The organism is Streptomyces sp. Inha503 (assembly GCF_047215865.1).
In the GTDB taxonomy this organism is placed as follows: Bacteria; Actinomycetota; Actinomycetes; order Streptomycetales; family Streptomycetaceae; genus Streptomyces; species Streptomyces lycopersici.
On record NZ_CP178360.1, the window covers coordinates 3265065 to 3322735 of the forward strand.

Annotated in this window: 46 protein-coding genes and 1 pseudogene (2 of these 47 cut by a window edge); 15 read left to right on the forward strand and 32 right to left on the reverse strand. The window is 70.5% G+C overall.

The window, feature by feature from the left end; genetic code table 11:
• Positions 1-729 carry the 5' portion of an alpha/beta fold hydrolase gene (locus tag ACJX2R_RS13230; protein WP_413100293.1) on the reverse strand. It extends 222 nt beyond the left edge of the window, so 729 of the gene's 951 nt are visible here — the first part of the coding sequence; it begins with the start codon at positions 727-729; its stop codon lies beyond the left edge, outside the window.
• A 364-nt stretch (positions 730-1093) separates the two neighbouring features.
• Here ACJX2R_RS13230 and ACJX2R_RS13235 point away from each other — a divergent pair, with 364 nt between their 5' ends.
• Complete coding sequence (locus tag ACJX2R_RS13235; RefSeq protein ID WP_413105843.1) at positions 1094-4393, forward strand: amidohydrolase family protein; 3300 nt, start codon at positions 1094-1096, stop codon at positions 4391-4393.
• Positions 4394-4568: 175 nt separating this feature from the next.
• Here the strand turns inward: ACJX2R_RS13235 and ACJX2R_RS13240 are convergent, their stop codons facing one another.
• From ACJX2R_RS13240 to ACJX2R_RS13265, 6 genes and pseudogenes are all read right to left on the reverse strand, one after another.
• Entirely contained in the window at positions 4569-5303 is a 735-nt protein-coding gene (locus tag ACJX2R_RS13240; protein ID WP_413105844.1) for a virginiamycin B lyase, read from the reverse strand.
• Between the two features lie 195 nt (positions 5304-5498).
• Positions 5499-6212, reverse strand: a pseudogene (locus ACJX2R_RS13245) (alpha/beta hydrolase); the annotation flags it as partial.
• Positions 6213-6276: 64 nt separating this feature from the next.
• A complete protein-coding gene (locus tag ACJX2R_RS13250) occupies positions 6277-7014 on the reverse strand; it encodes a helical backbone metal receptor (protein WP_413100294.1) in 738 nt (245 codons plus the stop codon).
• Between the two features lie 35 nt (positions 7015-7049).
• On the reverse strand, positions 7050-8699 hold the full coding sequence (locus ACJX2R_RS13255) for a TROVE domain-containing protein (protein WP_413100295.1): 1650 nt from the start codon (positions 8697-8699) through the stop codon (positions 7050-7052).
• Positions 8700-9124: 425 nt separating this feature from the next.
• Entirely contained in the window at positions 9125-11746 is a 2622-nt protein-coding gene (locus tag ACJX2R_RS13260) for an ABC transporter permease/substrate binding protein (RefSeq protein ID WP_413100296.1), read from the reverse strand.
• Entirely contained in the window at positions 11739-12854 is a 1116-nt protein-coding gene (locus ACJX2R_RS13265) for a quaternary amine ABC transporter ATP-binding protein (RefSeq protein WP_413105845.1), read from the reverse strand. Before ACJX2R_RS13265 ends, ACJX2R_RS13260 begins: the two co-directional genes overlap by 8 nt.
• 267 nt (positions 12855-13121) lie before the next feature.
• Here ACJX2R_RS13265 and ACJX2R_RS13270 point away from each other — a divergent pair, with 267 nt between their 5' ends.
• From ACJX2R_RS13270 to ACJX2R_RS13285, 4 genes are all read left to right on the forward strand, one after another.
• Positions 13122-14033 carry a 5'-3' exonuclease gene (locus tag ACJX2R_RS13270; protein WP_413105846.1) on the forward strand — a complete coding sequence of 304 codons (912 nt, stop codon included), beginning with the start codon at positions 13122-13124 and terminating at the stop codon, positions 14031-14033.
• A 47-nt stretch (positions 14034-14080) separates the two neighbouring features.
• Entirely contained in the window at positions 14081-14962 is an 882-nt protein-coding gene (locus tag ACJX2R_RS13275; protein WP_413100297.1) for a siderophore-interacting protein, read from the forward strand.
• A 575-nt stretch (positions 14963-15537) separates the two neighbouring features.
• The gene (locus ACJX2R_RS13280) at positions 15538-16320 is read left to right on the forward strand and encodes an IPT/TIG domain-containing protein (protein WP_413100298.1); all 783 of its coding nucleotides are present in this window, start codon (positions 15538-15540) and stop codon (positions 16318-16320) included.
• 152 nt (positions 16321-16472) lie between these two features.
• Positions 16473-17735: an IPT/TIG domain-containing protein gene (locus ACJX2R_RS13285; RefSeq protein ID WP_413100299.1), complete on the forward strand. Its 1263-nt coding sequence runs from the start codon at positions 16473-16475 to the stop codon at positions 17733-17735.
• Positions 17736-17758: 23 nt separating this feature from the next.
• Here the strand turns inward: ACJX2R_RS13285 and ACJX2R_RS13290 are convergent, their stop codons facing one another.
• The 11 genes from ACJX2R_RS13290 to ACJX2R_RS13340 all read right to left on the reverse strand — a co-directional run bounded on the left by ACJX2R_RS13290 (position 17759) and on the right by ACJX2R_RS13340 (position 29047).
• On the reverse strand, positions 17759-20581 hold the full coding sequence (locus ACJX2R_RS13290) for a DEAD/DEAH box helicase (protein WP_262704394.1): 2823 nt from the start codon (positions 20579-20581) through the stop codon (positions 17759-17761).
• A 187-nt stretch (positions 20582-20768) separates the two neighbouring features.
• Entirely contained in the window at positions 20769-21740 is a 972-nt protein-coding gene (gene tatC, locus ACJX2R_RS13295) for a twin-arginine translocase subunit TatC (protein WP_413100300.1), read from the reverse strand.
• A gap of 62 nt (positions 21741-21802) precedes the next feature.
• Positions 21803-22090 (reverse strand): Sec-independent protein translocase subunit TatA, encoded by a 288-nt coding sequence (tatA, locus tag ACJX2R_RS13300; RefSeq protein WP_037956547.1) that lies wholly within the window; start codon positions 22088-22090, stop codon positions 21803-21805.
• A 249-nt stretch (positions 22091-22339) separates the two neighbouring features.
• Positions 22340-22543: a hypothetical protein gene (locus ACJX2R_RS13305; protein ID WP_413100301.1), complete on the reverse strand. Its 204-nt coding sequence runs from the start codon at positions 22541-22543 to the stop codon at positions 22340-22342.
• 10 nt (positions 22544-22553) lie between these two features.
• Positions 22554-22817 (reverse strand): hypothetical protein, encoded by a 264-nt coding sequence (locus ACJX2R_RS13310; protein WP_044577890.1) that lies wholly within the window; start codon positions 22815-22817, stop codon positions 22554-22556.
• Complete coding sequence (locus ACJX2R_RS13315) at positions 22810-23769, reverse strand: helix-turn-helix transcriptional regulator (RefSeq protein WP_262704392.1); 960 nt, start codon at positions 23767-23769, stop codon at positions 22810-22812. Before ACJX2R_RS13315 ends, ACJX2R_RS13310 begins: the two co-directional genes overlap by 8 nt.
• Positions 23770-23789: 20 nt before the next feature.
• Complete coding sequence (locus ACJX2R_RS13320; protein WP_413100302.1) at positions 23790-24755, reverse strand: helix-turn-helix transcriptional regulator; 966 nt, start codon at positions 24753-24755, stop codon at positions 23790-23792.
• Between the two features lie 114 nt (positions 24756-24869).
• The gene (locus ACJX2R_RS13325; protein WP_262704390.1) at positions 24870-25244 is read right to left on the reverse strand and encodes an FKBP-type peptidyl-prolyl cis-trans isomerase; all 375 of its coding nucleotides are present in this window, start codon (positions 25242-25244) and stop codon (positions 24870-24872) included.
• A gap of 39 nt (positions 25245-25283) precedes the next feature.
• The gene (locus ACJX2R_RS13330) at positions 25284-26279 is read right to left on the reverse strand and encodes an FKBP-type peptidyl-prolyl cis-trans isomerase (protein ID WP_413100303.1); all 996 of its coding nucleotides are present in this window, start codon (positions 26277-26279) and stop codon (positions 25284-25286) included.
• A gap of 113 nt (positions 26280-26392) precedes the next feature.
• Positions 26393-27754, reverse strand: a complete 1362-nt coding sequence (gene pafA, locus ACJX2R_RS13335) for a Pup--protein ligase (RefSeq protein WP_044577878.1) — start codon at positions 27752-27754, stop codon at positions 26393-26395.
• A gap of 9 nt (positions 27755-27763) precedes the next feature.
• Positions 27764-29047, reverse strand: a complete 1284-nt coding sequence (locus ACJX2R_RS13340) for an MFS transporter (protein WP_413100304.1) — start codon at positions 29045-29047, stop codon at positions 27764-27766.
• Between the two features lie 286 nt (positions 29048-29333).
• On the opposite strand from ACJX2R_RS13340, the gene ACJX2R_RS13345 reads away from it, so the two are divergent.
• Positions 29334-30314, forward strand: a complete 981-nt coding sequence (locus tag ACJX2R_RS13345) for a LacI family DNA-binding transcriptional regulator (protein ID WP_413100305.1) — start codon at positions 29334-29336, stop codon at positions 30312-30314.
• An 85-nt stretch (positions 30315-30399) separates the two neighbouring features.
• Here the strand turns inward: ACJX2R_RS13345 and prcA are convergent, their stop codons facing one another.
• The 5 genes from prcA to arc form a co-directional block, all read right to left on the reverse strand.
• Complete coding sequence (gene prcA / locus ACJX2R_RS13350; protein ID WP_262704386.1) at positions 30400-31167, reverse strand: proteasome subunit alpha; 768 nt, start codon at positions 31165-31167, stop codon at positions 30400-30402.
• 54 nt (positions 31168-31221) lie between these two features.
• Positions 31222-32067, reverse strand: coding sequence for a proteasome subunit beta (prcB, locus tag ACJX2R_RS13355; RefSeq protein ID WP_044577867.1), 846 nt, complete (start codon positions 32065-32067; stop codon positions 31222-31224).
• Between the two features lie 109 nt (positions 32068-32176).
• The gene (locus ACJX2R_RS13360) at positions 32177-32395 is read right to left on the reverse strand and encodes a ubiquitin-like protein Pup (RefSeq protein WP_020872584.1); all 219 of its coding nucleotides are present in this window, start codon (positions 32393-32395) and stop codon (positions 32177-32179) included.
• A 135-nt stretch (positions 32396-32530) separates the two neighbouring features.
• Positions 32531-34042 carry a depupylase/deamidase Dop gene (gene dop, locus ACJX2R_RS13365; RefSeq protein ID WP_078956995.1) on the reverse strand — a complete coding sequence of 504 codons (1512 nt, stop codon included), beginning with the start codon at positions 34040-34042 and terminating at the stop codon, positions 32531-32533.
• Between the two features lie 259 nt (positions 34043-34301).
• Positions 34302-36068, reverse strand: coding sequence for a proteasome ATPase (arc, locus tag ACJX2R_RS13370; protein WP_256651238.1), 1767 nt, complete (start codon positions 36066-36068; stop codon positions 34302-34304).
• Between the two features lie 257 nt (positions 36069-36325).
• Here arc and ACJX2R_RS13375 point away from each other — a divergent pair, with 257 nt between their 5' ends.
• Positions 36326-36616 (forward strand): ferredoxin, encoded by a 291-nt coding sequence (locus ACJX2R_RS13375; RefSeq protein ID WP_198276047.1) that lies wholly within the window; start codon positions 36326-36328, stop codon positions 36614-36616.
• Between the two features lie 18 nt (positions 36617-36634).
• Here ACJX2R_RS13375 and ACJX2R_RS13380 read toward each other — a convergent pair whose 3' ends face one another.
• From ACJX2R_RS13380 to ACJX2R_RS13390, 3 genes are all read right to left on the reverse strand, one after another.
• Positions 36635-37222, reverse strand: coding sequence for a hypothetical protein (locus tag ACJX2R_RS13380; protein WP_413100306.1), 588 nt, complete (start codon positions 37220-37222; stop codon positions 36635-36637).
• A gap of 187 nt (positions 37223-37409) precedes the next feature.
• On the reverse strand, positions 37410-38411 hold the full coding sequence (locus tag ACJX2R_RS13385) for a tRNA (adenine-N1)-methyltransferase (protein WP_413100307.1): 1002 nt from the start codon (positions 38409-38411) through the stop codon (positions 37410-37412).
• 81 nt (positions 38412-38492) lie between these two features.
• Positions 38493-39743, reverse strand: a complete 1251-nt coding sequence (locus ACJX2R_RS13390) for a site-2 protease family protein (protein ID WP_262704413.1) — start codon at positions 39741-39743, stop codon at positions 38493-38495.
• Between the two features lie 129 nt (positions 39744-39872).
• On the opposite strand from ACJX2R_RS13390, the gene ACJX2R_RS13395 reads away from it, so the two are divergent.
• Entirely contained in the window at positions 39873-40760 is an 888-nt protein-coding gene (locus tag ACJX2R_RS13395) for a RecB family exonuclease (protein WP_413100308.1), read from the forward strand.
• A 61-nt stretch (positions 40761-40821) separates the two neighbouring features.
• Entirely contained in the window at positions 40822-41493 is a 672-nt protein-coding gene (locus tag ACJX2R_RS13400; protein WP_262704383.1) for a response regulator, read from the forward strand.
• 60 nt (positions 41494-41553) lie between these two features.
• On the opposite strand, the gene ACJX2R_RS13405 is transcribed toward ACJX2R_RS13400, so the two are convergent.
• The 4 genes from ACJX2R_RS13405 to metH form a co-directional block, all read right to left on the reverse strand.
• Complete coding sequence (locus ACJX2R_RS13405) at positions 41554-43149, reverse strand: ABC transporter substrate-binding protein (RefSeq protein WP_262704382.1); 1596 nt, start codon at positions 43147-43149, stop codon at positions 41554-41556.
• Positions 43150-43201: 52 nt separating this feature from the next.
• The gene (locus ACJX2R_RS13410) at positions 43202-44800 is read right to left on the reverse strand and encodes an ABC transporter substrate-binding protein (protein WP_262704381.1); all 1599 of its coding nucleotides are present in this window, start codon (positions 44798-44800) and stop codon (positions 43202-43204) included.
• A gap of 338 nt (positions 44801-45138) precedes the next feature.
• On the reverse strand, positions 45139-45840 hold the full coding sequence (locus ACJX2R_RS13415) for an HAD family hydrolase (RefSeq protein WP_262704380.1): 702 nt from the start codon (positions 45838-45840) through the stop codon (positions 45139-45141).
• Between the two features lie 159 nt (positions 45841-45999).
• The gene (gene metH, locus ACJX2R_RS13420) at positions 46000-49503 is read right to left on the reverse strand and encodes a methionine synthase (RefSeq protein WP_413100309.1); all 3504 of its coding nucleotides are present in this window, start codon (positions 49501-49503) and stop codon (positions 46000-46002) included.
• Between the two features lie 237 nt (positions 49504-49740).
• Here metH and ACJX2R_RS13425 point away from each other — a divergent pair, with 237 nt between their 5' ends.
• From ACJX2R_RS13425 to ACJX2R_RS13450, 6 genes are all read left to right on the forward strand, one after another.
• Positions 49741-50505, forward strand: a complete 765-nt coding sequence (locus tag ACJX2R_RS13425; protein ID WP_262704378.1) for an IclR family transcriptional regulator — start codon at positions 49741-49743, stop codon at positions 50503-50505.
• Between the two features lie 275 nt (positions 50506-50780).
• Positions 50781-51578 (forward strand): MIP/aquaporin family protein, encoded by a 798-nt coding sequence (locus ACJX2R_RS13430; protein ID WP_262704377.1) that lies wholly within the window; start codon positions 50781-50783, stop codon positions 51576-51578.
• Positions 51579-51611: 33 nt separating this feature from the next.
• Positions 51612-53159 (forward strand): glycerol kinase GlpK, encoded by a 1548-nt coding sequence (gene glpK, locus ACJX2R_RS13435; protein WP_262704376.1) that lies wholly within the window; start codon positions 51612-51614, stop codon positions 53157-53159.
• A gap of 3 nt (positions 53160-53162) precedes the next feature.
• Entirely contained in the window at positions 53163-54776 is a 1614-nt protein-coding gene (locus tag ACJX2R_RS13440) for an FAD-dependent oxidoreductase (RefSeq protein ID WP_413100310.1), read from the forward strand.
• Positions 54777-55066: 290 nt separating this feature from the next.
• Positions 55067-55537, forward strand: coding sequence for a hypothetical protein (locus ACJX2R_RS13445; RefSeq protein WP_262704374.1), 471 nt, complete (start codon positions 55067-55069; stop codon positions 55535-55537).
• A 148-nt stretch (positions 55538-55685) separates the two neighbouring features.
• A complete protein-coding gene (locus ACJX2R_RS13450) occupies positions 55686-56357 on the forward strand; it encodes a FadR/GntR family transcriptional regulator (protein WP_044577825.1) in 672 nt (223 codons plus the stop codon).
• Positions 56358-56660: 303 nt separating this feature from the next.
• Here the strand turns inward: ACJX2R_RS13450 and ACJX2R_RS13455 are convergent, their stop codons facing one another.
• Together ACJX2R_RS13455 and ACJX2R_RS13460 are read right to left on the reverse strand one after the other, a co-directional pair.
• A complete protein-coding gene (locus ACJX2R_RS13455) occupies positions 56661-57512 on the reverse strand; it encodes an amidohydrolase family protein (RefSeq protein ID WP_413105847.1) in 852 nt (283 codons plus the stop codon).
• Positions 57513-57537: 25 nt separating this feature from the next.
• Positions 57538-57671, reverse strand: partial view of an aldo/keto reductase gene (locus ACJX2R_RS13460; RefSeq protein ID WP_413100311.1) — the 3' end only. Its footprint extends 874 nt past the window's final position; the window shows 134 of its 1008 coding nt (coding positions 875-1008); its start codon lies beyond the right edge, outside the window; it ends in the stop codon at positions 57538-57540.

Sequence of the window (57671 nt, forward strand, 5' to 3'; positions counted from 1 at the left end):
GGCCTGGTGGCGCGGGTCGTTGATCTTACGGACGCCACGGACCCAGTCCTGGGACAGCCCGGCGCTGAATGCGAAGCCGCACCGCTCGTCCCCCGCGTACGTGGCCACCTCCGCCGCGTCGCGCGACAGCCACTCGAAGCCGGTCCGGTCCTGGATGTGCTCGTACGGGTCGTTGAACGAGGCGAAGAGGGTCGGGGTGAAGGTGGACCGCGCGTTCCGGCCCCGCTCCGCGATCTCCTCGGCGATGCCCGCAAGCGCCTCCTCGGTCTCGGTGCCCGGCAGTGAGCGGAAGGTCCCGGAGAGGATCAGCCCGGCGAGCTCCTCGCCGTACTCCTGGGCGCAGTCGCGGGCCAGCATCGAGCCCATGCTGTGGCCGAGCAGGACCAGGGGCGCACGGGGGTGCGCGGCCCGGGCGCGGTCGCCGATGGCGCGCAGATCCGAGACGATCGCCCGCCAGCCGTCGCCCTCCTCGCCCACGACACCGAAGCCGCCCGTCGAATCGGCGGTGGCTCCGTGGCCGCGGTGGTCCGAGGCGACCACCGCATAGCCGTGGGCGGCGAGGAAGCGGGCGAACCGGTCGTAGCGCCGGGCGTGCTCCGCGGCGCCGTGGGCGATCTGGACGATCGCGCGCACGGCGCCGTTCTCCGGCAGCCAGCTGTAGGTCACGACCCGCGCGCCGTCGGGCATGGGCAGATGGTCGGTGCGGTGGGTGATACCGCCGTCGGGCATTCCGTCTCATCTCCTGGCTCGAATCGATCTGGTGTGAGGGATCTGGTGCGAGTGGATCTAGTGCGGGTGGAAGCCCACTCTCCCTTTGCCTGGCCCGCAAGCCAAGGGCATCGACGCGGTCCTGTCCTCCGGGGCGCGGGGTGTGTAACGATCAAGCGCTTGGTACCGCGTATCGACTGCCGATCCATGTAACTCCCGTGCTTCAGGAGGACCGTTGGACTCGCACGACGCTTCGCTCTCCACCAGCTCCCCCGACTCCCCCGGCTCGGAAGGCGCTTCCGGTTCGCCCAACTCATCCGATTCGACCGGCGCTCCCGCCTCTCCCTCCTCTCCCGCCTCTCCCGCCTCGGCAGATGTTCTCGCCCTGTCGCGGCGGCGCTTTCTACAGGCCGCCGCCGTCGGGACCGCCGCCGTGGGGACCGCCGCCACCACCGCGGCCACCCTGCCCTTCGAGGCGGCCGCCGCCGCACCGGCCCGGGCGGGCTCGCTCTCCTTCACCGCGGCCACCAACGGCGCCGCGACCCTCTCCCCGTCCGGCGATCGCCTGATCGCCGAGGTTCAGAACGTCCTGTGGTCGGTCGCCCGTAAGGGCGGCGAGGCCGTCGCGCTCACACCGGCGGATCTGGAGCCCACCCGGCCGGTGTACTCCCCCGATGGAAAGCTGCTGGCCGTCTGCGCCTACCGGGGCGGCGGATTCCATATCTGGACGCTGCGCCCCGACGGCTCCGGTTTGCGGCAGCGAACGGACGGTCCATGGGACGACCGCGGTCCGGCGTGGTCGCCCGACGGCACCCGGATCGCCTTCGCCTCCGAGCGCGGCGGCGACCCCGTGGCGGGCAGCCCGTACCGGATCTGGGTGCTGGACGTGGCCGGCGGTGAGCTCACCCGGCTCACCGGGGTGGACGGCCAGGACGGGCCGCTCCAGGACGGCGCCTGGGAGGACTTCGACCCCACCTGGTCGGCGGACGGCGAGCGGGTGCTGTTCGTGCGCGGAGCGCTCGCCGGGACGACGCTGAACGCCCATACGGTGGCCTCCGTACGGGCCGACGGCACCGGACCCGTCACGACCGAGCACACGGATCCCACGGCCGGCGCCCAGGTGATGACGCCGTCCGTGTCGGCGGGCGGCCATCTCGCCTATCTGCGCACCACGGCCGCTCCCGCCGCCTCCTGCACGCTGGTCGTGAACGGGGAGCCGGCGGCGATCACGGGCGATGTGCAGCCCGTGCCGCCCCGCTGGGTGTCGCGAGATGAGCTGCTGCTCACCGTGGACGGGCGGTTCCGGGTGTTCCGGGTGCCCTCGGCAACGCGGTCCGGCGCCGACGGAGGCGGAGACGCCGCCGGTGAGAGCACTGCCCGGGCCGGACGCGCGAGTGAGGATGCCGACCGTAAGGCGCTTGCCTACGAGGAGATACCCTTCTCCGCCACCCTCCCCGTCGACCGGCCCCGGTATCGCGTCAAGCGGTACGACTTCGACGGTGGCGGGGTGCGGCCGGTGCGTGGGCTGCATCTGCCCGCACTCTCTCCCGACGGCCGTAAGGTGGCCTTCGCCGCCCTCAACTCCCTCTGGGTCGCCGATGTCTCCGGCGGCCGGGCCCCGCGCCGGGTCGTACGGGCGGCCCCCACCCGGTATCTGCTGGCTCCCACCTGGACGCCCGACGGGCGCGCCCTGGTGTACGCCGACGACCGCGACGGGCTGCTGGCCGTGCGCCGCCGGGACCTGGCCTCGGGCGAGGAGACCGTGCTGGCCTCCGGCGGCCGGGTGCATCCGGCACTCTCCCCCGACGGCAAGCGGCTCGTCAGTGTCGACATGTCGGGAAACCTGGTCCTGCGCGATCTCGACGCCGGTACGGAACGGGTGCTCGCCGCGCCGATGGGCGCCGGAGGGCTGCCGGGCCGGCCGAGCTGGTCGCCCGACGGGCGCTATGTCGCCCTGTGCGATCGCAATCGGCTGAACCAGCGGTTCCGTGAGGGTTACAACCTGATCCGGGTGATCGACGTCAGTACGGGTGCGGCCAGGCAGCACGCCGTCGCACCGCATACCTCCCTCTCCGACCGCTATGACTCCGGGCCGGTCTGGTCCCCCGATGGCCGCCATATGGCGCTCATCTCAGAGTCCGCCCTGTGGCTGCTGCCGGTAGGGGCGGATGGCACCCCCGACGGCGCGCCGCGCCGGCTGACCGACGAGGCCGCCGACCACCCCTCCTGGTCCGGGGACTCCCGCAACGTCCTGTATCTGTCGGCGGGCCGGCTGCGGCTGCTGGACGTCAAGAGCGGCACCGCCAGGACGGTCCGTGTCCCACTGGACCACCGACGGCCGCGCCCCGCGGACACCGTCGTCCACGCCGGGCGGTTCTGGGACGGCACCGGCGGCGAGGGCGGCGGCGCCGGCCGTGACGGCCGTAAGGGCGGCACGGTCCGCGAGGACGTGGACATCGTGGTGCGCGGCGGGCGCATCGCGGCCGTGGAGGCGCACCGGGCCGGTCGGCCCGCGAAGCGGCGCGTCGATGCCTCCGGCCGCACCGTGATCCCCGGGCTGTGGGACGCCCATACCCACCCCTGGCAGTACACCTATGGCGGCCGTCAGACCGCCCTACAGCTCGCGTACGGCATCACCACCGCGGTCTCCCTCGGCGGGTTCGCCTATGAGCAGGCGCGCCTCAGGGAGGCCGTCGCGGCGGGCGCCCTGGCCGGGCCGCGGCTGCTGGCCACCGGTGAGCTGCTGGACGGGCCGCGCGTCGCGTACAGCATGGGCCGGGCGCATCGCACCCGCGACGGTCTGCGGCGCTCTCTGGCGCGCGGTGCCGCGCTCGACTGGGACTTCGTCAAGACCTATGTGCGCGCACCGGGTTGGATCATGGAGGAGGCGGCCCGGTTCGCGCATGAGCGGCTCGGCGTGCGCACCGGCAGCCATCTGTGCTCACCCGGCATACAGCTCGGGCAGGACCTGACGACGCATCTCCAGGCCACCCAGCGGCTGGAGTACGGCCACGCCACGACGGCGACCGGGCACTCCCAGCAGGACCTGACGGAGATCTACACCGCGACCTCCGACTTCCGGCTCATCGCCACGCCGTTCACGGCCTCTCCCCTGGTCGGAGCGAATCCCTCGCTGGCGGAGGACGAGCGGGTCACCCGGCTGATGCCGCCGTGGGACACCGCGCTCGTACGGCAGCTCGCCGGGACGCCCCCGACCTCGGAGCAACTGGCCACGCTGCGCACGGAGATCGGGGTCTACCGGCGGATCCTCGCCGGGGGCGGGGTGGTGGCCCTGGGGACGGACCAGCCGCTGGTGCCGGTGGGCCTCCATCTGCACATGGCGCTGCGCGCCCTGCACCGGTTCGGGCTGTCGCCGGAGGAGGCGCTGCGTACGGCGACCGTCCTCCCGGCGCGGGCCTTCGGCGCCGACCGGGACCTGGGCACCCTGGAGGTCGGCAAGCTGGCGGACCTGACCGTCGTGGACGGCGATCCCTTCACGGACTTCGACACGCTGGTACGGACGGTGTCGGTGCTGCGGGGCGGGATGCCGTACGAGCAGCGCGAGCTGGTCGAGTCCTTCCCGGGGGCCGGTGCCGCGGCGGCACCGCACGGGAAGTCGGCGGATGAGTGGCTGGAGGTGGGACGGCTGCTGCGGCGTGACTCCTGCTGCTCGGTGGACGGCTGAGGGCGATGGGCCGGGGGTGGGAGCGGGGGCTTCGGCCCCCGCTCCCACCCCTGTCCGGTCCGCCCTGCCCGGTCCGCGTCTGCCGGGCCCACGCCTCCGGCCCGTCCCTGTCCGGTCCGCGTCCACGTCCCCGCTCGCGGCCACGCCCCCGCCCCCGCCCGGTCCGCGGCCCCGGTCACCGGGGGACGTCGATCCTGGCCAGGGCTCCCGTCTCCAGGGCGCACCACAGCGCGCCGTCGTGCGGGGCGATGCCGTGCGGTTCGCAGTCGGCCCGGGGCAGGTCGTACGCCGTGATCCGGCCGTCCGTGGTGATGCGGCCGACCCCGCCGCGGCCCCATTCGGTGAACCACAGCGCCCCGTCCGGGCCGCTGGTGATGGCGTGCGGCCGGGCCTGCCGGTCGGGCAGCGGGTACTCGGTGACGGTCCCGTCCACCGTGATGCGGCCGATCTGGCCCGCGCCGATCTCGGTGAACCACAGGGCGCCATCCGGCCCTTGGGCGAGGCCAACCGGCGCGGCGGCCTCGGTCGGCAGGGGGTGGGCGGTCGTATGCCCGTCCATGGTGATCCGGCCTATGGCGTTGCCCTGGTTGAGGGTGAACCACATGGCGCCGTCGGGCCCCGCCGCCATGGCGGACGGGAAGGCTCCGGGCGCGGGGTACTCGGTGATGTCGCCGTCCATGGTGATCCGCCCGATGCGGTCGGCGGCCGACAGCGTGAACCATATGGCCCCGTCCGGGCCCGCGGCGATCCCGTACGGACCGGCGTCGCCGGTCGGCGGGGCGAAGGAGGAGGTCGTGCCGTCCACCGCGATCCGGCCGATGCGGTGGGTACCGTACTCGCTGAACCAGAGGGCGCCATCGGGCCCTTGGGCGATCATCGTCGGCTTGGCTCCGACGGAGTGGACGGCGATCCGGCCGTCGGCGTCCCTGCGGCCGATCGCGCCCTGGTGGACCAGCGTGAACCACAGGGCGCCGTCGGGGCCGCCGGTGAGCGCGTAGGGGCCCGCGTCCGGGTCGCTGACGGTGAAGACGCGGACCGGGTCGGCGAGCCACCGGCCGATCCGTGCCAGCAGCACCTCGCCCGGCTCGGACAGGTGGAAGGCGTGCGGCATGCCCTCGTACTCCTCCAGGCGCACGCTCACCCCGGCGGCGTCGGCCGCCTCGGCGAAGCGGCGGGCGTCGTCCAGGAGCACCTCGTCCGTGCCCACGGCGATCAGCAGCGGCGGCAGCCCGCGCGGATCCCCGTACAGCGGCGACTGCGGGGCCCGGTCGGCGGGCGCGTCGGCCAGGTACTGGGCGCTGATGGAGCCGAGCACGGCCCGGCTCAGTACGTCCTTACTGTCGTTGGCGGCGATCGACGCACCCGTAAGGGCGAAGTCGGTGATGGGTGAGACCGCGATCGCGGCACCGGGCCGCGGGCCTCCGGTCCGCTGGATCTCCAGCAGGGCGGAGAGCACCAGCGTGGCCCCGGCCGACTCCCCGGCGAGAACGACCTCGGCGGCCGGGACGCCGTCGTCCAGCACGCCGCGCCACGCGGCCAGCAGGTCTTCGAGCGCCGCGGGATACGGGTGTTCGGGCGCCAGCCGGTAGTCGACCCGCAGGGCGGGGCGTCCGGTCGCCTTCGACAGCCGATAGGCCATCACCTGCTCGGCCTCGGGCATCGAGTGGGCGAACCCGCCGCCGTGCGCGTAGATCACCGCGCCACCGCGTGCGCCGGGCGCGCGGACCCAGTCGCCCCGCACCTCGGCGTCGGCCGGGAGCGGGGCGCCGATCAGCGCGTCGGGGCGGTCGCGGACCGCCCGTGCCGCCTCGGGCTCCATGGGAACGGTGATGACGTTCGGCAAAGGGTCCTCCGTCGTGGGTGGTCGGGACTCGCGCGTACAGTCAGCGCGCCGCCGACAACGCGGCCGTAAGGGCGGCGGGCGCCTCCGCGAGCGAGGGGCCGTACCAGGTGAGGTGGCGGCCGCTGACCAGGGCCGCCGGGAGGCCGGGGAACGCCTCGGGGCCGTCGTCGGCCGTGAAGCGGTACGGCTCGTCGGGCAGCACCACCAGATCCGCCTCGCCCGCCGTCAGCTCCTGGATCGGGATCCGGGGATAGCGCTCGGGATGCCCGCTGTAGAGGTGCCGTACGCCCAGCCGGGCCAGGACGTCACCGGCGAAGGTGTCCCGGCCCAGGACCATCCACGGACGCCGCCACACCGGTACGACGGCGTGCCGCACCGGGCCCTCGGCCCGTACGTCCGCCCAGGCGGCCTCGGCCGCGTCCAGCCAGCCGGGCCGGGTCAGTCCGCAGCCGCGCACCAGGACCCGCTCCAGCTCGGTGAACGCCTGCTCCAGGGTGCGCACTTCGGTCACCAGGACCTCGAGACCGGCGGCGCGCAGCGCGGCGAGGTCGGAGGGGCGGTTCTCCTCCTCGTTGGCGATCACGAGGTCGGGGGCGAGTGCGGCGATCCGGGCGGTGTCGGGGTTCTTGGTGCCGCCGATCCGCTCCGCGGTGAGGCCGGGCGGATGAGTGCACCAGTCGGTCGCCCCGGCCAGCAGCTCCGGCGCGGTGGCGGCGACGGCCTCGGTGAGCGAGGGCACGAGGGACACCACGCGCCGTATGGGGTTACGAGGGCTCATCGGTCCACCGTACGGCGCGACGAGGCGCACTCGGCCTACCCCGCCTCCGGCAGCGTCTCCCACGGCCAGACGGCCCGGCCGCCACGACCGCCATGGCCGCCATGGCCCCCATGGCCGCCACCGTAGCCGCCGCGGCCTTCCGACAGCAGCCCGACCATCGTGAACAGCTTGTCGCTGAAGCCGCCGATCTCGTACCGGTTCGGCCGGCCGGTGTCGATGGACGTGGCCGCGTAGCCGGTGGTGTTGACGCCGAACACCGGCACCCGCGCCGGGACGGCCTCCGAGACCGGAACGGACCGGCCGCGGCGCGCCTCCGCGAACGCCTGCATGTCCGAGACGATCACCACCCGGTCATGGCCGCGGTAGGCCGCCCGCAGCGCCGCGCCCGTCTCCGTGCCGTGTCCGACCTCGCCGATCCGCGCGCAGAACGCCTCGATGTCGCGGAGCACCGAGCCGCCCGGGGTCAGCCGGTGGCCGAAGTGTCCGGAGGCGAAGCCGACCAGGTCCACCTGGCAGCCGCGGTGCGCGAGCGCGACCCCGAAGAGCGCGCCGACGTCCACATGGCGCACCTGGGAGCGGCCCGAGACCTGCGTCTGCATCGAGCCGGAGGTGTCGACGAGCACGAGGGTGCGGCCCGGCAGCGCCGGGACGGCCGCCGTGGACGCGGTCAGCGCCCGGTCCAGGGCGTGGCCCCAGCGCAGCGACGGCGCGGCCCGGTACGCGGACAGGAAGCGGTACGGGAACTGGTGGGAGCGGGCCACCTCCGCCGGGTCGGCCAGCCGTGCCGCGACCCGTTCGGCGACCGCGTCCGGCAGCCCGGCCTGGTCGAAGTTGCGCAGATTGCGCAGCAGCGCCATGTAGCCCATGGAGGGCAGCACGGCCTGCCAGGCCGGCGCGTCCATTGGCCCCTGAAGCCAGCCCGCGAGCGCCTCCCACGTCATGCCCGCCGTACGGAGCGCATCGGCGGCGTCCGGCCGCTCCAGCACGGCACGGCGCTCCCACTGCGGCAGGGCCGTCAGCCGGGCGCGGGCGCGCAGGGTGCGCAGCGAGACCGGGGGCGCGGCGTCCCCCTGGTGGCGGCGGTCGATGGCGTGCCGGAACAGCTCGCCCTGCCACGGCTTGTCGGGGTCCGGGGCCGCGTGCACCAGTTCCAGGACGTCGGCGAAGCGGAAGCCGTGGCTCTCGGTGTCGTACTTGAGCAGCGAGCGCTCGGAGTAGAGGCGGCGGACGGCGTCGGCGAGGCCGCGCTTGACCGGCTTGGGCAGCGCGCGGCCGTGGTGGGCGGTCCAGTGGGCGAGGAACTCACCGGGTTCGTCGGCGCGCAGACACGCGGCGGCGACGATGGGGCGGTTGCCGCCGTGCAGCCCGGCCGCGAGACGCGCCGCGACGGCCTCGGCCGCGGCGACGAGCGACGCGGTGCGCATGTGGGCCTCGGCGCGCAGCCAGCCGATGAAGCGGACGGTCCAGTCGGCGTCCTCGACGGCGACCGTGCGGACGAGGGTGCGGAAGCGGTCGTCGCGGTCGTCGGAGTGCTCGTAGAAGGTCTGCTCGCCGACCATGTTCACCACGGCCAGCAGCACCAGTTCGGACTTGCTGTCGCGGGCGACGGCGGCGCCGCCCTCGTAGGTGGCCGTGGTGGCCGTGGTGGCCGTGGTGCGCCGGAAGACGCGGTTGAACTTGGTCATGCGGTCATGCCTCTCCCCCGAGTGGGCATTGGGAGGAGGCGGCGCGCCGGTGCGTCGGCAGCGCCTGAGGTCAGGAGTGGGCAGCGGACCGTTCTGGAAAGGAAGTAACCGCGGCCCGCGCACCAGGCGCCCCGATGCCGTGCGCGCGCCTCCCGAGATCACAGTCGACGACGGTGTGTTTCCCACCCCGCACCGGGCGGGGTGTTTCAGGAATCGAACCCAAATCGACCGAAGTAACCGTCGTCTTCGCACCGGGAGGTGCGTTCACGGATACGACAGTAGGGGGCCGCCTCCTCGGCCGTCATCCGGTTTTCCCTCCCCCCGCGCGACACAAGCCCGCACAGCACAGCACAAGCCCGCACAGCACAGCACCGCGGCCCGGAGCGTGCGCTCCGGGCCGCGGTGTGCGTGGTGCGGACGGTGGGTCAGGAAGCCACCGGCGCCATCTTGTCGACGATGCCGGGGTGGGCGTCCATCCACTTCTGGACGCCCTTCTCCTCGTTGCCCTTACCGGCGTCCTGGATGGCCTGCTCCAGGCTCGCCAGCTCCTTCTCCGTCATGTGCCACTTCTTCAGCCACCCGTTGAACTCGGGGAACTTCTTCGGGAAGGACTTGTTGGCGAGGGTGTGGAGCTGGTTGCTGGCCCCGAACGCCTTCTTCGGGTCGGCGAGCTTGGTCAGCTTGTACTTGCTGTAGGCCCAGTGCGGGGTCCACAGGACCACGGCCACCGGCTCCTTCTTGGCGTACGACCGCTCCAGCTCGGCCAGCATCGCCGGCGAGGAGCCGTCGCTGACCTTGTACTCCTTGTCCAGGCCGTACTCCTTGAGCACCTTGCCCTTCAGGAGCTTCATCTCGCCGGTCCCGGGTTCGATACCGACGATCTTGCCGTCGAAGGTGTCGGCCTTCCCCTTGAGGTCGGCGAGCGACTTCACGTCCTTGACGTAGGACGGCACCGCGATCTCCAGGGAGGTCTTGTCGTACCACGACCCGACGTCGACCAGGTTCTTCTTGTATCTGTCCCAGTACTGCTTCTGGGCGACCGGTAGCCAGCCGTCGAACTCGACGTCGACCTGTCCGGTGCTCATCCCGGTGAACATCGAGCCGACGTCGTACTGCTTGATCTCCGGCTTGTAGCCACGGCGCTCGAGGACGTTCTTCCACAGGTAGGTGGTGGCGATGTCCTCGTCCCACGGGAAGTAGCCGATCATCGGCGCGGCGCCCGCGTCCTTGCCCTTCTGGTCGGCGCCGCCGGGCACCGGGGCGAGCTTGTTGGCCATGCCCGGGTTCTGCTTCAGCCAGGCGCGCACGCCCTGCTGCTCCTTGCCCTTACCGGCGTCCTGGATGGCCGACTCCAGGCTGGTGAGCTGCTTCTCGTCCAGCTTGAAGTTCTTGATCCACTTGGCGACCTGCGGGTTCTCCTTGGAGAAGCCCTTGCGAGCGAGGGAGTCGATGTGGTCGCCCTTGCCGAAGGCGCCCTTGGGGTCCTTCAACTTGGTGAGCTTGTACTTGTCGTACGCCCAGTGCGGGGACCACAGGGTGACCGCGATCGGCTCCTTCTTGGAGTAGGAGCGGTCCAGCTGGGAGAGCATGGCCGCGGTGGAGCCCTTGACCAGGCTGAAGTTCTTGTTCAGCCCATAGTCCGGCATGACCTTGTCCTGCATCAGCTTCATCTCACCGGCACCGGGCTCGATGCCGACGATCTTCTTCTTGAAGGTGCTGGACTTCTTCTCGAGGTCCTCCAGGGTCTTCACGCCCTTGACGTACGAGGGGACCGCGACCTCCAGGGAGGTGGGGCCGTACCAGGAACCGAGGTTCTCCAGCTTGCTCTTGTACTTCGACCAGTACGAGGCGTGGGTGGTGGGCAGCCAGGAGTCCGTCTCGAAGTCGATGTTGCCCGCGGCCATACCGGTGTACAGCGCGCCGACGTCGTACGACTGGACCTTGGGCTTGAAGCCGCGCTGCTCCAGGAGTTCCTTCCACAGGAAGGTGGAGGCGACGCCCTCGTCCCAGTTGATGTAGCCGATGTTGACCGACTGGCCCTTGCCGACGTTGGCGGAGACCTTGGGGCCCTCGTCGTTGCCGCCGAACATGCTCATACCGCCGGCGACCAGCGCCAGGACGACCACGCCGACCATGGCGACGGAGGTCGCGGGGCGCCAGTGCAGCACCTTCAGACCGCTGAGCGCCTTGGCCTTCTCCTTGGCCAGCGCGCGGCGGGCCAGCGGGGAGACGCGCTGATTGAGCGCGCTGGTCATCCGGTCCAGGTACATGGCCAGGATGACGACCGCGATGCCGCCCTCGAAGCCCATGGCGACGTCGACGGAGCTGATCGCCTGGAAAACGGTGGAGCCCAGGCCCTCGGCGCCGACCATACCGGCGATGACGACCATGGACAGCGCCAGCATGATGACCTGGTTGACGCCCGCCATGATGGTGGGCAGGGCCAGCGGAAGCTGAACACGCAGCAGGGTACGGCGCGGATGGGTGCCGAAGGCGTCGGCCGCCTCGACCAGCTCCGCATCCACCTGCCGGATACCCAGTTCCGTCATGCGGACGCCCGGAGGCATCGAGAAGATGACGGTGGCGACGACACCGGGGACCACCCCGAGGCCGAAGAAGAAGATGCCCGGGATCAGGTAGACGAAGGCGGGCATCGTCTGCATGAAGTCCAGCACCGGACGGATCACGGCGCTCACCGCGCGGTTGCGCGAGGCCCAGATGCCGAGCGGCACCGCGAACACGATGGTGATCACACCGGCGACCAGCACCAGTGCGAGGGTGTTCATCGCCTCGCCCCACAACTCGATCGAGTCGATGAGGGCGAATCCCAGGAAGGCGAGCACGGCGGGCAGCAGCCCGCGCAGCCACCAGGCGAGCAGCGCCAGGATGCCCGCGAGCAGCAGCGGCTCGGGGCCGCTGAGCACCGTGTTCACCCCGTCGTACATGCCCTGGACGACGCTGGAGATGAAGTCGAAGAGCCAGCTCAGATTGTCTCGGAGCCAGTTGACGCCGGAGTTGATCCAGTCGCCGAGCTGAAGCCTAGGCACCGGTGATCACCTTCTTGGTGGTCTCGGGCGCGTCCGGAGAGCCACCGGACGGCGACCGGGCCCCGTCGGGCCCGCCGTCCGGCTCGCCGAGGGCGGCGAGCAGCCGGGCGCGGGTGACGACGCCGGTGAGCGCGCCGTCGTCGTCGGTCACGGCGACCGCGACTCCGCTGCGCGAGCAGGGCTGGAACAGCTCGATGATCGGGGTTCCCTCGGTGACGGTGGCGGGCGCGGCGGTCAGCACGTCCTGCGCGGTGCGGAGCGTGGTGCCGTCGTCGGTCTTGGTGCCCAGCACCTCGTCCGGCTCGGACATGATCGCGCCGGCGGTGAGCACCCGGCTGCGGTCCACGTCCTGGGTGAAGGAGGCGACGTAGTCGTTGGCGGGGGTGACCAGGATGTCCTCGGCGGTGCCGATCTGGACGATCCGGCCGTCGCGCATCACGGCGATGCGGTCGCCGAGCCGCATGGCCTCGTTCAGGTCGTGGGTGATGAAGACGATGGTCTTCTTGAGCCGCTTCTGGAGCTGGAGCAGCTGATCCTGCATATCGCGGCGGATCAGCGGGTCCAGCGCGCTGAAGGACTCGTCCATCAGCAGCATGTCGGCGTCGGTGGCCAGGGCCCGGGCGAGGCCGACGCGCTGCTGCATACCGCCGGAGAGCTCATCGGGCCAGGACTTCTCCCAGCCGGCCAGGCCCACCAGCTCCAGCGCCTCGGTGGCGCGCCGGACGCGCTCCTCACGCGGCACGCCCTGCACCTCGAGGCCGTAGGCGGCGTTCTCCAGGACGCTGCGGTGCGGGAAGAGGGCGAAGTGCTGGAAGACCATGCTGATCTTGCGGGACCGGACCTCGCGCAGCCCCCTGGGGGTGAGCGCGGTCAGGTCGTCGTCGTCGAAGAGCACGCGCCCCGCGGTCGGCTCCAGCAGCCCGTTCAGCATCCGCAGCAGGGTGGACTTGCCGGACCCGGACAGACCCATGACGACGAAGATCTGGCCCGCCTCGACGGCGAAGGAGGCATCGACGACCGCCGCGGTCGTACCGTTCGCTCGGAGCTCCTCACGGTCCGCACCGCCTTCCAGCTGTGCCACCGCCTCATCGGGTCGTCTGCCGAACACCTTGTACAGGTGCTCGGCTCGCAATTTGGCCACATGTACCTCTCAGATCGCACCAAAAAGCGACCCGCCACCCCCGCCGGCGGGTCGTGGAGCGGTACGGCATCGGACCGCTGACCGCCGCAATAGTTGAATCACTGAACGGGTTCGCTCCGGGGGCGCGCCTGCCCCGATCGGTTTGGCGTAAACCAAACGGTGATCCAGTTCACATTATCCTCGGAATCAGTGTCAGTGGAGTAGTGCATAGTCGTTTTCGTGACGCGACGCCTGATGCTCCTCGACACCGCCTCCCTCTACTTCCGGGCCTATTTCGGGGTCCCGGACTCGGTCCGGGCCCCCGATGGCACGCCGGTGAACGCCGTTCGCGGGCTCCTGGACTTTATCGCCCGGCTCGTCCAGGACCACCGCCCGGACGATCTGGTGGCCTGCATGGACTTCGACTGGCGCCCGGCCTGGCGGGTAGCCCTGATCCCCACGTACAAGGCCCACCGGGTGGCCGAGGAGGCCCCGGAGGGGGCCGGGGTGGACCAGGAGGAGGTGCCGGACACCCTCTCCCCGCAGGTCCCGGTGATCGACGAGGTGCTGGACGCGATCGGCATCGCCCGGGTCGGCGCCGCGGGCTACGAGGCCGACGACGTGATCGGCACGCTCACCGGCCGGGCGGCCGGCCCGGTCGACATCGTCACCGGCGACCGCGACCTGTTCCAGCTGGTGGACGACGAGCGCGAGGTGCGGGTGCTCTACCCCGTCAAGGGCGTGGGCACCCTCCAGCTCGTCGACGAGTCCTATGTACGCGAGAAGTACGGAGTGTCCGGCCGGGGGTACGCGGAGCTGGCGCTGCTGCGCGGCGACCCCAGCGACGGGCTGCCGGGGGTGCCCGGCGTCGGCGAGAAGACCGCCGCCAAGCTGCTGGCCGCCCATGGCGACCTGGCCGGGATCATGGCCGCCGTCGACGACCCCGCCGCCAAGCTGACCCCCGCCCAGCGCAAGCGGCTGGCCGAGGCGCGGGCGTATGTCGAGGTCGCCCCGAAGGTGGTCCAGGTCGCCTCGGACGTGGCGCTTCCCCCCTTCGAGGCGGCGCTGCCGCGGGCGCCGCGCGACCCTGGAGCCGTGGCGGCGCTGGCCGAGCGCTGGGGATTGGGCGGATCTTTGCGCAGATTGCTGTCCACTCTTGAGGGGTGAGCTGTTAGGTTAGGTAAACCTAACTCTTATTGATCAGGGAGGTCTCCATGGCGGACCGTCCGGCCCGTAAGACGCGCACGCCGCATCGCGCACAGGTGGTGCGCACCGACCGGCTGACCCCGCACATGGTGCGGGTCGTCCTGGGCGGCGACGGCCTCGCGGACTTCCATGCGGGCGAGTGGACCGATCACTACATCAAGCTGCTCTTCCCGACCGGGGGTGCCGTCTACCCCGAGCCGTTCGACCTGGAGCGGATCCGCGCCGAGTTCCCGCGCGAGCAGTGGCCGGTCACGCGGACGTACACGGTGCGGGCGTGGGACCCGGCCGCCCGCGAGCTGACGGTGGACTTCGTGACCCATGGCGACGAAGGGCTGGCCGGGCCGTGGGCCGCCCGGGTCCGGCCCGGCGAGGAGATCCACTTCATGGGGCCGGGCGGTGCCTACGCCCCCAGCGCCGAGGCCGACTGGCATCTGCTCGCGGGTGACGAGAGCGCGCTGCCCGCGATCGCCACCGCGCTGGAGCGGCTGACCGACAGCCGGGCGGGGGGCGCGGCCGAGGTGCCGGTGCGCGTGTTCATCGAGGTGGCGGACGAGACGGAGGAGCTCAAGGTCACCGCGCCCGAGGGGGTCCAGGTGAGCTGGCTGCACCGGGGCGCCGCACCGGTCGGCGAGGCGCTGGTGGCGGCCGTACGGGGGCTGGAGTTCCCGCCCGGGCAGCTGCACGCCTTCGTGCACGGCGAGGCGGGCTTCGTGAAGGAGATCCGCCGCCATCTGCGCCGGGAGCGCCAGATCCCGCGCGAGTGGCTGTCCATCTCCGGGTACTGGCGGCGCGGCCATGACGAGGACGGCTGGCAGGCGTCGAAGCGGGAGTGGAACCAGCAGGTCGAGGCGGAGCAGGAGGGCGCGGCGCCGGAGGAGGCCGCCGCGTAGGGGCGCGGCGCGGGAAGTCGTCGCGTAGCGCCGCGGCGCGTACGACCGTCAGGCCCCGGCCGGGTGCATCCGGCCGGGGCCTTCGCATGCACCCGTGTACTGGCAACCGGCCAGGGCTGTCGCGCGCGCCGGCCTCGGGGGCCACGGCAGAGCGACCGGCATCGATCCGGCGTCGCGGAGGGGCGTACTCCGGCTCATCGGAGCCCATCTCAGAAGCTTGACATATCGTCATATGAGCTCTGTTCACGCCTTTTTCGCACCTTCCGCACCTATCCCTCTTTTGGTTCACTCACATCGAGCGAGAGTTTCGGCACCACGGTGACCTCGGGGCCGACCCGTTCCATGCATGACTCGCCCTATTACGGCCGGCACCCGGGCACGAGTCGAGTCCCTCTCAAGTCGCCATCACCGGTCATGCGGTCCCCGCTGAAGGCCGTGGCGTCCCGGGCCCCGAGGGTCCGTCTCCCCTTCCACCCCTCTGCGCGACGGAAGCCGGTACGGGCAACGGCCACCTGCCCATCCCTCCTCTCTCGGCACACCCGCCCACAGCAAGACGATCGAACAGGAGAAAACTCATGCCCATCACCTCCCTCACCCCCAGCCAGGGCACGGTCGGCACCACGGTCAACATCAACGGCACGTCGCTGGGCACGACCGTCTCGGTGAACTTCGGCGGCGCCGTCGTCACCCCGACGGCGGTCTCCAACACCCTGGTCACCTTCGTGGTCCCCTCTTCCGCGCCGTGCTCGGGCCAGGTCTCGGTCAGCACCAACCTGTCGAACGGAACCAGGACCAACGCGGTGCCGTTCTTCGTCATCGTGAAGCCGACGACCACCGGGCTGGGCGAGACCTGCCTGCCCGCCGCCGGTGGTGCGCTCACGGTCTTCGGCACCGGCTTCGCGGCCGGGGGCACCGTCAACGTGGGCGCGCTCACTCCGGTCGCGTTCGCCGCCGGCGGCAGCAACACCTCGGTCACCGTCACCGCTCCGGCCCACACCCCGGCCGGCTGCTTCGACACCCAGCAGGTCACGGTCACTACGGCAGGCGGCGCAAGCACCACGGGCGTCACCCAGATCGACTACTACAACCCTCCGTCCCTGGCCGCCGCCACACTGACCCCTGCCACGGGCCCGGCGGGGACCGAGACCACCATCTCCGGCGCCACCTGCCTCATCGGCATCACCGACGTGACGTTCACCGACTCGGCGGCCACCGCCTTCACGGGCCTGGCCTTCACCCCCATCGACGACACCTCCATCGTCACCGCGGTGCCCGCCGCGGCGGCCGCGGGCGCCGGGGCCTTCACGGTCACCACCTGTGGTGGCACATCCGGCCCCGCCACCTTCACCGTCACCTGATCCACCGACCGTGGGCGGGTAAGGCCGGCACGATCACCCCCCGGGTCAGCACCCCGCATGGCACACGGTGATTTCCGATCCCCCGTGCCCTGGCCGACGTCCCGCCGGTCAGGGCACGGCCGTCCGCACGGCTCAAGAAGGAGAAGGACGTCATGGCCCCCGTAGTGACCAGCGTCAGCCCCGCACAAGGCAATCCGGCCGGGGGCACCCCTGTCACCATCAATGGTTCCGGCTTCATCGGCGCCACCGTGGTCAGGTTCGGTCCGAATCTCGCCACCAATGTGGTCGTCGTGAGCAACACACAGATCACGGCAAGGACTCCGCCGGGAAGCGGCACTGTCAAGGTCACGGTCACGGGGCCGACGGGCACCAGCACCCAGAACGTGTTCTTCAGCTATACGACGGTCGCGGCTCCGGTGCTCACCACGCTCAGCCCGACCTCGGGGCCCACCGGCGGCGGCAATACGGTCACCATCACCGGCACCAACCTCACCGGCGCCACCCAAGTCCTCTTCGGCACCACACCCGCCACCATCCTCACCAACACCCCCACCCAAATCACCGTCACCGCCCCCGCCGGCACCGGCACCATCAACGTCACCGCCACCACCCCAAGCGGCACCAGCAACCCACTCCCCTACACCTACACCACCATCTCCACCCCCACCCTCACCAACCTCAACCCCACCTCAGGCCCCACCTCCGGCGGAAACACCGTCACCATCACCGGCACCAACCTCACCGGCACCACCCAAGTCCTCTTCGGCACCACACCCGCCACCATCCTCACCAACACCCCCACCCAAATCACCGTCAGCGCGCCGGCGGGACCGGCGTCGGTGGTGAACGTGACCGTCACCACGCCAGGGGGCACCAGCAATCCGCTGTCGTACATCTATGTCGCCGCCCCGGTCGTCACCGGTGTGAGTCCGCAGTTCGGTCCGGACACCGGCGGGAACTCCGTCACCATCACCGGCAGCGGGCTGGCCCTGGCCAGCGCCGTCAACTTCGGTTCCAGCCCCGCCACCGGCTTCACCGTGATCTCCGACAATCAGCTGACGGCGACCGCTCCCCCCGGCACCGGTACGGTCGTGGTCACCGTGACCACACCGGGCGGCACCAGCACTCTGGGCCCGGGGAACCCGTACTACACCTATCTCGGCGCCCCGGTGATCAATTCGCTGGTCCCGGACGAGGGTTCGTCGCTGGGCGGCGACTCCGTCACGATCAACGGCTCCAACCTCACCTACACCGACGCCGTGACCTTCGGGGGAGTCCCGGCCTCCTTCAGCGTCCTCTCGGACAACCTGGCCGTGGCGACGGCTCCGGCCCATGCGGCCGGAACCGTCAATGTTCAGCTCCACACCCCCGCGGGCAACAGCAACACCCTCCCCTTCACCTACGATCCGGCCTGAGCCCACCGCGGTGGGCGACGGGCTCAGCCGACCGAGGAGTACGCCACGACTCCACGCAGCAGCCCGTCGACCGCGCGGCGGGCGCTGCGCGCCACGGTGCCCTCGGGGGCCGCCGCGGCGATCTGGCCGAGCACATCGATCAGTTGCTTGGTCCAGCGCACGAAGTCACCGGCGGGCATGTCGATTTCGCGCAGCACCTCGTCGAGCCCATGGCCGGAGGCCCACCGGTAGGCGGCCCAGGCGAAGCCCAGGTCCGGTTCGCGCTGGCCGACGCCCTCCGCCTGGTTGATCTTGTGCTGCTCCTCCAGGGCGTCCAGCCGCCCCCATATGCGCACCATCTCGCCGAGCGCGTCCTTGGCCCGGCCCGGGGGCAGCTTGGGCGGCAGCGCGTCATCGGCCGTCCGCGCCTCGTAGACCAGCGCGGAGGCGCAGGCCGCGAGCTCGGCCGGGGGCAGCCCCTCCCAGACGCCCTCCCGCAGACATTCGCTGGCCAGCAGGTCCAGCTCGCCGTACAGCCGCGCCAGCCGTCTGCCCTCGTCCGTGACCTCGTCGCCGCGCAGATAGCCGAGCTCGCTCAGCAGGGAGCAGATCCGGTCGAAGGTGCGGGCGATGGTGTTCGTACGGCCCTCGATGCGCCGCTCCAGCTGCCGGGTGTCGCGCAACAGCCGGTGGTAGCGCTCGCCCCAGCGGGCGTGGTCCTCGCGGTCGCTGCACCCGTGGCAGGGGTGGGCGCGGATGGCCGCACGCAGCCGGCTGATCTCGGTGTCGTCGGCGGCGGGCGAGCGCTCCTTGCGGTGGCGCCGCATATCGTGGTGGCCGGCCTTGGTGCGCAGCGCGGAGGCCAGATCGCGGCGCGACTGGGGGCTGCGCGGATTGAACGACTTGGGGATCCGCATCCGGTCCAGCGGCTCGACCGGAACCGGGAAGTCGATCGACGCCAGCCGCTTGACCTGCCGCTCGGCGGTGAGCACCAGGGGCCGCGGCCCGTCGTGGTACTCCATGCCGCGGTGGCCGCCCACCCGCCCCGCGGGCAGCCCGGGGTCCAGCACCAGCGCGAGTCCGGCGAACTTGCCGGTGGGCACGTGGATGACATCGCCGGGGCGGAGCTTCTCCAGGGCGACCGCGGCGGCCGCGCGCCGCTGGGCGGCGCCCTGCCGGGCCAGCTCGGTCTCGCGGTCCTTCAGCTCGCGGCGCAGCCGCGCGTACTCGTCGAAGTCGCCGAGGTGGCAGGTCATGGAGGCGCGGTAGCCCTCCAGACCCTCCTCGTTGCGCTGCACCTGACGGGAGATCCCGACGACCGCCTTGTCGGCCTGGAACTGCGCGAAGGAGGTCTCCAGCAGCTCGCGCGAGCGGTGCCGCCCGAACTGGGAGACCAGGTTGACCGCCATGTTGTACGACGGCTTGAAGGAGGAGCGCAGCGGATACGTGCGGGTGCCGGCCAGCCCGGCGAGCGCCGCCGGGTCCATGGTGCGCTGCCACAGCACCACCGCATGGCCCTCGACGTCGATACCGCGCCGCCCGGCGCGGCCGGTCAACTGGGTGTACTCACCGGGGGTGATGTCGACGTGCTGCTCGCCGTTCCACTTGACGAGCTTCTCCAGCACCACCGAGCGGGCGGGCATGTTGATGCCGAGGGCGAGGGTCTCGGTGGCGAAGACCGCCTTGACCAGGCCGCGGACGAAGAGCTCCTCGACAACTTCCTTGAAGGTGGGGAGCATTCCGGCGTGGTGGGCCGCGATGCCCCGCTCCAGGCCCTCCAGCCATTCGAAGTACCCCAGCACATGGAGGTCTTCGTCGGGGATCCCGGCGGTGCGCTCCTCGACGATGGCCCGCACCCGGGAGCGCGCCGACTCGTCGTTGAGCCGCAGCCCCGCGTGGAGGCACTGCTGGACGGCGGCCTCGCAGCCGGCCCGGCTGAAGATAAAGGTGATGGCCGGAAGCAGCCCCTCGGCATCGAGCCGGTCGATCACCTCGGGGCGGCCGGGGGTCCAGATCCGGCTGCGCTGACGGCGCTCGCGCTCCCGGTCCGCCTCGCGCATATTGCGGCCGCGGCGCTTGTCACGGCCGAAGGTGGGGCGGCTGTTCTCCATCCGGGCCAGCCGGACCAGATCGGGGTTGACCTCACGGCGCCCGCCCTGGTCGCCGTCCTGGCCGCTCTTCTCCTCGAACAGGTCGTACATCCGGCGCCCGGCCAGCACGTGCTGCCACAGCGGCACCGGGCGGTGCTCGGAGACGATGACCTCGGTGTCACCGCGGACGGTGTCCAGCCAGTCGCCGAACTCCTCGGCGTTGGAGACGGTCGCGGAGAGTGACACCAGCGTCACCGACTCGGGGAGGTGGATGATGACCTCCTCCCAGACCGCGCCCCGGAACCGGTCGGAGAGGTAGTGAACCTCGTCCATCACCACATAGCCGAGGCCGAGCAGCGACTGGGAGCCGGCATAGAGCATGTTCCGCAGCACCTCGGTGGTCATCACGACCACCGGTGCCCCGGAATTGACGCTGTTGTCCCCGGTGAGCAGGCCGACCTGGTCGGCGCCGTAGCGCTTCACCAGGTCGGTGTACTTCTGGTTCGACAGCGCCTTGATGGGCGTGGTGTAGAAGCACTTGCGGCCCTGGGTCAGCGCCAGGTGGACGGCGAACTCGCCCACGATGGTCTTGCCGGAGCCGGTGGGAGCGGCGACCAGCACGCCCTTGCCGCTCTCCAGGGCCTTGCACGCCTCGATCTGGAACGGGTCCAGCTCGAAGTCGTACATCTCGCGGAAGGGGGCCAGCGCGGTGGCCTGCTCGGCGGCCCGGGCGCGGGACGCCGCATAGCGCTCGGCGGGAGATAGCTCGTCGGTCATCGTATCTACGAGCCTACCGGCCACCTCCGACAGCGCACGCGATCTTTATCGGGGCTTTGTTCGGCCCACCGGACCGGGCCGCTCACCGAGCCGCCCGCCGGGCCGTCCGATGGGACGGCCACAGGCGGGCGGGATGGGTGGGTACGGCCGGATACATCCGGATACGGGCGCGTACGGCCCGGTACTGCTATGTGACGTCGTCGTAGCCGTTGCGCCGGGTGGGGCCGGAGTCGTCCCCGTCGGTGAGCTCCGGCATGGCGCCGGGCGCGGCCACCGCCTCGGGGGTCAGATCCAGCTGGGACGCCTCGTCGTCGCTCAGCCCGAAGTCCGGGTCGGCTTCCCGGCGGCGCCTCTTGCGCCGGTCATTGAGCAGGGCGACGCCGACGGCGCCGAAGTAGAGCACGACGACCGGCCCGGCCAGGGCGAACATGCCGATCGGGTCGGTGCTGGGAGTGGCGATGGCGCCGAAGACCGTGATCCCCATGATCATGGCGCGCCACCAGCCGAGCATCCGGCGTCCGCTGAGGATGCCGGTGAAGTTCAGCAGGATCAGCAGCAGCGGAAGCTCGAAGGCGAGCCCGAAGACGACGACCATCCGGGCCAGCAGATCGAGGAAGTCGTCCAGTGGGAGGAGGTTGTTGGCCCCCTCCGGGGTGAAGCCGATGAGGACCTTGGCGCTGGTCGGCAGGATCAGGTACGCGAAGTACGCGCCGCCGACGAAGAGGGGGACGCCGAGCCCGACGAAGAACAGGCCGTACTTCTTCTCGTTGCGGTGCAGCCCGGGCGCGAGGAAGGCCCACAGCTGGTAGAGCCAGACCGGAGTGGCCACCACCAGACCGGTCGTGAAGGAGACCTTCAGCATGATCGTGAACGGCGACAGCAGACCGTTCACGGTGAAGTAGGCGCAGTCGTGGCCCTTGCCCCCCGCGCCCCCCTTGCCCGTGAGATCGGAGAACGAGACCCCGCCGCAGCCGACGGCGTCCAGCACCGGCCGCATCAGGAACTTCGCGATGTCCATGTAGTAGAACATCGCGATGATCGTGATCACACAGATCGCCAGGACCGATTTGAGCAGCCGGTTGCGCAACTCACGCAGGTGCTCGGAGAGGGGCATCCGCCCCTCGGGGTCCTTCTCCTTTTTGCGGGCAGACTTGAGCAACCCACGTCCTCATCTCGTGCGTCCGGTGGCGGCCCTTCGCGCCGCCTTCAAGTGGCCCTGGATCAGCGCTTGGTGGTGTCGCTCGGCTCCGACACCGGGCGCGAGCTGGTCACGTCTCCGGGCGCGGCCTGGATGGTGCGGTGAGTGGCGTCGTCCTGACCGGGGTGGGGCGGGTCGGCCGGCGCGCTCTGCTGCTGGCCGTCCGACTTCATGGCCTTCGCCTCGCTCTTGAGGATCCGGGCCGACTTGCCCAGCGAGCGCGCCATGTCCGGAAGCTTCTTGGCACCGAAAAGCAGCAGCACGACGACAAGGATGAGGAGAATCTCGGGAACGCCGATCTTTCCGAACAGCATAAGCGTCTACCTTCTCACCGAGGCGGCTGGGGGTGGGGCTGCCCGACCGGTCGGACAGGTGTCCGGCAGCCGTGCTGTCAGCGATCGTAGCGCGCGGGGGTAAACCGGAAGCAATCCCCGTGCGGACTCCGGGTTGCGGCCCTCCGCCTCGTTTCCGGGGCCACGAAATCTCAGCGTACCCCGCTTGGCTGTGGGGCAGCAGAGTGCCCATCAGCGGCGACCTTCACCACCGCCACGGCGCGGCTGTCACTGCCGACGCAGAGCGTCGACGGTTGACCCCAGCGGAGCCGAGGCCCGCTCCAGGTCCTCCGCGGCCCGGGTGATCCGCTCCGAGCTGGCCGACACCTGCCGGGCCAGCCTGCGGACCTCGGCGTAGACCCGCACCGAGAGCACGGTGAGAACGGCGATTCCGCAGAAGGCGAGGGCGAGGGCGAGCATCGGCCAGAGCATGCCGCAGAGCCTAGACGGTGGAGTGCAGCCGCAGTGTACGCACCCCGCCCCCGGTGAGCAGCTCCACGATCCGCTCCCCCGCCGGTTTGCGCACCGCGGTTCCGCAGTCGGGGCAGGTGAAGGAGTAGAAGGTGGTGCGGTGGCTGGCCCCGATGGCCAGCCGCAGGGCGCCCGCGGCCAGCTCGAACCGGCCGCGGCACTGCGGACAGGCTGCCTTGAAGATCACCGACGTGGCGCTCCCCCGTGCGGTCACTGTGTGCGTCCCTTCACTCACCGTACGCCGCGAGCGCCTGCCGCGCCGCGTCCCGAGCACTGTCCGCCAGCTCCCGCGGCGAGACGATCCTGCCGTCCCTGCCCAGCCGCAGCGCCAGCCGCCGCAGCGAGCCGGGGTCGGGTGCGCGCAGCGTGATCCGGAGGCCGCCGTCGGGCAGCTCATCGGCGCTGTCGTGCGGGTAGTACTCGGCGACCCAGCGCCCGCCGGGGCCGACCTCGACGACCACCTCGGGGTCCTCGGCGCCGGTCTGCACCAGGGCGGAGGACAGCTCCGACAGGTCGCGCAGCTCGATCGGCGGCGGGTCGGAGGCGTCGTCCAGCAGCTTGATCTCGACGACCCGGTCCAGCCGGAAGGTCCGCCGCGCCTCGGAGAGGCGGCACCACGCCTCCATATAGGTGCGGCCGACGGCGAAGAGCCGGATCGGGTCGACCTCGCGCTCGGTGATCTCGTCACGCGCGGGTGAGTAGTAGCGCAGCCACAGCCTGCGGCGCTCGGAGATGGCGCGGTCGACGTCGGCGAAGACCCCGCCCTCCGATTCGAAGATCACCGAGAGCCGGGAGCTGGCGCCCGCCGCCTCGCCCGCCGCGGCCTCCAGCTTGGCGGTGGCCCGCAGCAACGCGTCCCGGTCGCCCTCGCGCAGCCCGGGGAGGGTGGCGACCGCGCGGGCGGCGACCAGCAGCGCGGTGGCCTCGTCGGCGGCCAGCCGCAGCGGCTCGGCCACGTCATCGGGGTTGTGCCACCAGATCCGCTCGCCGTCGGTGTCGATGTCCATCAGATCGCCGCCGCGGAAGCTGGTGCCGCACAGCGGCAGCACATCCAGGTCGGCGATCAGCTCGTCCTCGCTGATGCCGAAGGCCCGGGCGACGTCGGCTACGCGGGCGCCGGGGCGCTCGCGCAGATACGTCACCAGGGAGAGCATCCGCCGGGTCTGGTCAATGGCGTTTCCGGCCATGGTGAAGTAGATCCGTCCCCTCAGCCCTTGGCGACCGCGCGCAGCCGGTCCACGACATCCGCCCGCAGTTCCTCGGGCGCCAGTACGACCACATCCGGGCCGAACTCCACGAGCCAGGCGTCCAGGCCGTGCCCGTAGGGAATCTCCAGCTCGTCCCAGCCGTCGCCGCCCTCCCGGGTGGACAGCGCCTTCGCCCGCAGCGGATAGCCGTGGCCCGAGCGCAGCCGGATCCGGGCGGTGCCGTTGGCGGTCTCGCCCGCCCAGCTCTCCACGGTCTCCCGGACGGTGACGTGGTCGGGCACCTCGGTGGTGAACGCGCCGGACCGCAGCCGGACCCGGCCGGTGATCCGGGAGAGCCGGAAGACCCGCTCGGCGGCGCGGTCGCGGTCCCATCCGGCGAGGTACCAGTGGCCGCGCCAGCACTCCAGGGTCCAGGGCTCGACCTGCCGCTGCTCGGGGCGCGCGGCGTTCGCCTTGCGGTAGTCGAAGACGACGGGGCGGCGGTCGCGGCAGGCGAGCATCAGCGGTTCGAAGGCGCTCTCATGGACCGGGATGCGCGGCTCCAGCGCGCTGTGCCCGGGCGTGTCGTAGGGATCCTCGGCGACCGGCATCCCGGCGGCGCGCAGCTTCTGAAGTGCGCCGCTGGCGGCGCCCGCGAGCCGGGCCTGCTGCCAGACCTTGGCGGCGAGGCCGAGTGCGGCGGCCTCCTCGGCGTCGAGGGTGATCGGCGGGAGGCGGTTGCTGTCCCGGCGGGCGAGATAGCCGATCTCGCCGTCGAGGCCCTCCACCGTCTCGATGATCAGGCCGAGTTCGCGCAGATCGTCCTTGTCGCGTTCGAACATGCGGTTGAACGCTTCGTCATTGGCCGTGTCGGTCTGGAGGTACGCCTCTATGGAGCCCCGCAACTCCCGTTTGGTCAGCGGACGCCGCGTTCCCAGCAGGCACAGGGCCAGGTTCATCAACCGCTCGGCCTTGGCAATCGCCATCGACGCCCTTTCTTCGTGACCTTACGCACGTGACCGTACCGCTACCGGGACGCACGGCAAAAGCCGAGGGCCCCCGCTCACCGGCAGGAGCCCTCGGCGCGACGGACGGCCGTCTCAGACGGAGACCAGGTCGCAGACGAAGATCAGCGTCTCGCCCGGCTTGATCCGGCCACCACCGGCGCCCCGGTCGCCGTAGCCGAGGTGCGGCGGGACGATGAGCTGGCGGCGGCCGCCGACCTTCATCCCCTGGAGGCCCTGGTCCCAGCCGGAGATGAGCTGGCCCACACCGAGCTGGATCCGCAGCGGGGTGCCGCGGTTGTAGCTCGCGTCGAACTCCTCACCCGTGCTGAAGGCGACGCCCACATAGTGCACGGCGATGTTGTCGCCGGCCTTGGCCGCGGGCCCGTCGCCCTCCCAGATGTCCTTGATCTCCAGCTCGGCCGGCGGCTCGCCGCCCGGGAAGTCGACCTCGGGCTTCTCGATGCTCACGAAATTGCTCCTTGTGACGTGGTGGGCAACCCGCACAGGCTACAGAACCGCCAGGATGTCCACGGAGAACACCAGCGTGGAGTTGGCGGGGATGCCCTTCTGGGCCGCCTTGCCGTAGCCCAGGTCCGGGGGCACGACGACCAGCACCCGGCTGCCCACCTTCTTCCCCGTCAGCCCCTGCGACCAGCCCTTGACGACCTGCTGGAGCGAGAACTGGGCGAGCTCGCCGCGCTTGTAGGTGGAGTCGAACTCCTTGCCGCCGTCCCACAGCACGCCCCGGTACTGGACGAGCAGCGCGTCGGTCTTCTTGACCTCCTTGCCGTCACCCTCGATGACGTACTCGGAGACCAGCTTCTTCGGCGCGGACTTCTTGGGGACGGTGATGCTGGGCGCCTTGCCGTCGGTGTTGGTGGACACCTTGGGCAGGTCGGCGTCGGTCTGGGCCACCTTGCTGCCCTTGGCCGAGCTCTTGGCGTCGTAGGCGCCGACGAGGTCGATGACGAAGACCAGCGTGTCGGTGCCCTTGATACCGGCCTGCGGCTGCCCCTGCTTGCCGTAGGCGTACGCGGGCGGGACGGCCAGCTCCAGCCGGCTGCCGAGGTTCCGGCCCAGCAGTCCCTGGTCCCAGCCCGGGAGCACCTGGCCCTTGCCCACGGGGAAGGCGGCGGTCTTCTTCTTGTCGAAGGTGTTGTCGATGACCTTCCCGGTGTCCCAGATCTGCGCCAGGTAGTTGATCTGGAGCCAGTCGCCCTTGGCCGTCTTCTTGCCGTCGCCCTGGCTGATCGTCTTGACCGCGAGGCTCTGCGAGGGCTTCCCCGTGCCCTTGGCGACCTTCGGTTTCTCGCCGAACTTCTTACCCGCGGTAATGGCCGGCACCGGGCCGGAGACGATCTTGCCGCTGGGGGCCGGTGAGGGACTCTGGCTCGTCGGCTCCTTGGACGGCTTGGTCTTGTCGGACCCTGATTCATCGTCACCGCAGCCCGCGAGTGTCAGCAGGCCCGCGGGCACGGCAAGGAGTACGGAGCGTCGACGCACGGAGTCCTCGTTAGGTAGATCTTGAGATGGCCAGTGCGCGCCACTCTACGACGTGACTCGGGCCCCGTCCGGGGAACGCACGGGGCCCGAGGGGAAGGTAAGCCGTACGCCGGTCACATACCGGCGATCAGCTTCTCCACCCGGTCGTCGACCGAGCGGAACGGGTCCTTGCACAGCACGGTGCGCTGCGCCTGGTCATTGAGCTTCAGATGCACCCAGTCGACGGTGAAATCGCGGCGCTGCTCCTGGGCCCGGCGGATGAAGTCGCCGCGCAGCCGGGCGCGGGTGGTCTGCGGTGGCACCGACTTGCCCTCGAAGATCTTCAAGTCGTTGCAGACCCGGGCCGCCTGGCCGCGCTTCTCCAGCAGGTAGTAGAGGCCGCGGCGGCGGTGGATGTCGTGGTAGGCGAGGTCTATCTGGGCGATGCGGGGATGCGACATGGTGATGTTGTTCTTCGCCCGGTACTGCTCGATGAGCTGGTACTTCATCACCCAGTCGATTTCGGTGCCGATCCGGTCGAGCTCCTCGGTGCGGATCGCGTCGAGGGTGCGGCCCCACAGCTCGAGGACGCGCTCGACCATGCCGGTGCGGATGCCCCGGCGCTCGCAGAAGTCGACGGCCTTCTCGTAGTACTCCTGCTGCACCTCCAGGGCGGACGCCTCGCGCCCGCTGGCGAGCCGCACCTTGCGCTGCCCGGTGATGTCGTGACTGACCTCGCGGATCGCCCGGATGGGGTTCTCCAGGGTCAGGTCGCGCATCACCGTGCCCGCCTCGATCATGCGGAGCACCAGGTCGGTGGCGCCGACCTTGAGCAGCATGGTGGTCTCGGACATGTTGGAGTCGCCCACGATGACGTGCAGCCGGCGGTAGCGCTCGGCGTCGGCGTGGGGTTCGTCGCGGGTGTTGATGATCGGCCGGGAGCGGGTCGTGGCGGAGCTGACGCCCTCCCAGATGTGCTCGGCGCGCTGGCTGACGCAGTAGACCGCGCCACGGGGGGTCTGGAGGACCTTGCCCGCGCCGCACAGGAGCTGTCGCGTCACCAGGAACGGGATGAGAATGTCGGCGAGCCGGGAGAACTCCCCGTGCCGTGCCACCAGATAGTTCTCGTGGCAGCCGTAGGAGTTGCCCGCGGAGTCGGTGTTGTTCTTGAAGAGATAGACGTCGCCCGCGATTCCCTCCTCGTGCAGGCGGCGTTCCGCGTCCACGAGCAGACCTTCGAGAATGCGCTCGCCCGCTTTGTCGTGGGTGACCAGCTCGGTCACGTTGTCACACTCGGGTGTCGCGTATTCCGGGTGTGAGCCCACGTCGAGATAGAGGCGGGCGCCGTTGCGCAGGAAGACATTGCTGCTGCGGCCCCAGGAGACGACACGGCGGAAGAGGTACCGCGCCACTTCGTCAGGAGACAACCGGCGCTGTCCCCTGAATGTGCACGTGACGCCGTACTCGTTCTCCAGCCCGAAAATGCGGCGGTCCATGCCTGAACATTACGCCTGATGGCGTGCTCTGAAACCGGGTTCGGCGGCATGGTTGCGATCATTTTCCGCACGAGGTTCATCCGGTGTTCGGTGCGTGGTCGGCCGGACGACGGGCCGCGGCCCGTCCAGGAGGAACCGCTGGGCCGCCAGCAGCACCGCCAGCGCGGCCGCGCCACCGGCCGCGGGCACCGCGAATCCGGGGACCACCCCGCCGAGCTGGACGGCGGGCCCGGCCACGGCGGTGCCGACCGCGTTGCCCACCACGAAGGTGGTCACCAGCCAGGAGAACGCCTCGGTGACCGTGCCGGACGGCGCGTGGCGGTCCACGACGACGAAGGCGCAGGCCAGCGCCGGGGCGAGAAACACGCCCGCCACTCCGGCGAGGACGGTCATCATGACGACGCCCGGCACCAGCACCAGCGGCAGATAGCCCAGCGTCAGCGCGGCCACCAGCAGCCGCAGCCGCCGTTCGGGCGCGCCGGGCCAGGTGCGGCCGCCGTAGACGATGCCGCCGGCCAGCGCGCCCACGCCGAGGGCGGAGAGCAGAGCGCTGGAGACCGCGCCGCCGCCGTGCTCGTCGGCGTACGCCACGGCGGCCACCGCGATGGCGCCGAGGGCGAGCCCGATGAAGAAGAACGAGCCGAGCAGCACCAGCAGCCCGGGCGAGCGCAGCGCGCCCAGCCAGTGCGCCTCGCGCGGCGCGGAGCGCCACTGCCGCGAGGGCCGCGAGACCACGACGGAGAGTGCGCCCGCGACCCCGACGGCGTTGATGACCAGCAGCGCGGCCGCCTCGGACCACACGGCCACGGACAGGGTGACCAGCAGCGGGCCGACCGCGAACATCACCTCCTGGGCCACGGCGTCCAGCGCGTACGCCGCGTGCACCTGGTCCTCGCGCCGCAGCACCGTGGGCCACAGCGCCCGCAGCCCGCCCTCCAGCGGCGGGGTGAACAGCCCGGCGATCAGCATCGCCGCGTACGCCACGGGCAGCGGGTCGAGCCCGACGACGGCGAAGAGGACCATCCCGAGCGCGGAGGCCACGGCGGCGGGGAGCATCACCCGGGGCTGGCCGAGGTGGTCCACGGCCCGGCCCAGCAGCGGCTGGCCCATCGCGTTGGCCGCGCCGTAGACGGCCGAGAGCGCCCCGGCGAGGGCGTAGCTGCCGCCCTCGGCGCGGGCGAAGAGCAGCACGGCCAGGGCGGCGGTGGCGTTCGGGAGCCGCCCCAGCAGCGTGCCGGTGAGCAGCCGTGCCGCGTGCGGGGTGCGCAGCAGTTCCCCGTAGCCAGCCGCCATTGCCTGCCCCTTCCTGTGGTTTCCGGTGGGTTCCGCCGGGTTGTCGCGAGCGCGTCGCGGGTCGTGAGCGACGTTGTACGTATAACGTCCAGCGTCATACGTACCATGGCCGCCACCGCGGGTCCACTCGCGGGCCGGAATGAGCAGCCTGCGGTCAGCCGTACGGCGACTGAGGGGAGCGGAGGCGATGGTGGCGAGCGCGGACCGCGCCCACTCGGCGGGCGGAGCCCCCGGGAAAGGTTCCCGGGGAACCGGCCGGACGGGTGAGCGGGCGACGAGCCGGGATGTGGCGCGCGCGGCCGGCGTGTCCCAGGCGACCGTCTCGCTGGTGCTCGGGGAGAAGTGGCCCGGACGGGTCTCCGAGCGCACCGTGGAGACCGTGCGCGCCGCCGCGCGGGATCTCGGCTACCGCCCCAACCTCGCGGCCCGCAGCCTCCGCCTGGGCCGCACCAGGACCGTGCTGCTGGTGGTGCCCGCCCTCACGACCGAGTTCTTCGCCCGCGTCTACACCGGCGCCGCGCGGGTCGCCGCCGACCACGGCTTCGGCGTGGTGCTCTATCCGTCCCCCGAGGGCGTGGGCCCGGCCCGGGACCCGTTCGACTCGGCGCGCGCCTCGCTGGACGGGGTGATCGCCTCCTCCATGGCGGCCGACGCCCTGGTCGCCGTGCGCGGCGGCGGGCTGCCGCTGGTGATGCTCGACAGCGACCCGGACGACGCGGCCGCGGCGGCCACGGTCAACCTGGACATCGCGGACGGGGCGCGGCAGGTGGCCGGGCATCTGCTGGGGCTCGGGCACCGCCGGGTGGCGCATCTCGCGGCGGCGGTGGACTCCTGGACCTTCCGGGTCCGCGCCCGGGCGCTGGCGGAGGCGGTGGACGGGGTTCCGGGCACCGCGCTGAGCGCCGAACCGGCGGGGCTGAGCGTCGAGGAGGGCCGCCGGGCCGCCGAGCGCGTCCTGGCCCGCCCGGGGCCCCGGCCGACCGCGCTCGTCTGCGACGACGACATCCTGGCAGCGGGTGCCTGCAAGGCGGCCCGGCGGCTGGGGCTGCGGATTCCGGACGACATCTCGGTGACCGGCTTCGACGATCTGGCCCTGGCCACGGCGCTGGAGCCGGAGCTGACCACGGTCCGGCTCCCGGCGGAGGCGGTGGGCGCGGCCGGTATGCGGGCGCTGATGACGCTCCTGGACGGCGAGACACCCCAGGACACCGTGCTCCCCGTCGATCTGCTCCCCCGGGGCTCCACGGCCCCTCCTCCACGGCCCTGAACCCGGGCCCTGACCCGATGACGCCCACCGCCGCCCCGGCGGGCCGGGGCGGCGGTGGCGGTGAGGCGAAACGGCGGTGGCCGGGTCAGTCCTCGGACTCCGAGGAGGACTCCTCCGAGGACTCGGCCGACGCCTCCGCGTCGGCCCCGCCCTCTCCGGCCTCCAGGAGCCGGGAGAGCTGGCCGCCCAGGACGCGCTTGAACTTGCGCTTCTGGGGGCGGGTGCGGTCCAGGACCGCGACCTCGAGCTGCTCGGCGGTGAGGCTGCGCTCCCCGCCGTTGTTGTCACGGGAGAGCGAGTCGACGGCCAGCTTGAGGGCCTCGGCCAGGGTCATGCCGTCCCGGTGGCGCTGGTCCAGGTAGCTGCTGATCTGGTCGGCGTTGCCACCGACGGCGACCGAGCCGTGCTCGTCCACGATGGAGCCGTCGTGCGGAAGCCGGTAGATCTGGTCGTCCTCGGGGCCCTCCCCGACCTCGGCGACGATCAGCTCGACCTCGTACGGCTTCTCGGCGGCGCTGGAGAAGATCGTGCCCAGGGTCTGGGCGTAGACATTCGCCAGCCCGCGGGCCGTGACATCCTCGCGGTCGTAGGTATAGCCACGCAGATCGGCGTAACGGACACCGCCGATGCGCAGATTCTCGAATTCGTTGTACTTACCGACCGCCGCGAAGGCGATCCGGTCATAGATCTCACTGACCTTGTGCAGCGCGCGGGACGGGTTCTCCGCAACGAAGACGATGCCGTCGGCGTACTGCAACACGACCACGCTGCGGCCGCGCGCGATGCCCTTACGGGCGTATTCCGCGCGGTCGGCCATGGCCTGCTGAGGAGAAACATAGAACGGCGTCGTCACCGGCTGTCCGTCCCTTCTGTCATCGGCGAATGCATTCCGGTAGGACCGTCCTCATCAGAGCAGGGCGGCGCGGGGGCCGTCCGGCTCCTCGAGGCGCCGTTCATGGATGGCGCGGGCGAGTTCGGACACCTCGTCCTCGCTGAACCTCTTGAAACCGTCCTCGGTGAGGGAGGTGATGATCGGATAAATACGGCGGGCGAGATCCGGCCCTCCGGTGGCCGAATCGTCGTCGGCGGCGTCATAGAGCGCCTGGAGCACGGCCGTGGCGGCCTGCTCCTCGGTCGAATCCTCGCGATAGAGCTTCTTGAGCGCGCCCCGGGCGAACATCGAGCCCGAGCCGGTGGCGGCGAAGCCGCGCTCCTCCGAACGCCCCCCGGTCACGTCGTAGGAGAAGATGCGGCCCTTCTCCCGGTCGACGTCCCACCCCGCGAAGAGCGGGACCACGGCAAGGCCCTGCATCGCCATGCCGAGGTTGCCGCGGATCATGGTCGACAGCCTGTTCGCCTTGCCCTCGAGCGAGAGCACGGTGCCCTCGACCTTCTCGAAGTGCTCCAGCTCCAGCTGGAAGAGCTTGACCATCTCCACCGCGATACCGGCGGTCCCCGCGATTCCGACCGCCGAGAACTCATCGGCGGGGAAGACCTTCTCGATGTCACGCTGCGCGATGACATTGCCCATGGTGGCGCGGCGGTCACCGGCGAGCACCACACCGCCGGAGAAGGTCACCGCCACGATGGTGGTGCCGTGGGGGGCCTCGATGGCGCCCTGCACCGGGGGCAGTGGACGGTTCCCCGGAAGCAGCTCGGGCGAGTGGTCGCCCAGGAAGTCCATGAACGACGAGGAGCCGGGCGTCAGGAAGGCAGCCGGCAGACGCCCTGTGCTACGAGTGTTGGCTTCCACACGTTTCCTTCCACCAGATCTTGAAATGATGCACGGACCATACCCCTGGCCATGGAAGTCATCCGTCCTGCGTCCCCTCCGCGGGGACGCAGGACGGAGAAGACGCGCCTTACTGCCCGCCCTTCTGGACGAAAGACCTCACGAAGTCCTCCGCGTTCTCCTCGAGCACGTCGTCGATCTCGTCCAGCACGGAGTCGACGTCGTCCGAGAGCTTCTCCTGCCGCTCCTTGAGGTCGTCCGCGGCCTGCGCGTCCTGCGTCTGCTCCTCGACCTCTTCGGTCGAGCGCGACGCCTTCTGCTGACCGCCGCCGGTGTCCTTGGTCGCCATTTCCCTCACCCCGCTCGGTTCGCCCGCTGATTCGATCGGTCTCAAGATCAGACCCTACAAGCAGGGTCCGACATCGGCCTCCCACTCACTACAACGTACGGAGGCCACCTCGATGATTCCCGGCTCAAGGGCATTTCAGCCTCCGGACAGCACCCGGACCAGGTCCTCGGCCGTGCGGCAGCGGTCCAGCAACTCCTTGACGTGGTTGCGGGTGCCGCGCAGCGGCTCCAGGGTGGGAACCCGTTGCAGAGAGTCACGGCCCGGCAGGTCGAAGATCACCGAGTCCCAGGAGGCCGCGGCCACGTCGTCCGCGTACTGCTCCAGGCAGCGGCCGCGGAAGTAGGCGCGGGTGTCCTCCGGGGGCTTGTTCTGGGCGCGTGCGATGTCCTGGTCGTCCAGCAGCCGCTTCATCTTGCCGCGTGCCACCAGCCGGTTGTAAAGGCCCTTGTCCGGGCGTACGTCGGCGTACTGGAGGTCCACCAGATGGAGCCTGGCCGCGTCCCACTCCAGGGCGTCGCGGCGGCGGTACCCCTCGAGCAGCTCCCGCTTGGCGATCCAGTCCAGCTCGCCGGACAGGCTCATGGGGTCCCGCTCCAGCCGGTTCAGCACGTCCTCCCAGCGGGCCAGGACGTCCCGGGTCTGCTCGTCGGCGTCCGCCCCGTAGCGGTCCTCGACGTATTTGCGGGCCAGCTCGAAGTACTCCATCTGGAGCTGCACCGCGGTAAGCGTACGGCCGCTGCGCAGCGTGACGAGACGGCGCAGCGTCGGGTCGTGCGAGACCTGGTGCAGGGTGCGCACCGGCTGGTCCACCGCGAGGTCCACGGCGATAAAGCCGTCCTCGATCATCGACAGCACCAGGGCGGTGGTGCCCAGCTTGAGGTACGTCGACAGCTCGGAGAGGTTGGCGTCGCCGATGATCACATGGAGCCGGCGGTACTTCTCGGCGTCGGCGTGCGGCTCGTCGCGGGTGTTGATGATCGGGCGCTTGAGCGTGGTCTCCAGACCGACCTCGACCTCGAAGTAGTCCGCCCGCTGGCTGATCTGGAAGCCGTGCTCATGGCCGTCCTGGCCGACGCCGACGCGGCCCGCGCCCGTGACGACCTGGCGGGAGACGAAGAAGGGCGTCAGGTGGCGCACGATGTCCGAGAAGGCGGTCTCCCGCTTCATCAGGTAGTTCTCATGCGTGCCGTAGGAGGCGCCCTTGTTGTCGGTGTTGTTCTTGTAGAGGTGGATGGGCTGGCCGCCGGGCAGCTCGGCGGCGCGCAGCGCGGCCTCGGCCATGATGCGCTCGCCGGCCTTGTCCCAGAGCACCGCGTCCCGGGGATTGGTGACCTCGGGGGCGGAGTACTCGGGGTGGGCATGGTCCACATAGAGCCGCGCGCCATTGGTGAGGATCACATTGGCCAGGCCGATGTCCTCGTCCGTGAGCTGGCTGGCGTCGGCGGACTCGCGTGCGAGGTCGAATCCGCGGGCGTCCCGCAGCGGGTTCTCCTCCTCGAAGTCCCAGCGGGCGCGGCGCGCCCGGTGCATCGCCGCCGCGTAGGCGTTGACGACCTGGGATGAGGTGAGCATGGCATTGGCGTTCGGGTGCCCCGGGACGGAGATCCCGTACTCCGTCTCGATTCCCATTACGCGCCGTACGGTCATGCGGCCCTCCTTGCCCGGCGCCGCCCCCGGCTGGGATCGGCGCTCAAGTACCGCTGCGCTCCCGGTCCATCTGCGGCCCCCGATCCCCCGTGCCGCGATACTGCGGTACCGAAGAGCCTAGAACGGCCAAGCGGTGCTGCGGAGATCATTACAGTCATTGCTCCGGTCGGGCTCGTAGGACTCATACGAAGAATGCGGTCCGAAAAGCGCATCCGGCTGCGGATGCCCCGTCCAGGACATCCGCAGCCGGACCGCGGTGTTACAGGTACTGACCGGTGTTCGCCACCGTGTCGATGGAGCGTCCGGTGTCCGCGCCCTGCTTTCCGGTGACCAGGGTGCGGATGTACACGATCCGCTCGCCCTTCTTACCGGAGATCCGGGCCCAGTCGTCCGGGTTCGTGGTGTTGGGCAGGTCCTCGTTCTCCTTGAACTCGTCCACGCAGGCGGCGAGCAGATGGGAGACACGAAGGCCCTTCTGGTTGTGGTCCAGGAAGTCCTTGATCGCCATCTTCTTGGCGCGGTCCACAATGTTCTGGATCATGGCGCCGGAGTTGAAGTCCTTGAAGTAGAGGACTTCCTTGTCGCCATTGGCGTAGGTGACCTCCAGGAAGCGGTTCTCCTCGGACTCGGTGTACATCTGCTCGACCACCGACTGGATCATCCCGCCGATCGCGGCCTTCGGCGACCCGCCGTGCTCGGAGAGGTCGTCGCCGTGGATCGGCAGGGACTCCGTCAGGTACTTCGAGAAGATGTCCTTGGCGGCCTCGGCGTCCGGACGCTCGATCTTGATCTTCACATCGAGGCGGCCGGGGCGCAGGATCGCGGGGTCGATCATGTCCTCACGGTTGGAGGCACCGATGACGATCACGTTCTCCAGGCCCTCCACACCGTCGATCTCGGAGAGCAGCTGGGGGACGATGGTGTTCTCCACGTCCGAGCTGACCCCGGAGCCACGGGTGCGGAAGAGGGAGTCCATCTCGTCGAAGAAGACGATCACGGGCGTGCCCTCGCTGGCCTTCTCCCGGGCCCGCTGGAAGACCAGCCGGATGTGCCGCTCCGTCTCGCCGACGTACTTGTTGAGCAGCTCGGGGCCCTTGATGTTGAGGAAGAAGCTCTTCCCCGCGGGCTTCCCGGTCACCTCGGCGACCTTCTTGGCAAGGGAGTTGGCCACGGCCTTGGCGATCAGCGTCTTACCGCAGCCGGGCGGGCCGTACAGCAGCACACCCTTGGGCGGCCGCAGTTCGTGCTCCTTGAAGAGGTCGGGGTAGAGATACGGGAGCTCGACCGCGTCGCGGATCAGCTCGATCTGGTTTCCCAGACCGCCGATCTTGTTGTAGTCGATGTCCGGCACCTCTTCGAGGACGAGCTCCTCGACCTCGCTCTTCGGTACCACCTCGTAGACATAGCCGGACCTGGACTCGAGCAGCAGGGCGTCACCGGGCCGGATGGTGGTGCTCAGCAGCGGCTCCGCCAGCCGCACCACCCGCTCCTCGTCGGTGTGCCCGATCACCAGGGCGCGCTCGCCGTCCTCAAGGACTTCCTTGAGGGTGACGATGTCCCCGGCGCGCTCGAACTCCATGGCCTCGACCACATTGAGCGCCTCGTTGAGCATGACCTCCTGGCCGCGCTTGAGGTCGTCGAGCTCGACGCTTGGGCTGACATTCACCCGGAGTTTACGGCCCCCGGTAAAGATGTCCGCCGTACCGTCCTCGTTCGCCTGTAGAAAGGCTCCGAAACCGGCCGGCGGCTGTGCGAGCCGGTCGACCTCCTCCTTGAGGGCCACGATCTGGTCTCGGGCCTCACGGAGTGTGTTCGCGAGCCGCTCGTTCTGTGCGGAGACTCCCGCCAGATTGGTCTGCAGCTCGACGATCCGCTCTTCGAGAATCCTCGTATGACGCGGAGAGTCGGCGAGCTTGCGGCGCAGGACGGCGATTTCCTGCTCGAGATAGGCAACCTGGCCGGCAGGGTCGTCAGACCCCCGCCCCGGCCGGATGCCGCGGTTGATGTCGTCGTCGTGGGCTGCCACGGTCCTCACCTCCTCCAAGGGGAGCTGGACGCTTCCTGACCCTACCTGGGCCGGTGCGGGTTGAAACCCCTAGATCACAAACCCGGTCGGCGTGTGTCCGATCTTCACCCTTGCGCACTCCCTCACGCCAGGTGAATACCCACCCAACAACATCGGAAAGCGAGCGGTTGTATCGTCGACACGGTCAACACCCGTCAGGGTTGGCGATATTTAGACAATGTTGAATCGCGTATCGAAGGAACAGGAGGGGGCACACCGTGCGGAACGAGGAGCTCGGCGGTCTTGAGGTCTGGATCGACCAGGATCTGTGCACCGGGGACGGCATCTGTGCCCAGTACGCTCCCGAGGTCTTCGAACTCGACATCGACGGTCTAGCCTACGTCAAGAGCGCCGACGATGAGCTGCTACAGGACAAGGGCGCGACCACCCCGGTCCCCGTGGCCCTGCTGACCGAGGTCAGGGATTCCGCCAAGGAGTGCCCCGGCGACTGCATCCATGTACGCCGCGTCACGGACCGGGTCGAGGTCTACGGACCCGACGCGGAGTGACACACCGCGAGTAACCGCTCACACACTCCCCGGGACCGGCAGCGCCTTCAGTACGAACTTTCCGTCCCGCCACTGCCAGTTGACCTTGCGCTGGAGGTCCGGACAGCACCGCGGGACCTTGGCCGACGAGTATCCCAGCAACGTGGCCGAAACCCTCTTTCCGCGTACCGCGAAATCGCTGATGCTCATCCCTTCCTTCGGATCCACGAAGGTGGCCACCACGCGGGGCGCGGCGCCCGCGCGGCCGGTCGGCTGGGAGAGCACGTAGACGCCGCTTGGCGGGGTACCGAAAGCGGTCGGGCAGCGCACCACGGCGACGGTCTCCGGCCGTCCGTCCCCGTCCAGGTCCGCCGAGCCCCGGTCGATGACGTCGGGCCGGGCCCGTCCGCAGTTCATCGGATAGTCCGCGGCGCGGGGGTCGGGCGCCTTGGCGGCCGGAAACCCCCCGGTGCCCGGCGCGGAGGCGGTGGTGGAGGTGGTGGCCTTGGCGTCGGAGGGCTGGAAGAACGACCCTCCGGCGATGACGGCGGCCACGGCGGCCGCGGTCGCCACCCAGTGCACCGGACGGGGTTGGGTGTGCGCGAGATCCGGGCCCAGAGGCTGCACGCGGGATGACTCCATGTGAGGGGCTGAGGCGGGAGATGACCCGCATGGTGCCACATCTCACAGGGGCGCGGCCACCGCCCTCACACGAGGAATTCGGTGGCCGCGCCGAGCCGTTGTGGAGCCGGTTCTCCGCCGGGCGGGCCTCAGATGGCCGCCGGACGGGCTCCGGACGGCCCCCGGACGACCGTCAGACGTCGCCGGAGGGGGTGTCCTGGCCGCCGGAGGGGCGCCTGTCGCCTCCTGAGGCGTCCGTGGCACCGGTGTCCTTGGCGGTGCCGGTGTCCTTGGCAGGGCCGGAGTCCTTGGCGGTGCCCCAGCCCACGTAGTCCTCGCCGTAGGCGCCCTTGGCGGGCCTGCGGCGGCGCATCGGGGGCTCCACACCGTCCGCGAGCCGGCGGGCGGTGAGCAGGAAGCCGGTGTGGCCGATCATGCGGTGGTCGGGCCGTACCGCCAGGCCCTCCACATGCCAGGTGCGCACCATGGTCTCCCAGGCCGACGGCTCGTTGAAGGTGCCGTGCTCGCGGATGGCCTCCACGGTGCGGGCGAGCTGGGTGGTGGTGGCGACGTACGCGCACAGGATGCCGCCGGGGACGAGCGCCTTGGACACCGGTTCCAGACACTCCCAGGGGGCGAGCATGTCCAGGATCACGCGGTCCACGTCGGTGTCGCTGAGGTTGTCCTGGAGGTCGCCGACGGTGAGCCGCCAGGCGGGGTGCGGGGCGCCGAAGTAGCGCTCGACGTTCTGGGCGGCGATCTCGGCGAAGTCGGCCCGGCGCTCGTAGGAGTGCAGCATGCCCTGGTCGCCGATGGCCCGCAGCAGGAAGGTGGAGAGCGAGCCGGAGCCGACGCCCGCCTCGACGACACGTGCGCCGGGGAAGATGTCGGCCATCGCCAGGATCTGCCCCGCGTCCTTGGGGTAGACCACGGCGGCACCGCGTGGCATGGACAGGACATAGTCGGGGAGCAGGGGGCGCAGCGCGAGATACGCGACGTTTCCCGTGGTGCGCACGACGGTTCCCTCGGGGGCGCCGATCAGCTCGTCATGGGGGAAGGATCCCTTGTGGGTGTGGAAGTTCTTCCCGGACTCGAGCGTGAAGGTGTAGTGGCGTCCCTTGGGGTCGGTGAGCTGGACCTGGTCCCCGACCTGGAAGGGCCCGCGACGGCGGGCGGCACCGGTCGGTTCGGACATGTGAACAGCCTACCGGGCACTTCGCCGTGCCCGGACCACGCCCGGGGCCTCAGGAGCCGTGCCCGGACCACGCCCGGGGCCTCAGGAGCGGCCCGAGGGGGTCCTGGCCATGGCCGCCACGAAGGCGCGCTCGACATCGGCCGTGGAGAGCACCCCGTAGATCTCGCCGGTCTCCTCGACGACCAGGTACTCGGTGGCGGGGGTGGCGCGGAGGGTGTCCAGCAGCTCCTCGCCGGTGAGCTCGGCCGAGACCCGCATACCGTCCTTGAGGTCCTGGGCGAGACCGCTGACCGCGACCCAGGGGCGGCGGTGCTCGGGGATCCCCACGATGGCCGCCTCGCGCACCACGGCGGTCGGGGCGCCGTGGCCGTCCACCACGACCAGGGCCCGGGCCCCCGCCTCGTTCGCCCGGCGCAGCGCCTCGGAGAGCGGGGTGTCGGCCGCCACGGGCACGGCGCGCCGGGTGAGCGTACGGGCGCGCAGGTCCGGCAGCCGCTCCCGCAGCCGGGCCATCCGCAGGCTGTTGCCCGCGCCGGTCCAGATGATCGCGGCGAGTATGGCGGCCAGCAGCGCGTCGGTGAGCGAGTCGACGCTGCCGAAGCTCTTGGGCTCCTCGCCGAGCCCGCCCGCCTGGGTGAGCAGCGGGAGCCCGACGAGCACCGCGACGGCGAGCGCGCGGCCGCACCAGGCGGCGGCGACGGTGCCGGTCATGGGCCGGCCGCTGATCTTCCAGACGACGGCCCGCAGCATCCGCCCGCCGTCCAGCGGCAGCCCGGGCAGCAGGTTGAACGCGGCCACGATCAGGTTGGAGATCATCAGCCCGGCGAGCAGCACCCCGGGCACCGTGCCGGGCTCCACGACCATCATGCCGAGGTAGAACACGCCCGCCAGGACCAGGGAGAGCAGCGGGCCGACGAAGGCGAGCACGAACTCCCGGCCGGGGGTCTCGGTCTCCTTCTCGATCTCCGAGACCCCGCCGAAGAACTGGAGCTGGATGCGGCGCACCGGCAGCTTGAAGCGGAGCGCGGCCACGGTGTGGGCGAGCTCGTGCACCAGCACCGAGGCGTAGAAGGCCACCGCGAAGAAGAGCGAGACCAGATAGCGCGCGGCGCCGAGCTCGGGCAGCACCCGGTCGAGCTGGCCGCCGAAGACCCAGGTGATGAGGGCGGCGACCAGGAACCAGCTGGGCGAGACGTATACGGGCACGCCGAAGGGCCGGCCCATGAGAAAGCCGCCGCCCACGTCGCGTGGGCGCGGCTGCTTGCCGCCCTCGGGCTCGGTCGCGCGGTCCGATTCCCCGTTGTCGGACTGCCGCTGCCCGCTGTTGTCCACGGTGTCCCCTCGTCGGATGCTCGGTCGCACCCCTCTTTTTGATACGGTCCCCACGATCATGCAGTGCCGGGGGCTCGAACGTCGATGGTATGCGTCCGGCTGTCGGTGGCGGGTCGTAGGGTCTTCGCCATGGGAACCACCACGGGAACCACCACCGGGAAGGCCGAACCCTCCGACGGGCCACCGAAGTCCGGCCCCGCCGCCTCGTTGTCACCCTCACGGGCGGCCGATTTCATGCGGTGTCCGCTGCTGTACCGCTTCCGAGTGATCGACAAACTGCCGGAGAAGCCCAGCGCGGCGGCCACCCGCGGCACGGTGGTCCACGCGGTGCTGGAGCGGCTCTTCGACGCCCCGGCCGCCGACCGCACCGCCCCGCGGGCCCGGTCGATGGTGCCGGGCGAGTGGGAGCGGCTGCTGGCGGCCAAGCCGGAGCTGGCGGAGCTGTTCCAGGAGGAGGACGGCGCTCCGGCGCCGGACCGGCTGGCCGAGTGGCTGACGGGGGCCCAGACGCTGGTGGAGCAGTGGTTCTCGCTGGAGGATCCGACCCGTCTGGAGCCCGCGGAGCGCGAGCTGTTCGTGGAGACGAAGCTCGAGTCCGGGCTGACGCTGCGTGGAATCATCGACCGGATCGACATCGCTCCCACCGGTGATGTGCGGATCGTGGACTACAAGACGGGCAAGGCCCCCGCCCCGCAGTACGCGGGCGAGGCGCTGTTCCAGATGAAGTTCTACGCCCTGGTGCTGTGGCGGCTGCGCGGGGTGATCCCGCGCCGGCTCCAGCTGGTCTATCTGGGCAGCGGGGATGTGCTGACGTACGACCCGGAGGAGCGGGATCTGCGGGCCGTGGAGCGCAAGGTGCTGGCCCTGTGGGAGGCGATCCGGCTGGCCACGGAGACCGGTGCCTTCGTGCCCCGGCAGACCAGGCTCTGCGGCTGGTGCGACCACCAGGCACACTGTCCGGAATTCGGGGGTACGCCACCGCCGTATCCGCTGGCGGTAGTGCCCTTGCAGAATTGAGGCAGCCGCGTAGCGCCCCACGGGCGGGCAGAATGGACGCGGTCTAGGAGAAGGAGTTCCCGTGGCGATCCGCGTCCTACTGGTCGATGATCAACCGCTGCTGCGCACCGGCTTCCGGATGATTCTGGAGGCGGAGCAGGACCTGGCGGTCGTCGGTGAGGCCGGGGACGGTCTACAGGCCCTCGATCAGGTGCGGGCGCTCCAGCCCGATGTGGTCCTGATGGACATCCGGATGCCGCGGATGGACGGTGTGGAGGCGACCCGTCAGATCACCGGCCCGGGGCGGGACGGCCCGGCCAAGGTGCTGGTGCTGACCACCTTCGACCTGGACGAGTACGTGGTGGAGGCGCTGCGCGCCGGGGCCAGCGGCTTCCTGCTGAAGGACGCGCCCGCCACCGAACTGGTGCAGGCCATCCGCGTGGTGGCGGCGGGCGAGGCGATGCTGGCGCCCAGCATCACCCGCAGGCTGCTGGACAAGTACGCCGGGCATCTGCCGTCGGGCGAGGAGCCGGTGCCGGACACCCTGCACACGCTGACCGAGCGCGAGGTCGAGGTGCTGAAGCTGGTGGCCCGGGGGCTGTCCAACGCGGAGATCGCCGCCGATCTGTTCGTCAGCGAGACCACCGTCAAGACGCATGTGGGCCATGTGCTGACCAAGCTGGGGCTGCGCGACCGGGTGCAGGCCGCCGTCTATGCCTACGAGAGCGGGCTGGTCCGCCCCGGCACGCAGTAGGCGTCCAGGCGTCACCGGGGCGGCGCGGAGTGCTGCCCGCCGGTCGGCGGGCAGCACCCGTCAGCCGTCGGACGACTTGCCGATCTCCCAGAAGCGGAAGACCGTCGAGGAGTCGAGGGTCCACTGGAGCCCGGTGATGTCGTCCCGGGCCACCGCGTACTGCTTGCCCTGCCACAGCGGGAGCATCGGCACCTCGTCGGCGATGATGTCCTGGATCCGCTGGAAGTCGCCGACCGTGGCCTCACGGCTGGGCTGCTCGGCGGTGGCGGGGATGAGCTGCGCGGTCAGCCGCGGCGAGGTGTAGTGGTTGGCCAGGACGTTGCCGGCGCCGAAGAACGGGGCGACGAAGTTGTCCGGGTCCGGGTAGTCCGGCACCCAGCCCTTCACATAGACGCCGTACTTCCCCCCGGCGACGCCCTTCTCGTACGTGGCGACGTCCGCGCTCTTCACATCGACGTCGAACAGCCCGCTGGCGTTGAGCTGCTCGGCGATCCGGCGCAGACCGGGGACGGTGCCGGGGCCGTAGCGGATCGGGGTGCCCCACAGGGTCAGCTTGACCTTGCCGGTGATCCCCTCGTCCCGCAGCGCCTGCTTGGCCTTCTCGGGCTGCGGGCGGTCGCCGTACTTGTCGTAGAAGGCGGTGTTGTGGCCGGTGATACCGGCCGGGACCACCGAGTACAGCGGTTCGGCGGTGCGCTTGTAGACGTCCCGTACCAGGGTGGAGCGGTCGATGAGGTACGCCATGGCCTTGCGCACCCCGAGCTTGCCCGCCACCGGGTCCTTCATGTTGAAGACCAGGTGCTGGACCTCGGCGCCGGTGCCCTCGACCACGTTCAGGCTCTTGCCGCCGCCGAGGCTCTGCGCCTGGAGGTCGGCGAGGTCGCGCATGGCCAGCCCGCGGTAGGCGAGGTCCACGTCGCCCTTCTGCACCGCGGACTTCAGCCGCGCCTGCCCGCCGTGGAAGAACTTCAGGGTCAGCCCGGAGTTCTTCGGCTTGGCGGGCCCCTGGTACCCGCCGTTGACGGAGAAGTCCGCCTCGCCCTTGGTGAAGGAGTCCAGCTTGTAGACGCCGGAGCCGACCGCCTTGTGGTCCGTGCGCAGCTTGTCGGCCGGGTACTCCTCGTGGTCGACGATGGACCCGGCGCCGGAGGCGATCTTCTGTGGGAAGGTCGCGTCGGAGTCCTTCAGATGGAAGACGACGGTCCGCTTGTCCGGGGTGTCGATGCTCCCGATGGAGGTGAGCATCAGCGCCGGGCCGTTGGGGTCATTGATCCGCTTGGTGCGCTCGAAGGAGTACTTGACGTCCTCGGAGGTGAGCGGATGGCCGCTGGTGAACTTCAGTCCGTCCTTCAGCGTGCAGGTGTAGACCCGGCTGGTGTCGTCCTTGAAGGAGCACTTCTCCGCCGCCTCCGGCTGCGGTGTGGTGCTGCCCTTCGGGAAGCTCAGCAGCGACTGGAAGACGTTGTTGAACAGCAGCCAGGAGCCCGGGTCGTAGCCGGACGCCGGGTCGGTGGCGAGCACCTCGTCCGACATCCCCATGACCACGTGCTCGCCGGTGCCCGCCGCGTCGCCGTCCTCGCTGCCGCAGCCGGTGAGCAGGGCGGCGGCCAGTCCCGCCCCGAGGGGAGCTGCCAGCCACTGATCACGTTTCCTCAACGGTATTCCTCACACGCTCGACGTCTTCGTATCCGACCCCCGTAAGTCGTTCTCAGTCGCCCTTGCCGAGCTCCCACAGCTGGAGCATGGTCGAGGAGTCGAAGGCGTACTCGGCGCCCGTCACGTTCCCGCGGGCGGCCACGTACGTGTTGCCCTGCCACAGCGGAAGGTAGGGCACATCGCTGGCGACGGTGTTCTGGATGGACTGGTAGTCCTTGTCGGCGAGGCTGCGCTGGGCCTCCTGCCGGGTCTTGGGGATCAGCTCGTCCTGGATGGTCTTGTTGCGGTACGGCGAATTGAGGAAGTTGTCCTTGGTGAGGAACGGCGCGGTGTAGCTGTCGGGGTCCGGGAAGTCGGGGAGCCAGCCCATCCCGGAGGCGGAGAACTGGCGCTTGATGAGCGCGGGGCGGTAGTCCCGCCACGGGTAGCCCTTGATCGTGACGGAGAACAGTCCGCTGTCGTTGAGCTGCTTGCGCAGCTCCTTGAACTCCCCGGCCGTCTCCGGACCGTAGTGGTCGGTGGTGTAGGTCAGCGTCAGCTTCACCGGGGTGTTGATACCGGCCTCGCTCAGCACGCGCCGGGCCTCCTTGGGGTCCGGGTCGCCGTACTCGTTGTGGAACGAGTTGATGTGCGAGGAGATGCTGGTGGGGATCATCGAGTACAGGGGCTCGGCGGTCCGCTTGTACACGTCGCGCACCAGCGCCTGGCGATCCACGAGATGGGCGATCGCCTGCCGGACCGCCTTGTTCTTCACCGTCGGGTCGGAGGTGTTGAAGACCAGGTAGCGAATGCCCTGGCCGGAGGACTCGAAGAGGCGGACGCCCTTGATCTCGCCCTTGTTGAGCTTGTCGATCTGCTCGGGCGAGAAGCCGCGGTGGACCAGGTCGATGTCGCCCTTGACCAGCGCCTTCTCCATGGTCGAGGCGGAGTCGTAGAACCGCATCTCCACCTTGCCGGCCTTCGGCTCGACATCGCCCTTGTAGTGGGAGTTCTTGGTGAAGACGACCTTCGTCAGCCGGTTGTCGCGCACCTCGGTCTTGGCGCTGTACGGGCCCGAGCCCGTCATCTCGAAGCCGTTGCGCAGCGCGTCGGGCTTGTAGACCTCGCTGTCCAGGATCGCGGCGGCCGGGGTGGTGAGCTTCGACGGGAAGGTCGCGTCCGGCTGCGAGAGATGGATGACGATCTCGCGGTCGCTGGGAGTTTCGATCTTGTCCACGTTGGACAGCAGTGACTTGGTGCCGTTGGGGTCGTCGATGCGCAGCACCCGCTCGAGGGAGAACTTGACGTCCTTCGAGGTGAGGTCGTGGCCGTTGGAGAACTTCAGCCCTTCGCGCAACGTGCAGCGGTACTGCTCGCTCTGTCTGTCCTGGAAGCCACATTTCTCGGCGGCATCGGGTATCGGCTCGGTTCCCGAGCGGGGCAGCCGCATCAGCGTCTGGAAGGCGTTGTGCAGCACGCTCCAGGACGCGAAGTCGTAGGCCAGGGCGGGATCCAGCGGCGCGGGCGCCGCCTTCGACGCCTCTATGCGGTCCGTGCTGCCCAGGACGAGCGTCTTGCCGTCCGAGCCCGAGCCGTCGGTACCACCGCACGCGGCGAGCGTGGAGATCAGGAGGCCGGCCACAGCCGGCAGCACCAGCGACTTGCGCGTCATTGTCGGGAGTCTCCCTGCCATCGATCAACTACTCGCGACGAGATTAGTCCGCGGCGCCAGTGATACTCAGACACAACGAAGTTGAGGCGATATCACGCCCCGATAACGCGCGATCATCGACCGATATCCGGACGTGGCCGCGATTCGTACGCCATGCCACCAATCCGGACACAAGGGCTCCCCCAAAACACACCAGACGGGACGCGCGACAGACAACCATCGCACTCGTCTACGGCATATGCAGTGATAAACATCACGTTCCGTTGTCGCCAACGGAACGTGAAAAGTCCGCCCGCGCTATTCAGTTTGCAATTTACAGGAATACGCTCGGTGCGCGATCAGTGCACCGCCGTGACCAGAGTGCGCAGGAAATCGAGATCGACTTCTTCGAGCGAGCCGATGACCGTACGCCCCACCACGGGCTCGATCGGCACCACGGACGGCACCGCGACCACTCGGCACCCGGCCGCCTCCGCGGCCCGTACACCCGTGTCGGTGTCCTCGATGACCACGCACCGCCCCGGCTCGGCGGCCAGCCCGGCCGCGGCGAACAGATAGGGGTCGGGATGCGGCTTGGTCCGCTCGACCTCGTCGCCCGCGACCGTCAGGGCGAAGTGCTCCGGGCCGAGCGAGCGCAGGACGCGGTCCATCACCCGCCGGTGGGAGGCGGATACCAGGGCGGTGGGAACACCGTGCGCGGCCAGCTCGGTGAGCAGCCGGCGGGCGCCGGGCAGCATCGGCACACTGCCGTCGATCAGCTCGGTGAAGCGGCTGTTGAGCAGGCCGGTGAGCTCGGCGAGGGCGATCTCGGCGCCGGTGGCCTCGATCAGGAACTGGGCGCTGCGCGACATCGGACCGCCCACCACGACCTGGCGGTACTCCTCGGCGAGGGCGTGCCCGAGCTCGGCGAAGATGGAGACCTCCGCGTCCCACCAGATGCCCTCGGTGTCGACCAGGGTGCCGTCCATGTCGAGCAGAACGGCTTGCAGGGCCGAGCCTTCGGCCGTACGGGTGTCGACGGCGGGGATGCTGCTGGTCATCCAAACACCTCCGGATAAGGGGCACGAAGGCCGGCCCCCTTCCGCTGACGGGAAGGCGACCGGCCTCTACCGGATCGACCAGTCTACGTCGCGCCGCGCCGACGCGCCCGGTGAGCACCCAAGACGGTCACAGATGGCCGCCGTAGGGCTACCACGCGTCTACCGCGCGTTGAAGTACTTCGCCTCCGGGTGGTGGATCACGATGGCGTCCGTGGACTGCTCGGGGTGGAGCTGGAACTCCTCCGAGAGCTTCACCCCGATCCGCTCCGGCTCCAGCAGATCGGCGATCTTCGCGCGGTCCTCCAGGTCGGGGCAGGCGCCGTAGCCCAGCGAGAAGCGCGCGCCGCGGTACTTCAGCGCGAACATGTCCTCGATGCCACCGGGGTCCTCCCCGGCGAAGCCCAGCTCGGCGCGGACCCGGGCGTGCCAGTACTCGGCGAGTGCCTCGGCGAGCTGGACGGACAGGCCGTGCAGCTCCAGGTAGTCGCGGTAGGAGTCGGCGGCGAACAGCTCGGCGGTGGCCTCGCCGATCTTCGAGCCGACGGTGACCACCTGAAGCCCGACCACGTCGGTCTCGCCGGACTCCTCCGGGCGGAAGAAATCGGCCAGGCACAGCCTGCGGCCGCGGCGCTGGCGCGGGAAGGTGAAGCGGGTCCGCTCGCTGCCGTCCTCGTTCAGCAGGACCAGGTCGTCGCCCTTGGAGACGCACGGGAAGTAGCCGTAGACGACGGCCGCCTCCAGCAGGTTCTCGGTGTGCAGCTTGTCGAGCCAGCCGCGCAGCCGCGGACGGCCCTCGGACTCCATCAGCTCCCGGTAGCTCGGCCCGTCGCCGGTACGGGCCTCCTTGAGCCCCCACTGGCCCTTGAACAGCGCGCCCTCGTCCAGCCAGGACGCGTAGTCGACCTGCTGGATGCCCTTGACCACGCGGGTGCCCCAGAAGGGCGGGGTGGGCACCGGGTTGTCGGTGGCCACGTCGGACCGGGACGGGCCCTCCGGCTCCGGCTCGGTCACGGACACGTCCCGCTTGGGCACCCGGCGCTGCTTGAGCTCGGGGAGCGTGGCGCCGGGCACGCCGCGCTTGACGGCGATCAGGGCGTCCATCAGCCGCAGCCCCTCGAAGGCGTCGCGGGCGTAGCGCACCTCGCCCTCGTAGATCTCATGCAGATCCTGCTCGACATAGGCCCGGGTGAGCGCGGCGCCGCCGAGGATCACGGGGAACCGGGCGGCCAGCTTGCGCTGGTTGAGCTCCTCCAGGTTCTCCTTCATGATCACCGTGGACTTCACCAGCAGCCCGGACATGCCGATCACATCGGCGCCGTGCTCCTCGGCGGCCTCCAGGATCGCGGAGACCGGCTGCTTGATGCCCAGGTTGACGACGTTGTAGCCGTTGTTGGACAGGATGATGTCCACGAGGTTCTTACCGATGTCATGGACGTCGCCGCGGACGGTGGCGAGCACGATGGTGCCCTTGCCCTCGTCGTCCGACTTCTCCATGTGCGGTTCCAGATGGGCGACCGCGGTCTTCATGACCTCGGCGGACTGGAGGACGAACGGCAGCTGCATCTGGCCGGAGCCGAACAGCTCGCCGACCACCTTCATGCCGTCCAGCAGCGTCTCGTTGACGATGTCGAGGGCCGGGCGCTCCTGGAGGGCCTCGTCGAGGTCGGCCTCCAGGCCGTTGCGCTCGCCGTCGATGATGCGGTGCTTGAGGCGCTCCTCAAGGGGCAGCGCGGCCAGTTCCTCGGCCTTGCCCGCCTTGAGGGACTTGGCGGTGGCGCCCTCGAAGAGCCCCATCAGCTTCTGGAGCGGGTCATAGCCCTCGGCGCGGCGGTCGTAGATCAGGTCCAGGGCGGTCCGGACCTGCTCCTCCTCGAACCGCGCGATCGGCAGGATCTTGGAGGCGTGCACGATCGCCGAGTCCAGGCCCGCCTTGACGCACTCGTCGAGGAAGACGGAGTTGAGCACGATCCGGGCGGCCGGGTTGAGGCCGAAGGAGATGTTGGACAGGCCCAGCGTGGTCTGGACGTCCGGGTGGCGCCGCTTGAGCTCGCGGATCGCCTCGATGGTGGCGATGCCGTCCTTACGGGACTCCTCCTGACCGGTGCAGATGGTGAAGGTCAGGGTGTCGATGAGGATGTCCGACTCGTGGATGCCCCAGTTGCCGGTCAGGTCGGCGATCAGCCGCTCGGCGATCTCGACCTTCTTCTCCGGCGTGCGGGCCTGGCCCTCCTCGTCGATGGTCAGCGCGATGAGGGCGGCGCCGTGCTCCTGGGCCAGCCGGGTGACCTTGGCGAACCGCGACTCGGGGCCGTCCCCGTCCTCGTAGTTGACGGAGTTGATGACCGCGCGTCCGCCGAGCTTCTCCAGCCCGGCCCGGATGACGTCGACCTCGGTGGAGTCCAGGACGATGGGGAGGGTGGAGGCGGTGGCGAACCGCCCGGCCAGCTCCTCCATGTCCGCGACGCCGTCCCGGCCCACGTAGTCCACGCACAGGTCGAGCAGATGGGCGCCCTCGCGGATCTGCTCGCGGGCCATCTCCACGCAGTCGTCCCAGCGGGCCTCCAGCATGGCCTCGCGGAACTTCTTGGAGCCGTTGGCGTTGGTGCGCTCGCCGATGGCCAGGTACGAGGTGTCCTGGCGGAACGGCACGGTCTGGTAGAGCGAGGCGGCGCCGGGCTCGGGGCGCGGGGTGCGCTCGGTGGGGGTCAGCTCGCGGACCCGCTCGACGACCTGGCGCAGATGCTCGGGCGTGGTGCCGCAGCAGCCGCCGACCAGGGAGAGCCCGTATTCGCGGACGAAGGTCTCCTGGGCGTCGGCCAGCTCGCCGGGGGTGAGGGGGTAGTGGGCGCCGTCCTTGCCCAGCACCGGGAGGCCGGCGTTGGGCATGCAGGACAGCGGGATCCGGGAGTGGCGGGCGAGGTGGCGCAGGTGCTCGCTCATCTCCGCGGGGCCGGTGGCGCAGTTGAGGCCGATCATGTCGATGCCGAGCGGTTCGAGGGCGGTGAGCGCCGCGCCGATCTCGGAGCCGAGCAGCATGGTGCCGGTGGTCTCGACGGTGACCGAGCAGATCACCGGGAGGTTGGCGCCGGTGGCGTCGAGGGCGCGGCGGGCGCCGATGATCGAGGCCTTGGTCTGTAGCAGGTCCTGGGTGGTCTCCACCAGGAGGGCGTCCGCGCCACCGGCGATCATGCCCTCGGCATTGGCCTGGTAGGCGTCGCGGAGGGTGGTGTACGGGGCGTGGCCGAGGGTGGGCAGCTTGGTGCCCGGACCCATGGAGCCGAGCACCCAGCGCTGGCGTCCGTCGGCCCCGAACTCGTCGGCGACCTCACGGGCGATCCGGGCGCCGGCCTCGGAGAGCTCGTGGACGCGGTGGGGGATGTCGTACTCGCCGAGCGCCGCGTGGTTGGCGCCGAAGGTGTTGGTCTCGACGCAGTCCACGCCGACGGCGTAGTACGCCTCGTGGACCGAGCGGACGATGTCCGGGCGGGTGATGTTGAGGATCTCGTTGCAGCCCTCGAGCTGCTGGAAGTCGTCGAGACTGGGCTCCTGCGCCTGGAGCATCGTCCCCATCGCGCCGTCGGCGACCACCACGCGGGTGGCCAGCGCTTCGCGGAGCGCCTCGGCTCGGGCGGCGGATGTGGGCGATGGCGTATGAGAGGCCATGGATGTGCTCCCTGGAGTGCGACGGCTGTCGGCTTTGCGCCCTCCCCTGGGGACGGCGCACCACGCCAGGGTAGCTGCCAGTGGTCATTTCACGATGGTCGTTCCATCAGCCGGGATGAGCACGGCCGATCGGGACCCCGGCGGATACGTCAATGCCGACACGCGGCGCCAGGTACCACGCAGTCGACATGGACCGATAGTGTTCAGCATTGTCGAACCGCAGTCAGGAGGTTGGCGATGGCCCGGAACATCCAGTCGTTGGAGCGCGCCGCCGCGATGCTACGCCTGCTCGCCGGTGGTGAGCGACGTCTGGGACTGTCCGACATCGCCTCCACCCTGGGGCTGGCCAAGGGCACCGCGCACGGCATATTGCGCACGCTCCAGCAGGAGGGCTTCGTGGAGCAGGACGAGGCGTCCGGCCGCTATCAGCTCGGCGCGGAGCTGCTGCGCCTGGGCAACAGCTATCTGGACGTGCACGAGCTGCGCGCCCGCGCCCTGGTGTGGACCGACGACCTGGCCCGGTCCAGCGGCGAGAGCGTGTACCTGGGCGTGCTGCACCAGCAGGGCGTGCTGATCGTCCACCATGTCTTCCGGCCGGACGACAGCCGCCAGGTGCTGGAGGTCGGGGCCATGCACCCGCTGCACTCCACGGCCCTGGGCAAGGTGCTCTCCGCCTACGACCCGGTCGCGCACAGCGAGGTGGCCGAGGGCGACCGTAAGGCGTTCACGCCCCGCACGGTGACCGGGGAGCGCGAGTTCGAGGGCGTGCTGGACCTGACCCGGGCGCGCGGCTGGGGCTGCGACGTCGAGGAGACCTGGGAGGGCGTGGCGTCCGTCGCGGCGCCCATCCACGACCGGCGCCGGCTGCCCGTGGGCGCGGTGGGGATAACGGGCGCGGTCGAGCGGGTGTGCGAGGGCGGGGAGCTCCGCTCGGAGCTCGTGGCCGCCGTACGGGACTGTGCGCGCGCCGTCTCCCGGGACCTGGGTGCCCTGCGTTTCTGAATCGCGCCAACGCGTGCGGATCTGCCCCCATATCCCGGCATGACCTGCTTCATCACGGTTTCACATACGCGCGATTTTTCCTTCACACGACCCTTGACGGGGTCTTCGGCGTGAAGAAAACTGCCGTTCATCGGTCGGCATTGTCGAACACCTGACGACAATATTCGCTATGGTGGACTCGCCGCGGGCCGACCAACGCCCTCCCACGAGGGCGCGGACCACCGGACAGCCCCGGGGGTTCGCCTTCCCCTGGACGAAGGACAAAGGAGTCGCGGGTGTCCAGCTCCGACATCTTCATCGGCGAGACCATCGGTACCGCCGTTCTCATTCTGCTCGGCTGCGGTGTCGTCGCCGGCGTTGTCTTGAAGCAATCCAAGGCGTTCGAGGCCGGATGGGTCGCCATCACCCTCGGGTGGGGCTTCGCCGTGCTCACCGGCGCCTATATCTCCGCACCGCTCTCGGGCGCGCATCTCAACCCGGCGGTGACGGTCGGCCTCGCCATCGAGGGCGGCGTCGAGTGGAGCAAGGTGCCCGTCTACTTCCTCGGGCAGATGCTCGGCGCGGTGATCGGCGCCTCGCTGGTGTGGCTCGCCTACCTCGGCCACTTCCACGCCCATCTCACCGACCGCGAGATCGTCGGCGGCCCGGGTGCCCAGGACACGGCGGCGGCGGACCGGCAGCAGCAGGCCACCGGCGCCGGCCCGGTGCTGGGCGTCTTCTCCACCGGCCCGGAGATCCGGAACGTCGGTCAGAACCTGGCCACCGAGATCATCGCCACGGCCGTGCTGGTGCTCGCCATCCTCACCCAGGGGCTCAACGGCGACGGCAAGGGCCTCGGCGTCATCGGCGTCATGATCACCGCGTTCGTGGTGGTCGGCATCGGCCTCTCGCTCGGCGGCCCGACCGGTTACGCCATCAACCCGGCGCGTGACCTCGGCCCCCGGATCGCCCACGCCCTCCTGCCGCTGCCCAACAAGGGCGGCTCGGACTGGGGCTATGCCTGGATCCCGGTCGTCGGCCCGCTCATCGGCGGCGCCATCGCCGGCGGGATCTACGAGATCGCCTTCGCCTAGTCCACCCCACCACTCGCAGGAGAGCAGCAGATCATGACCGACACCCACACCACCAGCGCCTCGTCCCACGGCCAGGGACCGTTCATCGCGGCCATCGACCAGGGCACCACCTCCAGCCGCTGCATCGTCTTCGACCGCGACGGCCGCATCGTCGCGGTCGACCAGAAGGAGCACGAGCAGATCTTCCCCAAGCCCGGCTGGGTGGAGCACAACGCCACCGAGATCTGGGAGAACGTCAAGGAGGTGGTCGCCGGCGCCATCACCAAGGCCGAGATCACCGCCGTCGACGTCAAGGCGATCGGCATCACCAACCAGCGCGAGACCACCCTGCTGTGGGACAAGAACACCGGTGAGCCGGTGCACAACGCCATCGTCTGGCAGGACACCCGCACCGACGCCCTCTGTCGCGAGCTCGGCCGCAACGTCGGCCAGGACCGCTTCCGCCGCGAGACCGGCCTCCCGCTGGCCTCCTACTTCGCCGGTCCCAAGATCCGCTGGCTGCTCGACAACGTCGAGGGGCTGCGCGAGCGGGCCGAGGCGGGCGACATCCTCTTCGGCACCATGGACTCCTGGGTCATCTGGAACCTGACCGGCGGTGTCAACGGCGGCGTGCACGTCACCGACGTCACCAACGCCTCCCGCACCCTCCTGATGAACCTGCACACCCTGGACTGGGACGAGAAGATCCTGGCCTCGATGGACATCCCGGCCGCCGTGCTGCCGCGGATACGCTCCTCCGCCGAGGTCTACGGACACACCGCCCAGGGCGTCCTGGCGGGCGTGCCGGTGGCCTCCGCGCTCGGCGACCAGCAGGCGGCCCTGTTCGGCCAGACCTGCTACTCCGAGGGCGAGGCCAAGTCCACCTACGGCACCGGCACCTTCCTGCTGATGAACACCGGCGAGAAGCCGGTCAACTCCTACAACGGGCTGCTGACCACCGTCGGCTACCGGATCGGCGACGAGAAGCCGGTCTACGCCCTGGAGGGCTCGATCGCGGTCACCGGTTCGCTGGTGCAGTGGATGCGGGACCAGATGGGCCTGATCAACAGCGCCGCCGAGATCGAGACCCTCGCGAGCTCGGTCGAGGACAACGGCGGCGCGTACTTCGTGCCCGCCTTCTCGGGTCTGTTCGCCCCGTACTGGCGGTCCGACGCGCGCGGTGTGATCGCGGGCCTGACCCGCTACGTCACCAAGGCGCACATCGCCCGCGCCGTGCTCGAGGCCACCGCCTGGCAGACCCGCGAGATCGTCGACGCGATGACCAAGGACTCCGAGGTCGAGCTCACCTCGCTCAAGGTCGACGGCGGCATGACCTCCAACAACCTCCTGATGCAGACCCTCTCGGACGCCCTGGACGCACCCGTGGTGCGCCCGATGGTCGCCGAGACCACCTGCCTCGGCGCCGCCTACGCCGCCGGTCTCGCCGTCGGCTTCTGGCCGGACACCGACGCCCTGCGCGCGAACTGGCGCCGGGCGGCCGAATGGACCCCCCGAATGGACGCGGACGTCCGCGACCGCGAGTACAAGAGCTGGCTCAAGGCCGTGCAGCGGACCATGGGCTGGATCGAAGACGAGGAGTAATCAATGACCACCCTGCGATGCGTTCCGTCCTCCCTCGGAACGCACCCGGCTGCCGGTTCGAACCCGAGCCGAGCCGAAACCCGGGAACAGCTCTCCAAGGCGACGTACGACCTCCTGGTGATCGGCGGCGGAATCCTGGGCATCACCACTGCCTGGCACGCCGCGCAGTCCGGGCTGCGGGTGGCGATGGTGGACGCCGGCGACTTCGCCGGTGCCACCTCCTCGGCCTCCTCCAAGCTGCTCCACGGCGGCCTGCGCTACCTCCAGACGGGCGCGGTCAAGCTGGTCGCCGAGAACCACTTCGAGCGGCGCGCGGTCTCCCGTACCGTCGCACCGCACCTGTCCAACCCCCTCACCTTCTACCTGCCGGTCTACAAGGGCGGACCGCACGGCGCGGCCAAGCTGGGCGCGGGCGTCTTCGCCTACTCGGCGCTGTCCGCGTTCCGTGACGGCGTGGGCCATGTGATCGGCGCCGAGCGGGCCGCGCGCGACGTCCCCGAGCTGCGCACCGAGGGCCTCAAGGCGGTCGCGGTCTACGGCGACGGCCAGATGAACGACAGCCGCATGGCCCTGATGACGGTCCGGGCGGCCGTGGAGGCGGGCGCCACCGTCCTCAACCACGCCGAGGTCATGGGCCTGCGCAAGAACGACGGCCGGGTCGTCGGCGCCGAGCTCAGGGACCGCACCGACGGCACCGAGTTCGGGGTCGGTGCCCGTCTGGTGCTCAACGCCACCGGCCCCTGGGTGGACCATCTGCGCCGGATGGAGGACCCGGGCGCGGCGCCGTCGATCCGGCTGTCCAAGGGCGCGCACCTGGTCCTCAAGCGCACCTCCCCCTGGCGGGCGGCGCTGGCCACCCCGATCGACAAGTACCGCATCACCTTCGCCCTCCCCTGGGAGGACATGCTGCTGCTGGGCACCACGGACGAGGAGTTCGAGGGCGACCCGGCCGATGTCGCGGTCAACGAGGCGGACATCTCCCAGATCCTGGACGAGGCCGCCTTCTCCATCCGCGACCAGCAGCTCTCCCGCGATCTGATCACCTACTCCTTCGCGGGTCTGCGGGTGCTGCCCGGCGGCCCGGGCGACACCGCCAAGGCCAAGCGGGAGACCGTGGTCACCGAGGGCAAGGGCGGGATGCTCTCCATAGCCGGCGGCAAGTGGACCACCTTCCGGCACATCGGCCGCACGGTGATGCAGAAGCTGGCCGAGCTGCCGGGGCGTCCGCTCGCCGACGACATGGAGCCGGTCAAGCTGCTGCCCCGGCACATGCCGCTGCCGGGCCTGGCCAATCCGCACGCCGTCGAGCACCGGCTGCTGGTGGACGGCGGCACCCCCGGCCCGCGCATGGCCGCCGACACCGCCCGCCATCTGGCGACCCACTACGGCTCGCTCTCCTTCGACATCGCCCGGCTGGCCGGCGGCGACCCGGAGCTCGCGGAGCGGATCCACCCGGACGCCCCGGAGATCTGGGCACAGGTCGTCTACGCCCGGGACTACGAGTGGGCGCGCACGGCGGATGACGTCCTGCGCCGCCGCACCACCCTGACCATCCGCGGCCTGGACTCCGAGGACATCCGGAGCCGGGTCGAGGATCTGCTGGCCAAGCGACCCTGACCCCCGCGGGGCCGCCTTCCCAGGTCCGGGCGGCCGGGTGAGAGGAAACGTCTTCTCACCCGGCCGCCCGGACCGCCAATTCGAGGCAGCGATCTTGCCAACTCGTCCCGGCCGAAGGTCAGTTGGCGCCCGGGTCGGCGGGAGCCGTTGAACTTACTCGCGCGTTAAAAATCAACTGAATCGCTCTTGCCTTCTTCGGCGGTGCGCGCATCAATGACATCGCCCGTGGATGACGGGCGGGAACCCCCCACACATCAGCCGCACTTTCCCCCACTCCGGAAGGCAATCCCATGAGACGGTTCAAGCTCGGGATCGGCACGGCAATGGGAACAGCAGCACTGGCCGCCGGCGCACTGGCGCTGGCACCGACCGCGTCCGCGGTCGACCCCACGTCCGCCACCCTCACGGCGGACTGCGGGACGTACGGGTCGGGCCTGGCCACCCTGACCGCCACGCAGAGCGGGACCTCCGCGACCATCACCCTGTCCTCGGGGGCGATCAAGGCCCCGATCGACGTTCCGGCGGGCTCGGTGAGCTCGACGCTGACGCTGTCGAAGAGCGGCGGCGGAACCAAGACCTTCACCGGGAACTCCAACCCGGCGATCCCGACCGGCTCCGATGTGACCACCGGCCCGCTCAAGGGCACGGTGGCCGCGGGCGACGTCCTGGAGGCCAAGTCGCTCAAGCTGGTCATCTTCGGTCTGATCACGGTGAACTGCACCGCCACCTCGGCCCAGTCCCCGGGGCCGTTCACCTTCTGAGCCATCCGATGAACCGGCCCTGAGCCCGCCTTCGGGCCCTCCCGGTAGAAGGTCACAGCGGGCCGGCGGCGTCCCCGGCAGACGCCGCCGGTCCAAGCACGTCATAATGGACCTGATACATCGGATGTTTGGCCCGGGGAGGTCCACCATGGCGGTCACCGACGAGGCGATCGAAAAAATCAAGGGCATGATCGTCTCGGGCGCGCTGCGCCCCGGTGACCGGCTCCCCAAGGAGAGTGAGCTGGCCGCCGATCTGGGGCTGTCGCGCAACTCGCTGCGGGAGGCCGTCCGGGCGCTGTCGCTGATCCGGATCCTCGACGTACGGCAGGGCGACGGCACCTATGTGACCAGCCTCGATCCCCAGCTGCTGCTGGAGGCGCTGAGCTTCGTGGTGGACTTCCACCGCGACGACACGGTATTGGAGTTCCTGGCGGTGCGGCGGATCCTGGAGCCCGCCGCCACGGCGCTGGCCTCCACCCGGATCAGCGACGCCGAGCTGGACCGGCTCCAGGAGCAGCTGGACGCGCTCGGGCAGGAGCCCTCGGTGGAGGAGCTGGTCGCCTGCGATCTGGAGTTCCACCGCGGCATCGTCCAGTCCTCCGGCAACTCGGTGCTCTGCTCGCTGCTCGACGGGCTCTCCGGGCCCACCACCCGGGCCCGGGTGTGGCGCGGTCTGACGCAGGAGGACGCGGTCAGCCGGACCCTCCATGAGCACCGGGCGATCCTGGCCGCCCTGCGGGACCGTGACGCGGAGGCGGCACGGTCCTGGGCGACGGTGCACATCGCGAGCGTGGAGCAGTGGCTGCGCTCCACGCTGTGAGCCCACCGGGGCTCCGCCCCGCCCCCCGCTGGGGCTCCGCCCCAGACCCCCGCCGCGGGTCCGGGGCAGGCTCGCCCCCGGCCCCGGGCGGAGCGCCGCCTCACGGCGGAGCTGGGCATCGGGCGCGGCGGGGGTGAGGCGGCGACTCCCGCTGAGCGGGTCGGAGGGAGTGCCCTACGGTTCGGGCAGCGCCCCGAAGAGGCGCGGGGCCGTGCCGATGTGCGGCTCCGCCGCGCGGGCGCGACCAGCCACGACGGCGCCGCAGTCGGCCGACGGCACATCGCGACACTTCCAGCGGAGCGCTTAGGTTCCCAGGCCGTACGCGCGGGCCGCGTTGCCGCCGAAGACGGCGGCGCGCTCGTCCTCGCCGAGCCGGAGGACGGCCCGGTCCGCGAGGGCCACCACCTCGTCGTAGGTCGCGGCCAGGAGGCACACCGGCCAGTCGGAGCCGAACAGCACCCGGCCGGGCCCGAAGGCGTCCAGGACGTGCCAGGCGTACGGGAGCACCTGCTCGGGCTTCCAGCCCTCCCAGTCGGCCTCGGTGACCAGACCGGACAGCTTGCAGTCGACGTTCGGCAGGGCCGCGAGCGCGGCCAGCTGCCAGGCCCAGGGATCGCGCTCACCGCTGGCCACGGGCGGCTTGGCGGCGTGGTCCAGGACGAAGCGGAGCTGCGGCAGCTCGCGGACGGCGTCCAGGGCCGCGGGCAGCTCGCGCGGGGTGACCAGCAGGTCGTAGACCAGCCCCGCGTCGGCCACGGCGGCCAGCCCCCGGCGGGCGTCCTCGCGGTCCAGCCACCGCGGATCCGGCTCGTCCTGCACCTGGTGGCGCACGCCCACCAGCCGGTCGCCGCCGGGCCCGGCGGCCAGCTCCGCGAGCACCTCGCCCACCCCGGGGTCGGTGAGGTCGGCCCAGCCGACGACGCCCGCGATCCGGTCCGACCCGCCGGCCAGGGCGAGCAGCTCCCGGGTCTCCGCCACGGAGGAGCTGGACTGGACGACGACGGTGGCGTCGATCCCATGGGAGTCCAGATGCGGGGCGAGGTCGTCCGGGGTGAAGGTGCGGCGGATGGGCTCGGCCCACGCGCCGTCCATCCACGGCTGCTCACGGCGGGTCAGGTCCCACAGGTGGTGATGGGCGTCGATACGGCGCGGCAGGGGCACTCGGGCACTCCTCGGGGGTTCAGACCGGCAGCGGGACGTCGTCGTCGAGCAGACCGCGCCGGACCAGGGCCTGCCACAGCTCGTCGGGGATGTCGCGGGCGAACAGCTCGGCATTGTCCCGGACTTCGGCCGGGGATGCGCAGCCGACCACCG

Coding starts and splice junctions, on each gene's coding strand:
- ACJX2R_RS13385 (WP_413100307.1), bottom strand. CDS start 38,411: ATGTCCGAACCGACCGGTGCCGCCCGCCGTCGCGGGCCCTTCCAGGTC.
- ACJX2R_RS13285 (WP_413100299.1), top strand. CDS start 16,473: ATGGCCCCCGTAGTGACCAGCGTCAGCCCCGCACAAGGCAATCCGGCC.
- ACJX2R_RS13440 (WP_413100310.1), top strand. CDS start 53,163: ATGACCACCCTGCGATGCGTTCCGTCCTCCCTCGGAACGCACCCGGCT.
- ACJX2R_RS13255 (WP_413100295.1), bottom strand. CDS start 8,699: ATGACCAAGTTCAACCGCGTCTTCCGGCGCACCACGGCCACCACGGCC.
- glpK (WP_262704376.1), top strand. CDS start 51,612: ATGACCGACACCCACACCACCAGCGCCTCGTCCCACGGCCAGGGACCG.
- ACJX2R_RS13395 (WP_413100308.1), top strand. CDS start 39,873: ATGGGAACCACCACGGGAACCACCACCGGGAAGGCCGAACCCTCCGAC.
- ACJX2R_RS13425 (WP_262704378.1), top strand. CDS start 49,741: ATGGCCCGGAACATCCAGTCGTTGGAGCGCGCCGCCGCGATGCTACGC.
- ACJX2R_RS13415 (WP_262704380.1), bottom strand. CDS start 45,840: ATGACCAGCAGCATCCCCGCCGTCGACACCCGTACGGCCGAAGGCTCG.
- pafA (WP_044577878.1), bottom strand. CDS start 27,754: ATGGACCGCCGCATTTTCGGGCTGGAGAACGAGTACGGCGTCACGTGC.
- ACJX2R_RS13305 (WP_413100301.1), bottom strand. CDS start 22,543: ATGCTCTGGCCGATGCTCGCCCTCGCCCTCGCCTTCTGCGGAATCGCC.
- ACJX2R_RS13250 (WP_413100294.1), bottom strand. CDS start 7,014: ATGAGCCCTCGTAACCCCATACGGCGCGTGGTGTCCCTCGTGCCCTCG.
- ACJX2R_RS13360 (WP_020872584.1), bottom strand. CDS start 32,395: ATGGCGACCAAGGACACCGGCGGCGGTCAGCAGAAGGCGTCGCGCTCG.
- ACJX2R_RS13340 (WP_413100304.1), bottom strand. CDS start 29,047: ATGGCGGCTGGCTACGGGGAACTGCTGCGCACCCCGCACGCGGCACGG.
- ACJX2R_RS13410 (WP_262704381.1), bottom strand. CDS start 44,800: ATGACGCGCAAGTCGCTGGTGCTGCCGGCTGTGGCCGGCCTCCTGATC.
- ACJX2R_RS13270 (WP_413105846.1), top strand. CDS start 13,122: ATGCTCCTCGACACCGCCTCCCTCTACTTCCGGGCCTATTTCGGGGTC.
- ACJX2R_RS13280 (WP_413100298.1), top strand. CDS start 15,538: ATGCCCATCACCTCCCTCACCCCCAGCCAGGGCACGGTCGGCACCACG.
- ACJX2R_RS13290 (WP_262704394.1), bottom strand. CDS start 20,581: ATGACCGACGAGCTATCTCCCGCCGAGCGCTATGCGGCGTCCCGCGCC.
- ACJX2R_RS13275 (WP_413100297.1), top strand. CDS start 14,081: ATGGCGGACCGTCCGGCCCGTAAGACGCGCACGCCGCATCGCGCACAG.
- metH (WP_413100309.1), bottom strand. CDS start 49,503: ATGGCCTCTCATACGCCATCGCCCACATCCGCCGCCCGAGCCGAGGCG.
- ACJX2R_RS13320 (WP_413100302.1), bottom strand. CDS start 24,755: ATGGCGATTGCCAAGGCCGAGCGGTTGATGAACCTGGCCCTGTGCCTG.
- ACJX2R_RS13450 (WP_044577825.1), top strand. CDS start 55,686: ATGGCGGTCACCGACGAGGCGATCGAAAAAATCAAGGGCATGATCGTC.
- ACJX2R_RS13315 (WP_262704392.1), bottom strand. CDS start 23,769: ATGGCCGGAAACGCCATTGACCAGACCCGGCGGATGCTCTCCCTGGTG.
- dop (WP_078956995.1), bottom strand. CDS start 34,042: ATGACCGTACGGCGCGTAATGGGAATCGAGACGGAGTACGGGATCTCC.
- ACJX2R_RS13445 (WP_262704374.1), top strand. CDS start 55,067: ATGAGACGGTTCAAGCTCGGGATCGGCACGGCAATGGGAACAGCAGCA.